The organism is Paraburkholderia acidipaludis NBRC 101816, assembly GCF_000684975.1.
Lineage (GTDB): Bacteria > Pseudomonadota > Gammaproteobacteria > Burkholderiales > Burkholderiaceae > Paraburkholderia > Paraburkholderia acidipaludis.
Map to the genome: position 1 here is coordinate 339908 of NZ_BAXZ01000003.1, position 57538 is coordinate 397445.

Here is a 57538-nt window from a genome sequence, read left to right on the forward strand (position 1 = left end):
TCGGGCTTTCCCGTGGTCGAAGGCGCGCAGTTGATCGGTATCGTCACGAATCGCGACCTGCGTTTCGAAACGCGTCTGGACGAGCCGGTGCGCTCGATCATGACGCCGCGCGAGCGCCTCGTCACCGTCAAGGAAGGCACGCCGCTCAACGAAGCCAAGGCGCTCATGCACAGCCACCGCCTGGAGCGCGTGCTGGTGGTCAACGACGCGTTCGAACTGCGCGGCCTGATGACCGTGAAGGATATCACCAAGCAGACCGAGCACCCGGCCGCCTGCAAGGACGAGCATGGCAAGCTGCGCGCGGGCGCGGCCGTCGGCGTCGGTCCGGACAACGAAGAGCGCGTCGAACTGCTGGCGCAGGCCGGCGTGGACGTGATCGTCGTCGATACGGCGCACGGCCACAGCAAGGGCGTGCTCGAACGCGTCCGGTGGGTCAAGAAGAACTTCCCGCACGTCGAGGTGATCGGCGGCAACATCGCCACGGCCGACGCAGCACGTGCGCTCGTCGAGTACGGCGCCGATGGCGTGAAGGTCGGCATCGGCCCGGGCTCCATCTGCACGACGCGTATCGTCGCGGGCGTGGGCGTGCCGCAGATCAGCGCGATCTCCAACGTCTCGGAAGCGCTCAAGGGCACCGGCGTGCCGTGCATCGCCGACGGCGGCGTGCGCTACTCGGGCGACGTTTCGAAGGCGCTGGCCGCCGGCGCGAACGCCGTGATGATGGGCAGCATGTTCGCGGGCACCGAAGAGTCGCCGGGCGACGTGTTCCTCTTCCAGGGCCGCCAGTACAAGTCGTACCGCGGCATGGGCTCGGTCGGCGCGATGAAGGACGGCGCCGCGGACCGCTACTTCCAGGACAACTCGGCGAATATCGACAAGCTCGTGCCGGAAGGCATCGAAGGCCGCGTCGCCTACAAGGGCCCCATCAATGCCATCCTGTTCCAGCTGATCGGCGGCGTGCGCGCCTCGATGGGGTACTGCGGCTGCCGCACGATCGACGAACTGCATACGAAGGCGGAGTTCGTGCAGATCACCGGCGCCGGCCTGCACGAATCCCACGTGCACGACGTGCAGATCACCAAGGAAGCCCCCAACTACCACGTGGACTGATCGCCGATGAAGCCATTGCTGCGCGTTGTCCTGATTGTCGATGCGTTGATGCTGCTGGGCTTCGGAGTGCTGTTCCTGCTGACTCCGTGGGCCTCGCTGTACGACGCGCTGCAGTTGGTGCAGCCGCAGCCGGCGCTCGTCGGACAGGTGTTCGGCGTGGTGCTGCTGGGTTTCGCGTGGCTCGTGGCACGCGCGGCGTTCGATGGGGCGATGACTGCACCGGTCGGCCGGGCGGCTGGCCACGTCAACTGGATCGCCGGCGTGCTGATGCTGATCTGGCTGATCGGGCTGCATACGCCGCGGCTCACGGGCTTCGGCCAGCTGGTGGCCGGCGGCGTGGGTGTCTGGCTGATCCTGATCGGTTTTGGTGTCGCGCGGCTTGCCGGTGCGGTCCGACGGCGCGACAAGGCGCTGGCGATCGAGGCGGCCGCAGCGCAGCGCGAGGCGCGCAATGCGGCGAAACGCGATTCGCGTGCAGAACCGGCAACGTATGCAGAGCCGGTGTTCGCAGGCGCCTCGTCGTCGGCGGCGGTGCCCGCCGCTGCCGAGCGGGTGCAGCGCGAACCGGCGCCCGCGCAGCCGGTGACGCAGCCGCATTACGCAGAGCCGCCTGCCGCGGCCGACTCCGAAGAGGCGCGCCTCGCCGCCCGCGACGAGGCGGCCGGCGCACCGAGGCCGCCGCTCCATGGCTGAACGGCGCGAGGCGTCCAGCCAGCCAGTCGTCTCAGCCGCTTTGCGCCTGAACCCAACCATTCATGCCGTGCGTGAAAAGCGCGCGGCTTTCCGTATCCGTTCTTTTTAGGTCTCGTCCGCTGCCATGCACGACAAAATCCTGATTCTCGACTTCGGTTCGCAAGTTACCCAGCTCATCGCGCGCCGCGTGCGCGAAGCCCACGTCTACTCGGAAGTGCACCCGTACGACGTCGACGACGCCTTCATCCGCGAATTCGCGCCGAAGGGCGTCATTCTCTCCGGTGGCCCGAACTCGGTGACGACCTCGGACACGCCGCGTGCGCCGCAGGCCGTGTTCGAACTGGGCGTGCCGGTGCTCGGCATTTGTTACGGTATGCAGACGATGGCCGAGCAGCTGGGCGGCAAGGTCGACAACGGCCACCTGCGCGAATTCGGCTATGCCGAAGTGCGCGCCCGCAATCACACGAGCCTGCTGGAAGGCATCCAGGACTTCCAGACGCCGGAAGGCCACGGCATGCTCAAGGTCTGGATGAGCCACGGCGACAAGGTCACTGAAATGCCGGAAGGCTTCAAGCTGATGGCCTCGACCGAATCGTGCCCGATCGCCGCGATGGCCGACGAAGCGCGTCACTTCTACGGCCTGCAATGGCATCCCGAAGTCACGCACACGGTGCAGGGCCGCGCGATGCTCGAGCGCTTCGTGCTGGGCATCTGCGGCGCGAAGGCCGACTGGGAGATGGGTCACTACATCGACGAGGCCGTCGAAACGATCCGCAAGCAGGTTGGTAACGAGCACGTCATTCTGGGTCTTTCGGGCGGCGTCGATTCGTCGGTGGCGGCGGCGCTGCTGCACCGCGCGATCGGCGACCAGCTGACCTGCGTATTCGTCGATCATGGCCTGCTGCGCCTGAATGAGGCTGAGCAGGTGATGTCGATGTTCGCGGGCAATCTTGGCGTCAAGGTGATCCACGTCGACGCAAGCGAAGCATTCCTTACGAAGCTCGCGGGCGTGACCGATCCGGAAGCGAAGCGCAAGATCATCGGCGCGGAATTCGTGGAGGTCTTCCAGGCCGAAGCGGGCAAGCTGACCGACGCCAAATGGCTCGCGCAGGGCACGATCTACCCGGACGTGATCGAATCGGCGGGCAAGGGCAAGAAGGCGGCGCACACGATCAAGAGCCACCACAACGTGGGCGGCCTGCCGGAGACGCTGAACCTCAAGCTGCTCGAGCCGCTGCGCGAGCTGTTCAAGGACGAGGTGCGCGAACTGGGTGTGAAGCTCGGTTTGCCGCACGACATGGTGTATCGCCATCCGTTCCCGGGCCCGGGCCTTGGCGTGCGGATCCTGGGCGAGGTGAAGCGCGAGTTTGCCGATCTGCTGCGCCGTGCCGACGCGATCTTCATCGAGACGTTGCGTAACACCGTCGACAAGGAAACCGGCAAGTCGTGGTATGAGCTGACGAGCCAGGCGTTCGCGGTGTTCCTGCCGGTGAAGAGCGTGGGCGTGATGGGCGATGGTCGTACTTATGAATATGTCGTTGCGTTGCGTGCTGTGCAGACGCAGGATTTCATGACCGCGCATTGGGCGCATCTGCCGCATGAGTTGCTGGGGCATGTGTCGAACCGCATTATCAATGAGGTGCGCGGGATTAATCGGGTGGTGTACGACATTTCGGGGAAGCCGCCGGCGACGATTGAGTGGGAATGATCCGGCGTCCGGCATCGGCCGGCATCCGTTGGCAGTAAAGCACACCTAAGCCCGCGATTTTGCGGGCTTTTTTGCATTTCTGTTTGGCAATGGCCGGTATCTTCCGGCACCCTCAAGCACGTTTTCCTTATGGTATGAACGATGGTATCGTTTCTGCGTGATGCCATGACGTGCTACCGATACCATGCGCCTGCCTTGCGGCGCATCATGGTATTGATTCTGGATAACACATTGATTTTTCATGTTTTTCATCCGGAATTCGACGGTCGTCAGATCATGGTATTTGTACCGAATCTGAGCACCGATCATGCTGACCGATACCAAGCTGCGCAACCTCAAGGCGAAGGACAAGCTGTACAAGGTGAACGACCGCGATGGCCTCTATGTGGCTGTCACGGCTGCCGGGGCTATCTCGTTTCGTTATAACTACTCGATCCACGGCCGGCAGGAGACCATCACGTTTGGCCGGTACGGAGTCGGGGGCATTACCCTTTCGGAGGCGCGCGAGCGTCTTGGTGAGGCCAAGAAGATGATTGCGGCCGGAAAGTCGCCGGCCAAGGAGAAGGCGCGGGACAAGGCCCGCATCAAGGATGCGGAGACTTTCGACGCCTGGGCGGAAAAATGGCTGCGTGGGTACCAGATGGCTGACTCCACGCGGGACATGCGGCGTTCAGTCTACGAGCGCGAGCTGAAGCCCAAATTTGGTAGCCAGAAGTTGGCGGAGATTACGCATGAAGACCTGCGGATGTTAACCGACGCCATCGTGGAGCGCGGTGCTCCGGCAACGGCAGTGCATGCTCGCGAGGTGGTATTGCAAGTCTTTCGCTGGGCCGTCGAGCGTGGGCAGAGGGTCGAGAACCCGGCAGAACTGGTGCGCCCAGCATCCATCGCCAAGTTTGAGCCGCGCGATCGTGCGCTGACACCCGAAGAAATCGGATTGATGTACCAGTACATGGAGCGCATCGGCACGACACCATCCATCCGGGCCGCCGCCAAGCTGCTGCTGCTGACGATGGTGCGCAAGAGCGAGCTGACCAACGCGACCTGGAGCGAGATCAGTTTCAGTGACGCGCTTTGGACGATTCCGAAGGAGCGAATGAAGCGACGCAATCCGCATCTGGTGTTCCTGTCTCGGCAGGCGCTGGATATCTTCATTGCCCTTAAAACCTTTGCTGGCGGATCGGACTACGTGCTGCCGTCGCGGTATGACTCGGACTTGCCCATGAGCAGCGCCACGCTCAATCAGGTGCTGACGCTGACATACCGGCTGGCACAGAAGGAGGGTAAGTCGCTCGCCAAGTTCGGGCCACATGACTTGCGGCGAACGGCTAGCACGCTGCTGCATGAGGCCGGCTACAACACGGACTGGATTGAAAAGTGCTTGGCGCACGAGCAGAGGGGAGTCAGGGCTGTCTACAACAAGGCTGAGTATCGAGAGCAGCGCACGGCGATGTTGCAGGATTGGGCGGACATGATCGACGAATGGACGCTAAAGCAGCCAAAGGAGCTAGCCAGTTGAAGTCTGCGGTTAAATGTATAGGCCGGGACCTGACCGGTCAGTCAACGTCAGATTAGGTCTCGGACAATATGACCGCTCGTCGCCAATGGCGGTGATCACCCCATCCGCCATTCGGCACTTATCAACCTCTACGACAGCTTTCAAGGTTAAACGGTCATCCGAGCCGAAAACCCTCAAAACTGAATTACTTTTATTTCGAGCAACACCCATGAATACCGGAATACCGAATGGTTCTAGACATATTGAGGCGCTAAGAAAGCTTCGCAATGTGACCGAAAGTGCCACAATCAGAAAATTCTCCGAACACGAGCCGGAGCTGAGTCTCATTGGAACGTCACTCTCGGCGCTCTACGATGCCGGAACATGTCGTCGGCAGTGTCATGGTGGAGGGCACATTTTGGAGTCGATATGCGGGCGCGCCTACAATCTTTCCGCTGCCGCGTTGGACTTGATGGTGTCGGGATACTATGACGAAGCCCTAAATCTTATTCGGAGTATGGGAGAGCTCTCGAATCTCTTAATAATGTCAATCTTCGACAAGGCCGCGCTGGCGGCTTGGCTCTCTTCCGATACCAAGACCCGCATACAGAAATTCTCGCCTGCTGCTATCCGACGGATTCTCGAGGCGTCGCCAGAAGGCAAGCGTCTCATGTACGCAGATAAGGATTGGTATTCACATTTTTGCGAAGCCTATACGCATGTCACACCTGATACCGTGCCGAACCATCACGGCGAACAGGCTATCGTCGGTGGAGTATTTCAGGAAAAGGGTTTTTTGATGGTCCTTGAGGAGCTCACTCACATTGTGACATCCATCGGACTGGTCATTTGTCGGTACTTCAAGTTTGACGATCTGCTCGATGAATTGAGAAGTATGATAGGCCGCTCCTAAAGGAAATATGTAAACCTTGATTGGTCGATCCGCTTTATCTGACCGGTACGCGTAAGTCCTTTGTTGGGAATTCACTTCCTAAGGCGAAGCGATCTCCTAAATGTCCGATTACCAGCGGAGGCGGACGACGTCTTTTGGCCGGCAGTCGTCGCTCGCCGTCGCCGGCAACAGGCCGAACGGGACTTCGAGCGGTCCCGTTCGAGCCGCTGCTAAACTCGGGTAGTTGCCTACCGCTATCTCCAACAGCTGGCTGGATGGCGAACTTCGAGTAGCCCTGAAATGTTCCGACTCAACCCACTCCCCGGAGCTTTGTAGTGGTGACACTAGCTGAATTTGCAAGTACGTTCGATCTGAATAGTCTCTCAACCGACTGTATAGAGACATCCATGTGGGGATGCATAAGGACGCGCAGTGAGCCCGTTTCTGCCCGTCAGTATCTGAGATTTGCTGAGCTTGACATTGAGGAAGGCGACACTCCTCGGCATCTCGTCAATTCGATCACCAACGCGAAAAGGGCGTTGCATCTTCGCATGGAGGATATTTGTAATGGGTTCGGTTTCGATAAGCTGGGTGGCTCAAGAAGTTTTCCCAGCATGGTCAAATTCATTTCATCGCTTGGAATTACCGCGCCACGCTTGCTCGTTCGACTCAACAAGCTGAGAAACGAAGTCGAGCATGACTATGTATTGCCTAGCCGTCAGGATGTCGAGACATTTCTCGATGTGGCGAGTCTGTTTGTCGCTGCCACTGATAGGTGGGTGGACAGGCAACCGTGCGAGGCCGAAAGTATCGGGAATACAGGGTCAGTCGGCGAAGGCTTTGAGTTGGCAAAGATGAGGTTTGACTGGGAACGCGGAACGGTGAGGCTGGATTTCCGAGAAATCGGTTCGGGATTAACCGGACCACGTGTGACCACTGAGTTTCATATTCCATCTGATGAGTTCTTCATCTGTGCGAGATTCGCCGTTGAATTGGATGGTGTGCGTTGATTGTGAGTAAATGCGCAAGAGTATCAGCATCGGCATATTGGGTGGCAGCTACCTGCTACTGCGGTCATTTAGCGAGCTACGATGATATCTGAGTCACATTACTGGAAGAGACCTCTGTTGCGCACAGCAACGTGGTTAGAGCGCTGGCGGTTGGACGAGAATGTCTCTGAGCGCGACTTGGCACGTATAGAGCGCGAGCTATTTGTGGGCTTTTACGCGATCCGCAAATTGCTGGAAACGTTTAAGGTGTCCCCGAGTACTCGTCAAAGAACCTATCTTCTGGTCTGGTCTCCGGGCATCGGAACCGCCGATTACATGAACTGGCATCGACTTGACGAGCATTTCGATTTAGATGATCTACATGAAGAACGGCATGATTTAATGTTTTTGTGCAATCAGTTCATTCATAGCTTTATTTTTCTACCAACTATTGATGAAGATGGAGCTTTGGGCGGTGTCTATATCGCATCGGATAGAATCAAAAAGTACAAGCTATATTTTATTGACATCGCACAGATTGTCGATGCGTTCAGAACAGTCGGCCGCGACTATCCTACTCGGCTCCACTTGCGTCGAAATGACTCGACCCAGCAATGGGAGGAGGTTGACTCACAGTAGACGCAAAGCTGCCACCGAATCGGCATGCATGTGTTCGGCTGAAATGACAGAACCTGGCCGAACTGAGTCAGCCGATCTGACTCTGCCTGTTTGATCTAGTCCAATCATTCACAGGTTAGACCACCAGGGAGACCATACCTATGGATACACACTATGTTTATTTAATTGCCTGTCGCGGTGAAAATAAGATCTACGTAAAGCTCGGTCTGACATCAAGCATTCAGCGTCGCCTGGCAAACATTCAGACAGGATGCCCACATTCGATAACGCATGCTTTCGTTGTGCGATCCGCGTATCGCGAAGAGGTTGAGGGTCTAGAAAAACTTCTGCACGTTCTTTTGGAACCGGAATGCCTTCGCGCGGAGTGGTACGAAGGGACGAAAAGATTTTTTAGAACGCTTGATGCTGTGCTTTCGAGAATAAATGACGGCGGATTCACCCACGAAGAGCGTTTGGACATACCGGACTTCGTAGGGCCGGAGTTCGAAATCATGCTGCATCGACACGAGTTCCAGTTTTTAAGACTCCAACTACCAATTCGAAAGGGGCGCGATCCGATTGACAGCGCTCAAAACGCGAGCCCAGCAGAGATTGCAGACCTCTTGGCGCGAGAGCTTTCTGCGCCGGGCTGGTAAGCTTGGCGTCGAACTCCAGCAACAAGTCGTGCGTTGCCCGCGCGCCAAGGCATTGGCTCGGATTTCATTGACCCTTGAGGGGCGCAGCATTTTAGCCGCTAAAATGCGTCGCAGACCGAAAGCCCGGACGCGTGGCATGAGTGCCCAATGACTTGCGCGTCTCGATCCATTCCTCGACTTCGGCCAAGTCCCAGGCGACGTTTCGGCTGGTGAGTGCAATGCGACGTGGAAACTCTCCGCGCTGCTCCATGTTGAAAATCGTGCGCTCAGACAGTGGGATCATCGCCAGTAGTTTCTTGCGGTTGATGAGCGTCTTACTTGTCGTTGCCTGCATCCTTTGGCCTCTTTCAGTCACTTGCGAACATGTGCCTGATACTGCCTGCGAATGCTGATAGTTTCGTCCTATTAGTTGGTCAAATAGGTTGACGCCGCAGGCGCGGCTTTGTGCTCAAGAAGAAGATTTCGGGTATCGATGCCAGCGCCTTCGATACCGCTTGGCGCTCGATGCCCAGCTTTCGCGCAATCTCCGACTGATTGAGTCCAGACCACTGGAGCATCAACATCTGCTTCTTGCGATCCGACAATTTCGAGTCCACCATGTGCCGCGCTTGATTACGTAGTGCTGTCTTGTCCGCTGACTGCAAGACCTGGCCAGCGACATAGTGGAAGAAGTAGCTGTCAACCAGTTGATCGCCCGATTTCACTTGGGGCGTAGCCGGCTTTGCACACTGCTGGCTCAGCCTTGCAAGTTCGAGGTCAAACTGAGCGAGTGAGCGTCTCGCTCGCCTGTATGAAGGATTCCACGCGCCGCTCGGCAATTTGGGCCGGTGATTTAGGCAGTACAGGCTGCTGAGTCGAAGCCTCTCTTCTGGATCGTCGGCCTTTGGGTCATCGCTTCCACCAGCGAATGAAGTCAGCTCGACGAGTGTTCCGCAGAATCGACAAAACCCTTGATGACGCTCGCCATTCAGGCGAGTGTCACGCACCTGCGATTTCGCCGGCCGTTTGCAGGCACAGTCCCACACGAGTTCGATTAGTGATTCCAGTGTTGCGACAAAGCGCCGATCTCTCGCGGACTGTCGATCTTCCGTGAGAACGAACGCGCGCAGCAGTTGCCGCTGCAGGCGAACCATTGCATCAAGTCCCACCAGCCGAATGATTACGCTGAAGCGAACTCCCGTGCCTGCGCCAGGGACGTGCCCTGAATAGCGCGCTGGAAGGGTTGCCATGTAGGTGGTCACAGCGGGATCGATCAGTTCCTGTATCAATCGCGCGATGGGATAGCGCCGCGATGATGCGGAGTACGGTCGCCAGCGATCCTGAAATTGCCGGATGGCCTCTGAGACGGTGGGGTCGCAGCCCTCCCAGATGGAAATGGTTGGTTCGTTTTTCATGTCAACTATTTTGAACAATTAATAGGGTGTAGACAACCTGTAGTAGCACCTAAACTCCGTAGCAATTCAGTTGATTACGGAGGTTTACGCGATGACGATAGAAGACACGCTGTTGCAACGCTTTGGCCCACTACTAAGCATTGCGCAGCTCGCTACTATCTTGGATCGTTCGCCCGACGGACTGCGGATCAGCCTGCGTGCAACGAACGAGTGGGCGCAGCGAATCAACACGGCCCGCTTGAAAATCGGAGGGCGCGTGTATTTCCGAACCGAAGAAATTGCCAAGTTGATCGACGGTGCTGTAGCGGAGTCGAACGCATGAATGGCTCGGCCGTGATCTGCTGCTCCTAGATATATCTGATGTCTAGGTCGCTGTTGCAACGATTCCCGAATGTGGTCGCACGTGCAGCCGAAGCGCAATCGCGCCTCGAAACACGCCGCGAAGCGATGGAACCACAGCAACTGTTCCTTCCTGGCCTTGAAGAGTTCATGCGGGCCATGCCGAACCACATCGCCCGATCCAGTCTGTTTGCGCCAGTTGCGCGCGGACGAAAGCGCATTCACAAAGACACGGTTCTTATTAGCCGTGCCGATGCAGTCATCAAATTTTGGGGAGAGCAATTGGACGAAGCTCAAGCGGATGTCTGGATGCAGGCTATGTATGAGGCATGTCGTTCGCCGCTGGGCGAGCCGGTCATCATCAAGCGTGCCGAGTTCTTGCGATCCATCGGACGACAAACAGGGAACTACGAATACAAGTGGCTGAACCGGACTATGCAGGCACTGACGTTCGCGATGCTAGTGATCGAAGTTCGCACCAAAGACGGCAAACCGAAGCTAGCGGTCGGAAAGAACCGAGCACTGCACATGGTTGAGGGCTTCGACTATGACGACGTCGCCGAGGCTTACACATTGCGTATCGATCCGCGCTGGAGGGCAATGTTCGGCAATAGTGAATTCGCACTTATCGACTGGGAAAAGCGCCTTCGCTTCGGGGCACGCCAGGACATGGCGAAAGCGCTGCAACGCTTGGTTGCGACCTCCGACAGAAGGATGCAGCAATATGCACTCGACTGGCTCAAGGCCAAGCTGGAATACACGGGACGCATGCGTGATTTCGTCGATGCCCTGGAGCGAGCGATGCAAGAGCTTGAACGGCTCGAAATCATCACTGACGGCCGCATCGGGACCAGCACCAAAGGCAAGGCCCAAGCCATGTGGATAAAGCTATGACTGCTATCGGGGTTACGTCGCGCGCACGCCGGGGTTACGTCGCGTTTTGTCGGGGTTACATCGCGCTTTTTCGGGGTTACGTCGCGGCGCCACCCGATAACCCACTGAAGCAATTGAATTTTTCCGCCGGTTTTTGCCGTTTACCTTCTTTCTACCTTTTTCTACCGACAGAGAGTGTGGACAACTCAAACTGAGGGACATTCATGAAACGAATCACCATCACCGTGAGTGACAAGACCGCCACCGAAACTGAGGAGCCCGTGCAGCTACTCAACGATCACCATGAATTGCCCGGGTGGTTGGGAAGTTGCCAATCTGGCTCAGATGCATTTTTCGCCGGGCTATGAGGTTGATGCCATGAAATCTCTGTCGGAACGAATTGCAGAGCGGGCGCGCGATAAGGCAGTGGTCACTCCGCACTCGAATCGCGCCGTAGTGTTGGCACTCCGTTCGGATATTCAACAGGCGGTCAACGATGGGTGGTCTGTCTTGGCGATCTACCAGACCTTGCACGACGAGGGGCGATTGACATTCAGCTACCAGGCCTTCCGGAGGTACGTGAATCAGCTGTTGCCCGACCGATGCAGCACCGAACGCAGGGGTAAGTTCAGCGCTAGCAGGCCAGCAGAAAAGGCAGCAGTAGCTCCGACCTCTAGTTTTACGTTCAATCCGCTGGCGGATACAAAGGATCTGCTTTGACTAGCAGTCACAGAGCCATGAGCGTGCTTCTTCCGTCCCTTGGCGTTCAATCATCGTTCAACGCGATCTTTTCGCGTTCAGTTTTGTTACTACGTGGCGGATGCAGCGAAAAACAGCCTTTAGCAAACATTGAGTTGTACAGAAATCAAGGTGGTGATCGGGGCAGGATGTGTGAAGTAGTCCCACCGGCAAGCCGGCGTTCCTATTTCACTTTCCCTTATTCGCACCTTCGGTACTCAACGGGCATCCCGCTCTGCGAGGCCAGCCGGCGATGCCGGCGAGACTGACCGCGAGGATTCGGATGGAGGAAACGGTGAAAGCCGCGACGCGCAAGGGCACGACACCTATCAAGGTGTATTGCTTGCCCGATGAGCGGGCAGAAATTGAGACGCTTGCAGCTGCGAGCGGGAACAGCGCCTCGACGTACCTGCGTCTGGTCGGGTTGGGGTATCGGGTCGAGGGGATTGTCGATGCCGAGCAGGTACGCGAGCTGGTGCGCGTGAACGGCGATCTCGGCCGTCTTGGCGGCCTGCTCAAACTATGGCTGACGAACGACGCGCGTGTTGCAGGTTTTACCCCGGCGACGATTCACGCCTTGTTGTCGAGGATCGAGGCGACCCGCGACGAGATGAGCCACATCATGGAAAGCGTGATGCGGCCGAGGGGCCGGTGATGATCGCGAAGCACGTTCCTATGCGGTCACTCGGCAAGAGCGATTTCGTCGAGCTTGTGAAGTACATCACGGCCGATCAGGCAAGGGAGCACCGGATTGGCGAAGTGCGTATGACGAACTGCGCTGCCTATACGGTGCGAGACGCCATGACTGAAGTGCTCGCGACGCAGCGTGCGAATACCCGGGCGAAGGGCGACAAGACCTACCATCTCCTGGTCAGCTTTCGCGCCGGCGAACAACCTGACGCAGCGACCCTGGAAGCCATCGAATCTCGGATATGCGCCGGCCTCGGGTTTGGCGAGCATCAGCGCGTCAGTGCAGTGCATCACGACACCGACAATCTGCACATCCATATCGCCATCAACAAGATTCACCCGGTGCGGAACACGATTCATGAGCCGTACTACCCGCATCGGGCTTTGGCTGAACTGTGCGACGTGCTTGAACGTGCCTACGGTCTGCAACGCGACAACCATGAGCCGCGTCGGCGAGGTGCCGAGGCAAGCGCTGCCGATATGGAGCGGCATTCCGGCATCGAAAGTCTGGTCGGCTGGATCAAGCGCGAGTGCGTTACGGAAATTCGTGGCGCTCGGAGCTGGGTTGAGCTGCACGATGTCATGCGCGCGAACGGACTAGAAATCCGTGCGAAGGGGAACGGGCTGGTGATCCAGGCCGGCAACGGTATGCAGATCAAGGCGAGTACCTTGGGCCGGGAGTTCTCAAAGGCGAAGCTGGAAAGCCAGTATGGGCCGTTCTCTGCATCGCCGGAACGACAAGCCGACGCACGGCCGAAACGAGAGTACCGGAAAGAGCCCTTGCGGCTGCGCGTGAACACGGTGGAACTGTATGCGCAGTATCAATCCGCGCAGCGGCGCATCAGCACGAACCGTGCAGCCGCGCTGGCCGAGCTGCGTCGCCAGAAGGAAGAGCAGGTCGAGAACGCCAAGAAGGTGGGGCACGCGCGTCGTGCAGCGATCAAGCTGCTGGGCGGTGGTCGCCTAACCCAAAAGCTGCTGTATGCGCAGGTAAGCGGTGCGATGAAGTCGGAGCTGGAATCGATTTACGCGCAGCATCGTGTTGCCTGCAAGCACCTGTATGAACAGCATCGCCGACACACATGGGCCGACTGGCTCAAGCAGGAAGCCTTGCAAGGTAATGCCGAGGCATTGGCTGCGTTGAGAGCCAGAGAGGCCGCCCAAGGCTTAAAGGGCGACACCATTCGGGCCGAAGGGCAGGCCCAGCCTGGTCATGCCCCGGTGATCGACAACATCACGAAGAAGGGGACGATCATCTATCGCGCTGGCGGTAGCGCAGTGCGCGATGACGGCGATCGTCTCCAGGTGTCGCGGGAAGCGGATCAGGCCGGCGTGCAACAGGCGTTACGGATGGCAGCCGAGCGATACGGCGACCGTATCGCTGTCACCGGTAGCGCCGAATTCAAGGCGCGTGTAATTCGTGCGGCGGTCGATATGCGACTTCCGGTCACGTTCGATGATCCATCGATGGAGAGGTTGCGGCAGCAGCATTTGGGCGACCAGGCCGCACATAGATCCCGAGTGCCGACCCGCCGGCCCGCCCTGAAACCAGTCGGACAGGAGCCTCCACCGGAGAGCAGGAATCGTCTGCGTACGCTGTCCCAGCTCCGCGCGTTGGTTATCGGTGGTCGCGAGCAGGCGGTCGCCCGTCCGGCGACCATTCCGCCGTCTGTGCCCGACCATGTTCGTCAACGGGCCGAGCAGGCGGCAAGTCAGGCCGTGAGCCGGTTTCGGGCCGTCGCCAATCGCAGGAAGATGCGCGCCAACGGCTACGGTGATCGGGGCAGCGCATGGCAAAGCCTCCCGGAGACGCTGCAGCAGCGCATCGAGCGCTTCAATGCCCAGTCGCCCGAACGCCAGGAAATCGAACTTGCAAGGATGCGCCGTGAGGCCGCAGCACAGGGTAATGGCGACTCGCAGTTGCGCGAGGCGCGAGCCAGGCCGAAAGGGCATTCGCGCTGACGCGGATGCTGAGCAGGCGTGTGTGCCGGTCAGCCTGAGCATCGTCCGGCACTCCGACACCGTGACATCACCCCAAGATGGCCGGGCTTCGGTGTCGCCCAGGTCAAGCACCGATGGCTTTCGTGGCGCAGCCATTCGATGTACCGATTGCCACGTATCAGAGGTATCCGTCATGAGAAAAATTTTAGCTGCTAAAACTGCCGCGCTGGCCGTGATGCTCGGCGTTGTGATGTCCGCCGGCGCACAGGGCATTCCGGTCATCGACGCCACGAACGTTGCGCAGGCCACCGTCAGCGCAATCCAGAACGTCGCAGCGGTCGAAAAACAGATTCAGCAGTACGAGACGCAGTTGCAGCAGTACCAGAACATGCTGCAAAACACGCTCGCGCCGGCCGCCTGGGTGTGGGACCAGGCGAACCAGACGATTAGCAAGTTGCTAGCCGCGCAGGATGTGTTGACGCAGTTCAAGAGCCAGGCAGGCAGTCTCGATCAATATCTTTCCCGCTATGAGGACGTGAGCTACTACAGGTCGTCGCCATGCTTCACATCGAGCGGCTGTACGAATGCACAGCGACAGGCGTTGATCGATGCACAGGCCAACGGCTCGTCCTCGGTCAAGGCCGCGAACGATGCAGTGCTAAAAGGCGTCGATCAGCAGCAACAGACGCTCACGGCCGATGCAGCGAATCTTCGCTCGTTGCAATCACAAGCTACCAGCGCGACGGGGCAGATGCAGGCGATCCAAGCCGCGAATCAGCTCGCCAGCGCGCAGGCTAACCAGCTCCTGCAAATCCGTGGCCTGCTCGTCGCGCAGCAGGCGGCGGAGGCTACGCGCGCGCAGGTAGCGGCAGATCGGGAAGCTCAACAGATGGCAGCAAGTTCGCAGTTTCTCGGCGGAACCAGCAAGCGCAGTTCCGATAAACAGTGGTGAGTGGAGGTGTAGCCATGCGAATGCCAGTCGCCATCATGGTCATCACCGTCGCCTTGGGGCTGCTCGCTGGGTGCGATCGACATGCGAAAGAAGACATGCGCGATGCGAGCGAAACGTCTTGCAAGGATATCCCGGCCAGCGGTTGCTTTCTCGGTGGGACCAGCAAACCAAGTTCCTCGAAACAGTGGTGAGGTAATACGATGAAAAAGCTCTCAACAACAAGTCTCTTTCTGGCAACCGTCGCGTTTGCCGGGCACGCTCATGCAGCGGTGTCCGTGACGAACGGAAGCGATGATCTTTTGAACACCATCCTGCAACGATACGCCGACGTCGCCAGTAGCTGGAGTGCGACGATGGTGAGCTATGCCTCCTGGCTTTTCTGGGGGCTTGCGCTGCTTAGCATGACGTGGACATACGGGATGATGGCCCTACGCAAGGCAGATATCGGTGAGTTCCTGGCTGAAACAATCCGGTTTTTCACCGTGTTGGGTTTCTTCTGGTGGATTCTCAGCAATGGCCCGGCAATTTCAATCTCGATAACCGATTCGATGAGACAGATCGCGGCGAAGGCATCGGGCCTAAGCAACGGCCTGGCCCCCTCAGGAATCGTCGATATAGGCTTCGATATCTTGAAACGTGTTTCGGACGGCAGTCATTGGTCTGAGCCCGTCCAGTCAGCCATCGGAATCCTGGTTGCCGGCATCAATCTCGTTGTTCTCGCATTGGTCGGCGTGAATATGCTGCTGCTCCTGGTGACGGGTTGGATGCTCGCTTACGGTGGGGTATTTTTGCTGGGCTTCGGTGGAGCGCGCTGGACATCTGACATCGCGATCCAGTTCTATAAAACCGTCCTTGGCGTCGGCGTTCAGTTATTCGCCATGATTCTGCTGGTCGGCATAGGCAAGTCATTTGTTGATCAATATTACGACTCGCTCAAGGGCGCTGAGCTTTCGCTAAACGCGTTGTTCTTGCTCCTTCTGGTGTCCATTGTCTTGCTTGCATTGGTGAATAAGGTGCCACCCATGCTCGCAAGTATTGTTGGCGGCAGCTCGACGGGAGGAATCGGCGTTTTCGGTGCTGGTGCGGCGGCCGCTGCCGCAGGTTCGGCAATAGGCGCGGCAGGATTTGCGGTTGGTGCTGCTTCTGCGGCTGGCTCCGCCGCAATGGGAGCTGCGTCAAGTGCGGCCGGCGGTGCGTCGGCACTGAAAGCAGCATTCCAGTCTGCACAGCAGAACATGGCGAGTGGTAATGGCATGTTTACGGGTGGTGGTTCCGGCAGTAGTGGTACGAGCGGCAGTTCGTCGGGCGGAAGTAGTAGTTTCGCGTCGGTGTTCGGCAACGCCGGCAAGTTCGCGGCCGACATGGGCGCAAGTTTGGCCCAAGGAGCAGGTGCTGTTGCCAAGGACAAGGCCGCCGGCATGATGGGCGCTGCGAGGGATCGTATCGCCCAGACCGCGGGTGGCAAGATCTCGTCGGTTATTCAGGAGGGTTCGACGGCTAAGCAACAGGCTGGAGCGGATGCAGCGAGTTTCACTGGCGACAGCGTTGGCGGTGCACAGAGCCGACCCCAATCAATCAACGAGGAGGTAGCCGCGTTCGTCAATCGACAGCCTTTGCAGGACACGTGAAGATGCACCGGCCGGCGGCAACCGGCCGGCACTCCACGACAACACCTGATAGAGAGGTGAAGCATGGCAACTGCACATCATACAGAAGCGCAACAGGTTATCCAGTACGCGGCGAAGCAGCTCGCGGCGCTGCATTTCATGGATCAGGACACTGCGCGCGAGCTAGCGCAGATGGCCGAGGCGATCGCAAACTTGTTCATGGTCGTGTTCTACCAGGCCGAAACAGGCCGAGCGACGCCAACGGATTTTCATGAAGCGAAGACAGCCGTTGAGCGGCTGTTGGTTCGACACTGACGCAAATATGGGTGTGAAAAGGGCGGGCACTGTCAACTGATCGCCCTTTTCAATTGTCTTGATCTGGGATCTCGCGGCCGACCGGCGGCCCGAAATCAATCTCTCCATGTCGATTGTCCGGAGTGATGCTGACGAGCAGATCGGCGAGTAAAGGTACGGGGCTAACATTTTCGGTTCTACAACTCGCCACCCACGCGTCGATTTCTGCGGCCGGAACGAGGCCGGCTAGACCCGCTGCTGTCCGACTTTCGGCTATGACCTCGTTCATTTCTTCAATCGTCACTGATTTCTTGGCGTTCATTGCAGCTCCTCAGATGGCGACTGCGAAAGTCATGGTTGCGTAGCAGGGCCAGCCAGAAGTGTGCGGTCCTGAACTCGACGTGTTCTAGATGAGTCGCCAGATTACCAATCATAGTGAGAATCGCGATGCCTATGGCGGAGGTGCGTGACACGCAACGGCAGGCCTTTCACCCTGCGAACGGAGATGCTGCCAAGTGCATATGCGCCCGACGCGCGAGTGAAATTTTGGAGCAACGGGGGGATTCACTCGGTAGGATAGGAGCGCTCGATCGAAATTGCGAGATCGAAACGTTTCAGTCAGAGGCGGACGTGTTCGCATAGTGCGCGGTTGCGATGAGCCTCGTCGGACGCTAGGAAGTCAAACCGAAAGGAAATCGCGATGAGCAACCGTAACCTTGGATGTGGCACCGTTGATGGATTGCCGCCGCTACGCGCGGAGCTGCAGACGGCTTACGACGAAATGAACGTCGCGAGAAGCTATTTTGCCTATGCCGTGTGCCGTACTCACGATGGTCAAGCCTGGGAAGTGAACATCCGCACGGGGAATATCTTTAGTGCACTGGAGCAACGTTACTGCAACCGCTCGGAGGCGCTGTCCGCAGGGGAGGCCTGGCTGATGGATGAACGTCGCCTTGAACCGGATGCGGTCGAGCTTGCGTTTCGGCAGGTTTGGAAGGACTCGCATCTGCCTACCGAAAACCCGTGAGCCTTGGGCCTTATGAGGAGATCGTCTGATGGCATGCGCGGTCTTTGACACTTGAGGGATCGGCGCCGCAGTGAATTTGCCAGGCTTCTCGGCGGCTACAGACTGGAATTTAGCGGCAAAAAAGACATGCGCTCTTGGTAGGAAGGGCGGTTTGGGCTAATCCCTCATGTGTCAACGGACAGCTCGGGTGTCCGGCATGTGGTCAAGCACCTCCGATGTACCGTGACGGGACGGCCGAACGGCTGGCCGTGAGCCGGGTGTCGCTGTCGCGCGTGTTGAACGGCCGCGCCGCGATCAGCACCAACCTCGCCGCGCGCCTCGAGCGGGCCGGCGTCGGCACGGCACGCGAATGGTCGTCCCTGTAAGCCGAGTTCGGCCTGGCAGCTGCGCTGGCCCGGAAACAGCCGCGCGTGCGCCCCCTGAACGGTAGATAGCAAGTGCACCCCGATCGACGCATAAAGCGGTCGTCGATGCGCAAATGTTTTGGATTGTGTAATCCAAAATCTGCCTAAAATGCGTGGGGTATCAATTTGGGGGCAGGGGGATGACGACCGAAGCGGAGGTAATGGCCAATATCCTTGCGTGGTCTGCCGATAGTCCGGGCTGGCAGCGCGACGCACTGCGCCGACTCGCGACACAGGCGAAATTGGAGCCGGCCGAGATCGACGAACTGGTTGCCATCTGCAAGGGAGACCGCCCGGCGGCTTCACTGGAAGCAGGACATTTACGCAATCCCAACCGCGATCAGGGTGAAGTTTATCTGCGGCAGATACACGGAGTCCGGCATGTCAACGCCTTAGCTCCTGACCAGCGGCTTACGCTTCGCCAAGGGGGATTGACCGTCATCTACGGCGACAATGGATCAGGTAAATCTGGCTACGCGCGGATTCTGAAAAAGGCATGCCGAGCACGTATGCCGAGCCGTGCCGAGGAGATCATCACCGACATCTATGATCCCGCGCCGGGAACGCCAAGCGCCACTATTGAATACGCTATCGGCGGCCAGAATCGTACTTGCATGTGGCAGCTCGGACAGGTTGCTGACACTGCGCTGTCGGCCGTCAGCGTTTTCGACTCCCGCACCGCCAACATCCACGTCGATGAAACGAATGATGTGGCGTACACACCGTTCCCGCTCAAATTGCTTGGTGCGCTGGCGCAGCTCTGTAAGTCGGTGAAGGACAAGCTGGCTACCGAAGTCACGCAGATAAAGGCGCAAACGCCTGAAGCAATCAGGACGCCGGCCTGTAGCCGAGAAACGGCGGTCGGTAGGCTCATGGCCGGCCTTGCTGCCAATACCAATCCTGTGGCTATCGAAGCGCTGGCCACGCTGACCCAAGTAGAGCAAGACCGATTGGCCCAACTCACGGCTGACCTTGCCGGCGATCCAGCTCGCGCTTCCCGTCAGCTCACCGTCTTGAAGGCCAAGGTTGAGACGCATATTGCGCGTCTTGACGGGTTGTTTGCTTCGATCAGCGACGATGCCGCGAATAACTTGCGTCGTCATGTTGCTGCCCGCGACGCGGCGCGACAAGCTGCCGAAGCTGCGTCCGGTGCTCTTTTCCGGGACGAGCCGCTGCCACAGATCGGGTCGGAGGTTTGGCAAGCGTTATGGGCCAGCGCGCGGGCATTTTCGGACGAGGAGGCTTATCCCGATCGGCGCTTCCCTGTCACTGATCTGGGCAGCGTGTGCGTGCTTTGCCAGCAAGAGTTGACCCCGGTTGCAGCTGACCGACTCAACCGTTTTGAGGCTTTTGTGCGCGATGACAGCCAGCAGCGCGCTGAGGCTGCCCGAGCCGCATACAACACGGCGTTGACGGCGTTCGAAGGCGCGGCGGTATCGCTTGCCGACCTTGCGGGCATCATCGCGACCGTCCGGGACGAACTCCGGCAGGATGCCTTGGCGGTAGAGATCAGAGACGCTGCCGTGCGCGCCCTGTGGCGCCACCGCCAGATTAGACGGCGCCATGTAAATCCCGCTGGTGCTTTCGACGTTCCTGCTGCCGCATATCAGCGTCAGGCGTTGGTCGATCAGGCTGCGGACATCGGAACGCGCGCGAATGCCCTGGCGGCCGAGGCAGGTTCTGCGGCCCGTGCCGCGTTACTCGCCGAAAAGGCTGAACTGGCCGATCGTCAATGGCTTGGAGGCATCAAAGCCGACGTTCTTGCTGAAGTTGAGCGCCTCGGGCAGATAGGAGGGCTTGAGGCGGCCCAGCGCGACACGGCGACCAATCGCATCACAACGAAGAGTACCGAAATTGCACAGGCACTGGTGACGGACGCGTTGCGCGCGCAGTTCGCGCACGAAGTGGCGAGTTTCGAGATCGCGGGCCTAGCTGTCGAGCTTCGCCAGCAAAACAGCGTTCAAGGTATTCCCCGTTTTAAGGTCGCGCTCACCCGGAAGCCTAACGCTGCTGTCGGGCAGGTATTGAGTGAAGGCGAGCATCGTTGCGTTGCGTTGGCCGCGTTCATGGCCGAACTTGCTACTACCGAAAACAAGTCTGGCATCGTGTTTGATGATCCCGTTTCCTCTCTCGACCACATGCACCGAGAGGCAGTCGCCAAGCGCCTGGTCGCCGAAGCCGCTCACCGTCAGGTGATCGTCTTTACCCACGATTTAGCTTTTCTCTTCGAGCTGAATCGAGCGGCGGACGACGCCCAGCCTAAACCGCAGATGGCGATTAGTTCTGTCAGCCGCGGCGCTGATAAGGCTGGCTTTTGCCGGAGTGAGCCGCCGTTCAAGGCGCGTCGGGTCAGCGACATCACGGCAAGCCTGACCAATCAGCTTGCGAACGAGCGATATCATTTCGAACAAGGCAACGACGATGAATGGCGGAAAACCGTCAAATCCATTGCCGGAGCGTTGCGGGATACGTGGGAAATCGCGGTTGAGGAAGTTGTCGGGCACGTTATCCGACGCCTGTCCAACGAGATCAAAACGACGGGCCTGATCAAACTGACCGCGATCACAATTGCCGACTGCGAGACTATGCGGGACGCGTTCGGGCGCTGCTCGGAGTTGCTGCATAGCGCAGCTCCGGCTTTGAACCGTCCGCTGCCACGGCCAGATGCACTGTCAGCCGAGATTGATGCTCTAGCTACTTGGGCAGACACCCTGCGGCAGCGCCAAGGCGCTGCAAGATTGCCCTGATTTCTCGTCGGTGCCGACTATGACCTTGAAACTGTTGATCGATACATCGGTGTGGCTTGATCTTACAAAGGACCCTCGCCAACTCCCTCTGCTAGACGCTTTGTCGACAATGACGGAAGCGAACGAGGTTGCGCTGATCCTGCCGCAGATCATCGTCGATGAATTTGCCCGGAACCGAGATCGAGTGATGGCGGCAAGCAAAGTCAGCCTTTCAAGCCACTTCAAGCGGGTTAGAGAGGCAATCGTGCAGTTCGCTCCTGAAGATGGGAGGGAAGCGACGCTCAAGCAGCTAAACGAGATTGACCACCGCATCGCCACTGGTGGTGAGGCGGTGAACGAGGCCGTGGGCCTGATTGAGAAGCTGTTCGCCACGGTGGAGCCAGTGCCGATCAGCGACAGTATCAAGGCACGCGCCGCTGACCGCGCTATCGCCAAGGTCGCACCTTTTCACCGGCAGATGAACGGCATCGGAGATGCCATCATCATCGAAACCTATGTTGACGCGCTGGCTGAGCGCGAGGATGACGACATGTTCGCGTTCGTTACCCACAATATTCACGATTTCAGCCAGAAGGGAGCGGACACACGCTTACCGCACCCGGACCTAGAAGCCCTCTTCGACGGGGCGCGCTCCCGATACTCGACCAACTTGGGGGCGCTGCTTAATGAATTTGCGAGCGATTTGATCGAGGAAATCAAATTTGATCGTGAATATAGCCAGGAACCACGACAGCTATCGGAACTGCTGGAGGCAGAAGATAAGCTGACTCAACAGGTCTGGTACAACAGGAAGTGGGGCATCATTGATCGCGTTGAACGCGGAGCCGAGAAATTGGTGCCCAAAGAGGAGTGGGAGAGGGCGACTCCGAAAGAGCGCCGAGGCCTCATGGTCGACACAGTTTGGGAAGGGATGCTTGCTGCGATGAAGCGGACTGAAGACGAGCTTGGCAAGGACAATCTAGGCCCTTGGACCGACTTCGAGTGGGGAATGATTAACGGCAAGCTGTCTGCAATACGCTGGGTACTCGGCGATGAGTGGGACATGCTGGATACGTAGGCGGAATGGATGCCCCGTGTGTCGCGATGTCTGTGAGTCAGGCATCCGTAGCGCGGGTGAAAGTGCTACATGAGGGCGCCCATGGCGCCGCACGATAATAAGGGGCCAGCGTGGGTACGGAAATTACGCTCGATGTCGCCGGTGTGACAGTTACCTATAGCAAGAACCACCGCGGAATTGATCATGGATCGCTTTTTCAAGAACGGGATCGAAAGGCGATCAAGAGCGACCAGTTGGACTACGATTGGTATACAGAGGAGGGCGAGGATCCCACGCCATCAGAGATGGCATTCACGCGGCCGCTCAAGGATGTCGTTCCGCGCCTCGAACTCCTGGGTTTTAATTTGGAACGCGTCCGCCGTGAATATGACGCGGTCGCGCAAGACTGGCTAGAGGAGAGGGAATCTCTCCGGCACGATGATGACGTGCCTGTTCCCGACCTAATGAGCTTTGCAGAGTTCTGCGCGTTTGTCATCGCACACCCGCTCGATGGCCTCGACGACACCTTTATCTCGAGCACAGACGATGCAAGCGAAGAGAAGATCCGAGGACGTTTCAACGGAACGCAGTTCGAGCGGATTCCCCGTTACCGCTCCTATGATGTACATGCCTATTCGGAACGCAGCTTCTTCGGCGGGTTGGTAGATATCCTGCATCCGTACTCAGTTCTGCGACTCTTTGCGGAGGCGAAGGCGAACGAGGACGCTCCCGTTGTCTGGCAGTATGGACTATTGGTGCAGAACGGGTGGGCAACAGAGCGGGAGTTCGTGCCGCACGCTCGGCGAACCGAGACGTTCCTGATCGCAACCGAGGGCAGCTCGGACGTCCACATCTTGACGCATGCGCTCGCGCTGTTGCGGCCAGGGATCGCAGATTTCTTCCGCTTCATTGACGTAAGTGAAAGCCACCCATTCTCGGGCACAGGCAACCTGGTGAAGTTCGCGGAAGGGCTGGCTAAGATAGATGTCCAGAATCAGGTCATCTTCGTATTCGACAATGACGCTGAGGGGCTCGACGCCCATCAGCGCTTGTCCGCACTCACCTTACCTGCGAACATGCGCGGAATCATGTTGCCTGAGCTTGAGGCGTTCCGCTCGTTTCCTGCAGAAGGTCCTGAGGGCCTCCACAACTCGAACATTAACCGCCGCGCCGCGGCAATCGAGTGCTATCTCGATCTGAACGTCGGCGGTCACCCGCCGGCCAAAGTACTTTGGACCAACTACAAGAAGAGCCTGGGCACATATCAAGGAGCGCTGGAGTACAAGGAATCCTATAGCAAGGAATTCTTGAAGCAGTCGGCTGAGACGTTGGCCCGAGGTACGTACGATGTGCGCAAGATCGAGTCGGTTCTCGATCTGCTCATCGCCGAATGCACTGCGATCGCTCTTGACCAATGGGATCCGGCGAACATCGAGTTGAGAGATGCCTTCTGATGGTTAAGAAAATCACTTTCTGCCAGCCGGTGCGCTGTAGATGTTCATGGTTGGTATGGTATTTTCCATGGCATTGCCTGAAATATTTCGCGTAAGTGGCGGAAAATAATGTGTTTTTTGTTCTAATTTATAATTGAGTGGGAGTGAATTTAGGTCCTTCGAAGACTATCGCCAGCTATCGAAAAACTGTCGTAACGTGTTGATTTTAAAATAAATATGTTTCGGCACCTATCGGTGGCTATCGCCGGCCAGCAAAATAAGTTGGCGGTAGAGCTGACGGTAAAAATCGAGGCCAGATTAAGACATTCTCGTTCACTATTCAGACTTTTGCCGTCTTTGACGGTAAAAGTCTTCTCGGGAAAGCTTGTTTTACGCGGCTTTCCGGGCATCAACAGGTCTCCCGATCCCTGACGGTAAAACCTGACGGTAAAGCCGTCAAATACCGGAGGAAACCTCGATGCTCACCGACGCTGCACTACGCAATCTCAAGCCTAAGTCCAAGATTTATAAGGCTTCTGACCGGGACGGGATGTACGTGACGGTATCGACCAGCGGTACCGTCACCTTCCGCTACGATTACCGTCTCAATGGTCGCCGTGAAACGCTAACCCTCGGGCGCTATGGGCCTGACGGTATTTCGCTAGCGATGGCGCGTGAACTACTCCTGGACGCGCGTAAAGCCGTTCTCAAAGGCACATCGCCCGCGCTTGAAAAGCAGCGCGAGAAACGCCGCGTGACCGACATCAAGACCTTCGGCGCGGCGATGGACACATTTTTGGCTCATACCCGATGGGCCGACAGCACCCGCGCCGCACGCAAGCACATCATTGACCGGGACATCCTGCCGGTTTTCCGCAATCGCCTGCTGACCGAAATCCAGCCTGACGACCTGCGGATTTTGTGTAGCAAGGTCAAGGAGCGTGGGGCACCGGCTACGGCGGTGCAGATTCGGGACATCGTGAAGCAGGTCTACGTCCACGCCATCGCTCACGGGGAAAAGGTGGACAACCCCGCCGACAGCGTGGGGCCATCCACGATCGCTACCTTCGTGTCGAAGGATCGCGCCTTGTCGCCGCTGGAAATCCGGCTGATGGTGCAGCAGATGGAATCGGTGGCGACCTATCCGACCATCAAGCTGGCACTGCGCCTGATCCTGCTGACACTGGTACGCAAGAGCGAATTGATCCAGGCTACCTGGGATGAGGTCGATTTCGAGAACAAGACCTGGACAATTTCGAAGCAGCGGATGAAGGGGCGTAATCCGCATGTGGTCTATCTGTCGCGCCAGGCGCTCGACATTTTCGTGACGCTGCACGCTTGCGCGGCCGGTTCACGGTTCGTCTTCCCCTCTCGTTACGATGCGCAGCGATACATGTCCAATGCGACATTGAATCGCGTCACAGGACTTGTGGCAGAGACCGCACAAGCCAAGGGGCTGCCGCTGCAATCGTTCACCGTCCATGACCTGCGCCGTACCGGCTCGACGCTGTTGAACGAAATCGGCTTCAACCGCGACTGGATCGAGAAGTGCCTGGCGCACGAAGAGGGACGCTCCTCGCGCTCGGTCTACAACAAGGCCGAGTACGCCGAGCAACGACGTCACATGCTGCAAGAGTGGGCCAATCTGGTCGATGCCTGGGCCGGTGGCCAGACTTATGTGCCGAAGCTGATGCCGGAAAACGTGGCTGTGCCGGCGTTGAGCGCATTGGCCTGAGCCGGCTAAATTGCATCGATGGAAGAAGTTGACAAAAAGTCAACTTCTTCCTATCCTTATATCTGTGAGCATGGAACGACATGCACGTCATATCCAGAAAGCCGTTCAGCGACGCAGCAAAGGCTTATCCGAACGACGCCGAAGCGATCGACCGCACCTACCGGGTGCTGCGGTCCGGCGATTTCGATACACCACAGGCGCTGCGACAGGTTTTTCCGTCGCTGGATAACTTCAAGTACAAGGACAAGTGGTGGGTGCTGGACATTGGCGGCAACAATCTTCGACTGATTGCCTTCATCGAGTTCCGCGACAACCGCATGTACGTCAAGCACATCACAACCCATGCCGAGTACGACAAGCTTTGCAAACGCTACCGGAAGGAGGGCGACTGAAATGGGATTTGCCGCCATCAAGGAACGAGCCCATGCCTTGTTCGACGAGGCGGGTTTCATTGGCCATATCGCCAATGAAGATGATTACGCCCAGGCGCTGGCGTTGATGGATGAACTGGTCGAAGACTACGAAGCCAACCGCCCACTGATCGAGATCTTGGCCCGCTCCATCGAAATCTGGGAAAACGAGTCCGACGAGTTTGCGGCGTTCAATGCGCGCGTGGCGAAGCTGGGTGGCGTCGATGTGCTCCGGTTGCTGATGGAGCAGCATGGGCTGGGCGTGGCCGACCTGCCGGAGATCGGCAGCAAGTCGCTCGTGTCGAAGATTCTCAATGGCCGAGGCCGCAACCTGACTCGCGACCACATAGCGGCATTGAGCAAGCGGTTCTCAGTCAGCCCGGCTGTTTTCTTCGACTAAATTGATTCCTGCGCCGGTGCATGAGGGTCGCGCGTCGATCTGCCACTTGGCGGACGTGTTGGGCGTGGCACGGCGTAGCTTCGCAGGTCAACGTGACGAAAGAAGGCCGGCGGTTCATGTCCAATGCGACCTTGAATCGGGTCACGCAGTTCATCGCGGAGGCGGCAAAGACCAAGGGGCTGCCGCTGCAACCGTTCACCGTCCACGACCTGCGCCGCACCGGCTCAACGCTTCTGAACGAAATCGGCTTCAACCGTGACTGGATCGAGAAGTGCCTGGCTCACGAGGATGGGCGTTCCTCGCGTTCGGTCTACAACAAGGCCGAATACGCGGAGCAACGGCGCCACATGCTGCAAGAGTGGGCTAACTTGGTCGATGCTTGGGGCAGTGGGCAGACCTACATGCCAACGCTGTTGCCGAAGAATGTAGTCGTACCGGCACTGAGCGCGGTGGCCTGATCGGATGAGAAGCCGCTGCGCGGCTTCATTCCTCACTCGAACCCGCCCGAACAGGGCGGGTTTTTCGTTGGTGGACATCCGGCTTGGAGACGCGACAGCGAGGTGCTTGCTTGCGCTGCTCGATCCATGCTTCCACTTCGGCCAAGTCCCACACGACGCAGCGCGGCGTCAGATTGAAGCGGCGCGGGAACTCGCCGCGGCGCTCCATCTCGTAGATCGTCGTTTCAGCTAGAGGGACGATCAGCCGCAGCTCTTGCCGGCGGATAGTGCGCCGGAAAGGAAGCGGGCTCTTCGGAAACTGTGGCAGCGCCTCGTAGGCTTCCGTCCCTGGCAGTGGCAGGGGGCGGCTGGCATCGAGGACAGGCGGGGGCAGGGTTTCCACGACGGGTTCCATGAGTACCTTGTGCATGGAGGTATGGTGAGGTTCGGCACCTATCGGGACAACTTGCTGTGGCGTAGCGCAGCGAATGACACGGCGCGGGGAGGCGAAACATGAGATAAATTATTGATTTTGATAGATTTCCCGTCTATTTCTCTAATTTTCTCTAATTTTCTACGCACATGGCTCGGGATAGGGTATAGTCCAACCATGTCGGAAAATATTCTCACGATTCGGGAGGTGGCTGACCTCCTGAAAATCAACGAAAAGACGGTCTACAAGCTGGCCGCCGCCGCGAAGATTCCCGGCATGAAGGTCGGCGGCTCGTGGCGCTTCGACCGCGTCACGATCACGCTCTGGCTCAAGAACCAGAGCGCCGCCGACATCGCCGCCAATGACGGCGCGGACGGTGCGCTGGAGCCGCCCGCCGAGACCACGCTCCCCGGCGCGCACTACTCCCCCCAACAGGGCACGTTCTTCGCCCACCGCATCACGCTGGAAGGCACGGGGGAGGATGCGCTGGCGCAATCCCTCTCGACCGCCCGCGTGGACATGAACCCGCATCAGGTGGACGCCGCGCTTTTCGCGCTGGCCTCTCCTTTAACCAAGGGTGTCTTGCTCGCCGACGAAGTCGGCCTTGGCAAGACCATCGAGGCGAGCCTCGTCATTGCCCAGCGCTGGGCCGAGCGAAAGCGCCGCATCCTGCTTGTCGTGCCCGCCTCCTTGCGCAAGCAATGGAGCCAGGAGCTTTACGACAAGTTCTCTCTCCCCTCTGTCATCGTCGAGCGCAAGAGCTACAACGACCTGCGCAAGAAGGGCATCGCCAAGCCCTTCGCGCATCCCGACCACGTCGTCATCACGTCCTATGAATTCGCGGCGCTCAAGGACAACGAGATTCGCTCCGGTCAGTGGGATCTCGTCGTGTTCGACGAGGCGCACCGCCTGCGCAACGTCTACCGAAAGGACGGGGCCACGCGCGCCAAGAAGCTCCGCGACGCCACGCGCCCGTTCTTCAAGATTCTGCTGACGGCGACGCCGTTGCAGAACTCGCTGATGGAACTCTACGGCCTCGTCTCCGTGCTCGACGAGCACCACTTCGGCGACGAGGACTCGTTCCGCAGCCAGTACGTCGTGGGCGCGGGGGCGCGCAACGGACACATCTTCCTGCGCAAGCGGTTGGAACCGATTTGCAAGCGTACCCTCCGTCGTCAGGTGCAACAGGCGGGCCTTATCCGCTACACCGAGCGCAGTCCGCTCACGATGGAATACGCGCCCTCGCAAGACGAATTGAAGCTCTACGGCGACGTGTCAGCCTATCTGCAACGGAAGGACACCATTGCCTTTGGCAACAAGCCGAACCAGCTTGTCACGATGGTCGTGCGCAAGATTTTGGGTTCGTCCACCTTCGCCATTGCCGACACACTCAAGAAAATCGTCGACCGCCTCAAGCAGATGGAGACGCCGACCGTCGAGACCGTCGCCGACTACGACGTCATCGACGAAGAGGCCGAAGAGTTCGACGACAACGGCAATGGCGAGGCGCAGGACGCGCCGCCGATTGACCCCGCGAAGCTGAAAGCGGAAATCGCCGAGCTTGAGGAATACCGCAAGCTGGCACTCTCCATCGGGCAGAACGAAAAAGGCAACGCGCTCATCAGGGCGCTTCCCCAAGTTCTTGCCGAAATCGTGAAGAAAGGTGGACAGCGCAAGGCCGTCATCTTCACCGAATCCGTGCGGACGCAGACCTATCTTGCGGCGCTTCTCGCCGAGAAGGGCTATGCCGACGACATCGTGCTTCTGAACGGCTCGAACGCCGACCCGCAGAGCAAGTCCATCTATCAGAACTGGCTCGCGCAGAACAAGGGCACCGACGCCGTCTCCGGCTCCAAGACGGCGGACATGAAGGCCGCTATCGTCGAAGCCTTCCGCGACCGCAAGAGCATCCTGATTGCCACGGAATCTGGCGCGGAGGGTATCAACCTTCAATTTTGCTCGCTCCTGGTCAACTTCGACCTGCCTTGGAATCCGCAACGGGTGGAACAGCGCATCGGGCGCTGTCACCGCTACGGGCAGAAGATTGACGTAACCGTTGTCAACTTCCTCAACCTCAAGAACCACGCCGAACAGCGCATCCACCAGCTTCTCGACCAGAAGTTCAATTTGTTCAAGGGCGTCTTCGGCGCGAGCGACGAAGTGCTGGGCGTCATCGAGCGCGGCGTGGATATCGAGCGCCGCATCTTCCAAATCGTGCAGAGCGCCCGCACCGAAGCCGAAATCGACGCCGCCTTCGACAAGTTGCAAGACGACCTGAAAGCGCAAATCGACGAGCAGATACTTGACGCGCGCAAGCGGCTTTTGGAATCCGTGGACGAGAGGGTCATCGACCGCCTCAAGACCCGCAAGGACGAAATCCGCAACCAGCTCTCCGACTTCGAGAAACAGCTTCTCTACGTCGCGCGGGCCGAGATTCCCGAGGCGCGCTTCCACGCGAACGACGAACGCCGCTTCGACTACCGCGGCGAAACCTATACAACCGAATGGCCTCTCGCCGACGAGAAGGGCTGGCGGTTCTTCCGCCTGATGGAAGGCACCTTGGCGACGGACGTGGTCAAGAAAGCGAAGGAGCGCCGCTTCGACGCGGCTTCGTGCCTGCGTTTCGACCTTTCAAGCTATCGCGGCGGACGCCTGGCCGACGTGGAGCCCTTGCGCGGCAAGGCCGGATGGGCGCGCATCTGCAAGCTCAGCATCGTAACAAAGGCCATCACGCGCGAACATCTGGTCATGGCTGCCGTCACCGATGACGGCGAGGCCATCCACACCGAAACCTTCGAGCGTTTGTTCCGCGTACCCGCGCAGAACGAGCCGCCCGTCGGCATCCCGCCCGAGGACGCCTTGCAGGGCTGTGAAGCCGTGCGTCGCAAGGAGCTTCTGGACGAGGCGGAAAAGCAGAACGCCGAATGGCTCGACGTGGAAAGCGAAAACCTCGACCACTACGCCGAAGACCTGGAACGCGCCTTCGAGACGGAAATCAAGACCGTCGAAGCGGAAGTCAAGGAAGCCAAGAAGGCCATGCGCGGCTCGACCCTGCCTATGGCGGAAAAGCTCGCCGAGAAGAAGCGCATCAACGGGCTTGAAGCCAAGCGCGACAAGCTGAAACGCGAGTTCTTCGACCGCCGCGAGAAAATCCGCGAGGAAGTCGAAGCCATGCTCGACAAGATTCAGGCGAGCCTGCTTCTCGAACCGTTTCTTGCCCCGCTCTTCACCATCCGGTGGGAGGTGACATGAGCAGGGAGTTCATCAGCAAGGCGACGCGCAACGAGTTCCGCGAAGTGCTCGTCGGTTCCACCTTGCGCGAGATAGATATGTTCTTCGAGGCGGGTGGCCTGTCACCCAAGGCCGGTTACGAACCGCCGGTCGGGGGCCAGCGCCGAAGCTCGGTCGAGACCTACTACGCCAACATCGACTTCTCGTTGCCCGCGGACACGCGCAAGCTCCTCGTCACCTACGAAGAAATTATCGAGGACTTGCGACGCGCCCAGGATGCCGCGCCGAACGACAAGCTGCGAGCGACCATCAACAGCCTGTTGCGCCGCATGGAGCGCGACGGCTTCCGCTACGAGAACGGGCACTTCACGTCCGACTCGCTCGCCGCCGCAATTGTCCATGCCCCGACGCTTGTTCGCCTCACGGAAGAATCCATACAGGAGCACGTCGAGAAGGCGCGGCACAAAATCGCCAACGGCGACGCGGCGGGCGCAATCGCCAACGCCTATACGCTCGTCGAAGAGTTCCTGAAACAGCTTTTGCGCAAGACCGGCATCGCTTTCAACGAAAGCGAGGGCGATATCCGCGCCCTCTACAAAGCCGTCGCTGCGCCCTTGCACCTGGACCCCAAGGGTGACTCCCTTGAGAACTACATCAAGACAATTCTGGAAGGTCTCCAACGGCAAGTTGCCGGATTGTTCGAGGTTGCCAACAAGGCCAGCGACCGCCACGCCCGCCGCTACAACCCGGCCCCCCACCACGCGAAGCTCGCGGTCAATGCGGCTTTCACCCTCTGCGAATTCCTTTTGGAATCGTTTGAATATCAACAGAAGAAGAATCGGCGACCCGCATCATGAGCAACCGAAAGCAACGTCTGGAACTGACATGGATTGGCAAGGACGAGCGCCCGCGCCTTGAGCCGCGCATCCTTCTGGAAGACGCGGAGAAGTCTCATCACGCCAAGGCGCTCTTCACTGACCACGACATCTTCGACAACGTCCTCATCCAAGGCGACAATCTGCTCGCGCTCAAGGCGCTTGAGCAGGAGTACACGGGGAAGGTGAAATGCGTCTTCATCGACCCGCCGTATAACACTGGAAGCGCCTTCCAGCACTACGACGACGGCGTCGAACATTCGATCTGGCTGTCGCTCATGCGTGACCGGCTCGAAATTCTCGCCAAGCTTCTCACCGAAGACGGCTCGCTCTGGATAACCATTGACGACAATGAAGCGCATTACCTCAAGGTGCTGCTAGATGAGATTCTAGGCCGCGGCTCTTTCATCGCATCCAATGTCTGGCAGAAACGCTACTCAAGGGAGAATCGCGAGGCGATTGGCGACGCCCATGACTACGTCCTCGTGTATGCCAGAAATCCCAATCTGTTCAAGGCCGCCCGCAATCTTGTGCCAATCACCGAAGAGCAGGCAAAGGTCTACAAGAACGTAAATGATGACAAGCGCGGTCGTTGGCGGCCCATTCCGATGACCGCGCAGGGGTATCGGTCGAATCAGATGTACAAGATTGTCGCCCCTAGCGGCGCGGTTCACGAGCCGCCTGAAGGCCGATGCTGGTCGATGATTGAGCCGGAATTTCTCAAGCTCCGCGCCGAAGGCCGTATCTATTTCGGCAAAGACAACAACAGCCAGCCCAATGTCATCCGTTATCTCGATGAGGTCGAAGGGTTCGTGCCGTGGACATGGTGGCCTCATGATGAAGTCGGTCATACGGATGAAGCCAAGAAGGAAATGCACTACCTCTTCGGGAAGGATGACCCTTTCCCTACGCCGAAGCCCGAACGGTTGCTTCGTCGAATCATCCACATTGCAACCGACCCTGGCGACCTCGTTCTCGACTCCTTTGCCGGTTCCGGCACAACAGGAGCCGTTGCGCACAAGATGGGGCGGCGGTGGGTCATGGTGGAACTCGGAGAGCACTGCGGAACGCACATTGCTCCCCGTTTGAAAAAGGTCATCGACGGCACGGACGCCGGCGGCGTCACAGAGGCCGTCGAATGGAAAGGCGGCGGCGGGTTCCGATACTACCGCCTGGCACCGTCGCTCCTTGAGAAAGACCCGTGGGGAAATTGGATTATCTCCAAGGAATTCGACCCTGCGAAGCTCTCGCAGGCCGTGTGTAAGCTGATGGGCTTTGTCTATCAGCCCGACGAGACGCACTACTGGATGCAGGGGCGATCTTCGGAGACTGACTTCATCTACGTCACCACCCAAGGCCTGACGCACGAACAGCTTTCAGCAATTTCCGAGATGGTCGGCGACGAGCGCACGTTGCTGGTGTGCTGCAAGGCGTTCCGCGCCAATGCGGACGCCTTCCCAAATCTCACTATCAGGAAAATCCCCCAAGCCGTGCTTCGCAAGTGCGAATGGGGTCACGACGATTACAGCCTCAACGTGGCTAACCTGCCCGAAGCCCCGCGCGAGGTGCAGGGAGCCGACGACCCCGCCCAACCACCCACGACGCGCAAGAAGCGCAACGGCAATGGCACTTCACAGGATGACCTGTTCAGCCAGGAGGGCGGAAAGTGACCGACCGTACCGTCCGCACCATCAGCCAGCGGCTTTCGCTACGCAAGCCGCAGGTGGATTCGCTGGAAATCCTCGCCGACGTTGCCAGCAGGATTGCGCTCGAAAAGGGTGGCGACCCCGCCGCCGCGCTCGCCGCCATCCGCGACCTCTATCCCTCCGTCACGGACTTTGAGCGCGAGTTTCCATCGCTCTGCTTCGCATTGGCGACAGGCGTGGGCAAGACCCGCCTGATGGGCGCGTTCATTTCCTATCTGTACCTCACGGGCAAGAGCCGCCATTTCTTCGTGCTCGCGCCGAACACGACCATCTACGAAAAGCTGATTGCGGATTTCTCGCTCGACAGCCCGAAGTACGTCTTCAAGGGCATTGCCGAATTCGCGGCGAACCTGCCGCTCATCATCACCGGCGACAACTATGAAAGCGGCGTCGGCGTGCGGTACGAGACCGGACGCTCGACCGACATCTTCGGCTCCGACGTCCATATCAATATCTTCAACGTCGATAAAATCAACAAGGAAGAAAGCCCGCGCGGCAAGCCGAAGATGAAGCGGCTTCAAGAGACCATCGGCGAGAGCTATTACGCTTACCTCTCCAAGCTCGACGACCTCGTCTTGCTGATGGACGAAGCGCACCGCTACCGAGCGAGCGCGGGTGCCGCCGCCATCGACGGCCTCAAGCCCATTCTCGGCCTGGAACTGACGGCGACGCCGAAGACCGTGGGCGCGCGGCCCGTGCCGTTCAAGAACGTCATCTACAGCTACACGCTCGGGCAGGCTATGGAGGACGGCTTCGTCAAGGAGCCCGCCGTCGCTACCCGCAAGGACTTCGACCCGAAATCCGTGGGCGACAAGGAGCTTGAGCGCATCAAGCTCGAAGATGCCGTCCACAACCACGACCACGTCGCCGTGGAACTCGACCGCTATCACCGCACGACCGGAGCGCCCAAGGTGCATCCGTTCATCCTCGTCGTTGCGGCGGATACGACCGAAGCCAAGCGCTTGCGCGACTTCATCGAATCTGAGGACTTCTTCAAGGGCCGCTTCAAGGACAAGGTGGCGGAAGTACATTCCGCCCTCCGCGGCGAAGAAAGCGAAGACGCGACCGCGCGTCTGGTGGCGCTCGAAAAGGACGCGCGCACGGACATCGTCATCCACGTCAACAAGCTCAAGGAAGGCTGGGACGTGACGAACCTCTATACCATCGTTCCGCTCCGCGCCTCCGCGTCCGAAATACTGACCGAGCAGACCTTGGGGCGCGGCCTTCGTCTGCCCTTCGGAAAGCGCGTGTCCAAGGGCGGCAACGAGGAGTTCGCCGCCGTTGACCGGCTCACCGTCATCGCCCACGAGCGTTTCGACGACATCATCGCCAAGGCCCGCGAGCCCGGCTCCATCGTCATGAAGACTGTCGAAATCGGGGAAGGCGGGGATATTTCCGTAACGGGCGCGACCCTTGTGACAGCGCCCTCCGTTGTCGAAATGATTGTGACGGGTGTGCAACCGGAAATCCCCGGCTTTGCCAAGGAAGAGCGCGACGCCTTCGTATTCAAGTCGCCGACAGAGGCGAAGGCCGCCGAAGTCACGCTCGAAGTCATCAAACGCTACGAGCGCAAGCTCGGAAGCGCCGAGGCGTTGCGCGGCGCGGAAGTGCAGAAGCAGATTGCCGACGAAGTGCGCGAGCTGGTGCGGCCCGTTCAGGGCACGCTCGAAGGCATCATCGAAGCGCCGCGCATCGACCAAATCGTGCAGACCGTCGCCGTCACGGTTGCCGACCGCACCATTTCCATCCCGCAAATCGTCGTCCTACCCAAGAAGCAGGTGACGTTCACCTTCGAGGACTTCGACCTCGACAACCTCGCGTCCGTCAATCTGCGCCCGATTGAGGACGGCATCATCATCGAAGACCTGCGCACCCAGGCGCGGGTCTATCTCGCCCGCGCCATCGACGATCCGCGCGAGGGCCGCGCGGAAGACTATCTCTTGCGCTACCTCATCGAGCGCAACGAGATTGACTACGACGCCCATGCTGGCTTGCTCTACAAGCTGGCGGGGCAAGTCGTCGCGCGCGTGAAGTCCTATCTCGCCAACGACGCCGAGGTGGAAAACGTCCTGCTCCGGCACGGACGCCACCTTGCGGATTTCATTTTCGCGCAGATGATGAACCACTACCGCGAGACGCTGCTTGGCGAGGACGACTACGAAGTCACCGTCACGCGGGGCTTCATGCTTCTCCAAGCCCAGCCGATGAACGTGCCCGCCGGACAGCGCGTCCGCGACTTCAAGCAGGCCGTAGCACCGCTCTCCGACACCCGCAAGCACGTCTTCGGCGGCTTCTCGAAGTGTTGTTACACGCTTCAAAAGTTCGATACCGACCCCGAACGCCGCCTCGCCGTTGTCGTCGAAGCCGACCCGAGCACGGAGAAGTGGATAAAGCCGGGGCGCAACCAGTTCCGCATCGACTATCGCTCGGGCGAAGCCTACGAGCCGGACTTCGTCGTCGAGACCAAGACGAACATGCTCATCTGCGAAGTGAAGGCGCAGAACGAACTCGACGACGCGACCGTCAAGGCCAAAGCCGCCGCCGCGACCAAGTGGTGCAAGACCGCGACGGAACACGCGCCTGGCGGCGGCACGAAGCCGTGGGTCTACCTCCTCATTCCCGACGATCAGATACGCGCCAATTCTACGCTCGACGGACTGGTGGCCAAGTACGCTACTTCATGAGGGAGGCCCACGATGACGGGTGGACAAAAGCACAGCGCAGACTTCCAGCGACTGATTGAGCGCCGCCGTAAGTTCATCGACGGCCTCGACGCCAATCGCGGGGAAATCAATCTCGATATCTTCGAGGACTTCTATCCCGACCGCGCGCACTTCGTCTACGAGCTTCTGCAAAACGCCGAGGACGCAGGCGCTACGGAAGTGTCCTTCAGGCTCACGCCCGACCGCCTCGTCTGCGAGCATGACGGGCGCGTGTTCACGCTTGAGGACGTGAAGTCGATTACCGGCCTCCACGACAGCACGAAGGCGCAAGCCCAGGACAAAATCGGCAAGTTCGGCGTCGGCTTCAAGTCCGTCTTCGTCTATACGGCAGCCCCGTCGATTTACTCCGGCGACTTCGCCTTCCGCATCGTCCAGTTGATTCTTCCCGAGCCGATTGCTCCCGCTGCGTCGCTTGCTCAACGGACGCGGTTCGAGTTTCCCTTCGACAATCCCAAGAAGCCGAAGGCTGACGCCCATGCGGAAATCGCCGCCGGTTTGAAGGAACTGGACGAGAAGACTCTTCTCTTCCTGTCCAGCCTCCAATCGGTCAAGTGGCGCATCGGCGCGGAGACGACGGGCGCGGTACGCCGTTGCAAGCATTCGGACTTTCACTTTGAAGTCCTGAAAGAGCTTGGCGGCAAGACCGCCGCCAGTTCGCACTTCCTCAAGTTCGACGAGGCCGTTCACGGCCTTGAGAATCAGCGCGTCGCCGTCGCCTTTCCCTTGGACTTCCTTCCTGGCGTTCCGCGCTTCCAACAGGGAAGGCCGCTTGCCGGACAGGTGAAGATTATTCCCGCCGAGCCGGGGAGCGTCGCCGTGTTCTTTCCGGCGGTGAAGGAATCATCCGGCTTGCGCTTTCATCTGCATGGGCCTTTTGTGCCCGAGTTGAGCCGTGCCAGTATCAAGGAGACGAAAGCCAACCTTCCGCTCTTCGAGCAACTTGCCGCGCTTGCCGGTCAATCCCTGCACCGTATCAAGGAGCTTGGCCTCCTGACGCCGGACTTCCTTTCGGTGCTCCCGAATCCGCAAGACCAGATTCCGCCGCGCTATCAGGGCATCCGCGCCGCCATCGTGGACGAAATGAAGGCGCATCCGCTGACACCGACCCACGCGCGCGGACACGCGCCCGCGAACCGTCTCATTCAGGCAAGAGCTTCCCTCAAGTCCTTGCTCTCGGAAGAGGACGTCGAATTTCTTGTGGACTACGACGACGATCCGCCGCTTTGGGCGGTCGGCGCGACGCAGAGAAACAGCCGCATCGACAATTTCCTCTCGGGGCTGGGCATCCGCGAGTGGGGCCTCGAAGAATTCGTTGAAGCCCTTTGCGACAAGGCGAACGAAGATGCCTTCTTCCGTACCGAGCCGGACGAGGAGTTCCTATCGTGGTTGCAGGGAAAGCCGTCTCTCTGGATGCAGGAGTTTTACGCCTTGCTTCACGCCGAGGCGAAAGACGAAGCCCATAGGCTCAAGTCTCTTCGCATCGTGCGTCTTGCGGACGGCACTCTTAGCAAGGGCGACCGTGCCTTTTTCTCCGGCGACGGCACCGGCAAGGGTGTCGCGGTTGCCGACAAGGCCGTCTACACGTCGGGCACCAGCAAGAACCAGCAGGAGAACGCAAAGAATCTTCTGACGCTCATCGGCGTCCGTGAAATCGGCGAGGCCGAGGAAGTCGAAATCATCCTCAAGGCCCGTTATACCGAGGAAGCAGAACTGCCGGACGATGCCACCTACGCGGAAGACCTCAAGCGCTTCGTGGCGCTTGTCGAGAAGCAACCTGATAAGGCAAAGCTGTTCGGCGCGTTCTACATCTTCCAAGGCGAGGACGAGAAGTGGTATCGGCCCGAGGGCATCTACCTCGACCAGCCGTATGCGGATACCAACCTGTCCTCGTACTATGGGGCGCTTTCGCCGGAGGCGCGACTGGAAGCCCTCCACGGTAGCTACCGCAACTGCGGTGTGGAAGTGGAGCGGCTTGGGAAATTCGCGCGCGCCGCAGGCGCAAGGGTCGGCTTGCGGATGAGCGAGACCACCTGCGAGAAGAATCCCGAATGGAATTACCTCTTGATGGTCGGCGGAAGCCGCGCCTCGACGTATATCAATCGGGATTACTACATTCCGTACCTCGTCGAATTGTTGAAGACGCCATCGCTCGGGCTTTCGCGTCTCGTGTGGCGGACGCTGACGAACTTCCCGTCCTATCCCAACTATCTGCAAGCGACCTTTCAGATGAACAGGTCGAACGGTGCCCGCACCGCCGCCTCTCGTATCGTCCATGCGCTTAGCGCGGCAAGCTGGATTCCGCAGGGCGACGGCGTCTTTGTTCGCCCAGCCGACGCTTCGCGCGAGTTGCTTCCGAAGGGGTTCCCCTTCGATTCCGGCTATGCGTGGCTCAAGGCCGTTCAGTTCGGCGAAACGGCGATACGCGCGTCGGCCCAGGCGCTTCAAAAGGAAGCCGCCGCAAAGAGCCTCGGATTCAGCGACGCCGCCGCCGCCGAACGCGCCAAGCGCTTCAATGAATTGCCCGAGGCCGAGCAGGAGAGGATTCTTGCCGCGCTCGACGCCAGCAATAAGGCTCCCATCCCCGACCGCCCGCTCGCCAATCCCGAGCGGCGCTCGAAGAACGTGCGCGAACAGGCATTGAAGGCTCCCGACAAGGAATCCGAAGTCCGCGAGCGATCGGTTTCCATCGGCAGGGAGGAAGTCAAGGAACAGGCCGACACGTATCTGCGCGAACATTACCGCAATGCCGACGGCGAAATGACCTGCCAGATATGCAAAGGGCCTTTGCCTTTCAAGCTCGACGACGGGCGCGAATACTTCGAGGTCGTGGAATTCCTGTCGGAGCTACGCAAACGTCACCCGCAGAACTATCTGGCGCTTTGCCCGAACCATTCCGCCATGTATCGGTTCGTGAACGGCTCGAAGGAGACGACGCGAGACGAATTTCAGGCCATCGAGGGGAACGAGTTGCCCGTGGTTCTGGCAGAGAAGGACGTGACTGTGTATTTCAGCAAGACGCACGTCGTAGACCTCAAGGCCGTGCTGGAAGCGGAAGAAAGTCTTCCGCCCGCACCCGAAGGCGCCGTAAACGGCGCGTTGGCACAGGGCGTCCGATAGCGGACGGCAAGACTCCGGGAGCTACAGAAGAACAATGGCAAACGTCCTTCAAGAGATTCAAACATGGTCGGCAGACCGTCCGACATGGCAACGCGACGCGCTCCGCCGTCTTGTCATGAACGGCGATCTGGGCGCAGAGGACATCGACGCCCTGACGGCGATTTGCAGGGGCGAACATGGGTTGACGGAGAAGGTTGCGGCGCAACCGCTTGCCAAGGAACACGTGCCGGAGCGCGGTGGAGCGGCGCAGGCGGTTTCGCTGGACTCCATCTTCCATCACAAGGGCGTCAACGCCCTTGCCGAGAACCAGACCCTCAAGTTCGCTTCCGGCCTCACCATCGTCTACGGCGATAATGGTGCGGGAAAGACCGGATACATTCGCATCCTCAAGCAAGCCTGCCGCGCGCGCGGGCAGGAGACGATTCTCGGCAACGTCGTGATAACCGGCGCGGCTCCGCCCAAACCGACTGTCGCCATAAAATATAAGGTCGGAACCGATGCCACCGCCCGCGAGTGGACAGGCGGCGACGTGGATGAGTTCGTCTCCCGCGTCAGCATCTTCGACACGCAATGCGCCGCCGTTTATTTGAATGAACGGACGGACGTGGCCTTTCTGCCCTTCGGCCTCGACCTTTTCGACAAGCTCGTCCGCGCCTGCAAGGCCGTTCGCGCAAAACTGGAAACCGAGCAACGCGCGTTGAACACCAATGCCCTCGCGGGCGTCATCGCGCAGATTCCGCAGGGAACGGCGGCGGCGAAGCTGGTGAACGGCATCACCCTGTTTACCAAGCCGGAGGACGTGCAGACCATTGCGCGCCTCAAGCCTGAGGAACAGGAGCGGCTTGCCTTTTTGGAAAAGGCCCTCCAAGACCTGCAAGCCAACGACCCGCAGAAGCTCGTCGCGCAACTGACCCTCCGCGCGAACCGCGTCCGCGCGCTTGCCGACCATCTGCGCGGGGTGGAAACGGCGCTGGCGGACGCGGAAGTGACCGCCGTGTTCGACACGCGGAAGGAAGGACGCCGCAAAAGCGAGGAGGCGAAGCGGTTGCGTGAAGCGACGTTTCCGCAAGGTTTGCTTGCCGGAACCGGCGGCGAGCAGTGGAAGGTCATGTGGGAAGCGGCGCGGCTGTTCTCGGAGCAACAGGCGTATCAGGGCCAAGGCTTTCCCGTCACGGAGGGTGGCGCGAAATGCGTCCTTTGCCAGCAAGACCTCGACCATGCCGCCGCCCACCGGCTCAAGCACTTCGAGGAATTCGTTGTCTCGACGACGGAGAAGGAGCTTCGGCAGATACGCGACGAATTCGCGCGCAGGCGCAACGCCTTTGCCAATCTCAGGACGTCCACGGATGCGGTCGAAGAAACCCTTAAGGAACTGCACCTGGAGCATGAGGCCAAGGCCGGAGCCATCAGCGCCGCCATATCCCAGAGCGAGAAGCGCCGCGCCGCTATCGTTGCGGCGCTCGCCGAGAACAAAGACCTCGGCGAAGACTTTCAAGCGCTCGCGGCATCTTCGATCCAAGCGAAATCCATCGGCGATGAAATCGACGCCCGCCTCAAGTCGCTGCGCGAGGCCGGAGCCGCCGACGCCAAGAAAAAGATGACCGACGAGGCGCAGGAATTGCGCGCGCGGGTCTTGCTCGGCAAGCACGAGAAGACGCTTCTTGATGAAATTGAGAACAAGAAGAAAATCGCCGCCTACGCCCAATGCCTCGACGAGACCAAGCCGAACGCCATCACGCAGAAAAGCTCCGCCGTGACGAAGGCGGTCGTGTCAGAAAGCCTCAAGAAAAGCTTCAAGGATGAGTTGAAGGCATTGGAATTCAACCACGTCGAAGTCGAGCTAAAAGAGCAAGGCGGCGTGGAAGGCGTCTTTTATCACAAGCTCGTCCTCACCAGAAACCCGACCATCGACGTTCCCAAGGTCGTGAGCGAGGGGGAACAGCGGTGCATTTCCATAGCGGCTTTCTTCGCCGAACTTAGCACCGCCGACGACCCCTCCGGCATCGTGTTCGACGACCCCGTGTCCTCGCTCGACTTCCAGTGGCGGAGCGCCGTCGCGCGGCGGCTGGTGGAGGAATCAAAGCGGAGACAGGTCATCGTCTTTACGCACGATGTCGTCTTCCTGCTGGCACTCAAGCAATTTGCCGAGCAGACGGACGTTCAGCCTCTCGACCAGCACGTCCGCAGACAGGTCAACGGCGCAGGCGTGTGCCGCGAGGAATTGCCTTGGCTTGCGATGCGCGTGAAGGACAAGATTGGGTTTCTCAAGAACGCGTGGCAAGCCGTAGACAAGAAGCACCGCGACGGCGAACAGGACGCCTACGAACGGGAGGCCAAGGAGCTCTACGGCCTCCTGCGTGAGGCGTGGGAGCGCGCGGTAGAGGAGGTTCTGTTGGGCGGCATCGTCGAGCGGTTCAGACCCAGCGTCGAAACCCAACGGCTTGCCCCTCTCTCCGACATCACCGACGAGGACTGCAAGACCGTCAAGGAAGGGATGACCAAGTCCTCGGCATGGCTGACTGGACACGACCACGCGGCGGCGGCGCGGGCACCCGTGCCTGCACCCGACGAGTTGAAGAAGGACATCGAGGCGTTGGAGACGTGGGTGAAGGGCATCAACGTCCGCCGGAGCAAGAAGTAGCCGCCCAGAATCGGCGATGAACCTCGCGCTCTCCTAGGAAGGCCGCCCTGTGGCTCCTAAGGCGTTCCTCGAAGATGACTCCCTACGCTTCGACCCCGTCGCATCGGCAGTGCGTCCCGGCGTTCCGCCGTCGGGCTCGCGGGCTACGCCCCGCGCCTCGGGCCGAATCGCGGCCATCCGGCTTTGATCCCTGACGCCTTCGGCCCTGGCGGGCCTGCGCGCTCCGCTTGCTGAGGAGCAGGGTAGTGGGGCGGTCTTGCTGTTCCCTTCACCGTATCACGGCGTTCTCGCCGTCAAGGGCTGCGCGCGCCATGCGCGCTGGCGTCCTGGCGGCCGGCTTTGCCCCCTGACTGCTGCGCTACGCCGTGCTGGCGACGGTTCCGGGCAATTCCGCCCGTGCAACCGGAGATCGCCATGAGCGCACTCATCACCGATGAACACCGCTTCCTGCTGCTGGCCAACGGCCGCGAATCACTTCAGAACCCGGACTTCGATCCGGCACCCGTGGTCAAGCTGTTCACGCCGGACGCCGGCGCGACCTGGCTGCTGACCGAGATCGACCCGGACGATCATGACCACGCCTTTGGTCTGTGCGACTTGGGCATGGGGATGCCCGAACTCGGCTGGATCAGCTTGCAGGAGTTGGCGACCGTCCGGGGAAAGCTCGGTCTGCCGATCGAGCGCGATTTGCACTTTCGCGCAGAGAAGCGCCTGAGCGCCTACGCGCGCGAAGCATGGTACGCCGGGCGGATCGTCGTGTGACCTCGCAAGCGCGTCGTCCTTCGGGGCGACGCGCTTTTTTTCTGCTGCGTCCACTGCCGATGCCTTCGCGCCTTCTGCGCTGTGCGCTACCGCTTGCACTCCAGGTGAAAGCCCTGCGGGCTATCCCCGCCGCGCTGTGCTTGGCGCCCCTGCAAGTCCGCCGCCCCGGCTGCGCCGGCGCGGCCTTTGGCCCGGCTCCGCGATCCGGGCCTGCGCGCTTCGCTTGCGTGCGGTCGGCACACAGGGATGGCCGTTGCCTTGTCCAGCCGTCTTCCCTGACTTCATCCCCTTGTCCGCGACTGTAGCCCGCGGCCGTGTGCCGTCAAGGCGCGCAGGGCCGTGTCCTCGGCTGCGCCTGCGGGCCGCACCAACCCTGCGCTTTTCTCCTTGACGGCCCCCGTCCGCGTGCTCCTGATCGTCGCGGGCGATGAACTCAGGAAAGACGGTGGCAACGAGGCCAACCGGGTTTTTCGTGCCGACCGCACCGGACAGCCGAAAGGCGGGCTCCGAATCTTGGAATCCGGTTGCGGTGAACAGCAAACCCTTTCTTTGTCAGGAGAAATGCCATGCAACTCGCTTCCCGGTTCGCTTCCCGTTCGCCGGTGCTGCGTTCCGACTATCCCTTGTCGGATGACCAGATTCGCGCCGTTGCGCCTTCCATCTTCGCCGATGCCCCGCACGAAAGCCGTTCGGAACGGTACAGCTACATCCCCACCGCCACCGTGCTGCAAGAACTGCGCGGGGAAGGTTTCGAGCCTTTCATGGTGACGCAGACCCGCGTGCGCCACGACGACCGCCGCGACTACACCAAGCACATGATCCGCCTGCGCCACGCCAGCCAGATCAACGGCCGCGAGGCCAACGAAATCATCCTGCTGAACTCCCATGACGGAACCAGCAGCTATCAGATGCTGGCCGGGATGTTCCGCTTCGTTTGCAGCAATGGCCTTGTCTGCGGCGACACCGTGGCGGACGTGCGCGTTCCCCACAAGGGCGACGTAGCCGGGCACGTCATCGAAGGCGCTTACGAAGTCCTGCACGGCTTTGACCGGGCGCAGGAATCCCGCGATGCCATGCAGGCAATCACGCTGGATGCCGGGGAATCGGAAGTGTTCGCCCGTGCCGCGCTGGCGTTGAAGTACGACGAGGCCACGCCCGCGCCCATCACGGAATCGCAAATCCTGCTGCCGCGCCGCCACGACGACAGCCGCCGTGATCTGTGGAGCGTGTTCAACCGCACGCAGGAAAACCTCATCAAAGGCGGCCTGTCCGCCCGCGCCGCGAACGGTCGCCGCCTGACCACGCGCCCGGTGCAGGGCATCGATAACGGTATCCGCCTGAATCGTGCCTTGTGGCTGCTGGCCGATGGCCTGCGCCAGTTGAAAGCCTGAACCCTACAGCGGCAGGGGCAGGCAGCAGCCCTTGCCGCTTCTCTCGCTGCTGCACCCCAACCGCTAGGAGTTATCACAATGAACGCCGTTCTGAAAACCGAAACCGCCATCATCGAAACCGCCGCGCCGCTGGAAGCAGCCGACCCGACCAAGAATCTGATTCTGGTTCCGCTGTCGGAGTTGTTGCCGCGCCGTTCCAAGCGCAACGTCCGCACGACCCCGCGCCAGTCCATCCCCGAACTGGCCGCGAGCATCGCCCGCGTCGGCCTGCTGCAAAACCTTATCGTCATTCTGTCCGCCGATGGCGAGCAATACGAAGTGGTGGCCGGCGACCGCCGCCTGACCGCGTTGAAGCTGCTGGCGAAGAAGAAGCGCATCGCCGCCGATTACGAAGTGCCGTGCCTGCTGGTGGCCGATGCGTCCGCCCGTACCGTGAGCCTTGCCGAGAACGTGCAGCGCGAGGCCATGCACCCCGCCGACCAGTTCGCAGCCTTCGCCGCGCTGGTCAAGGAAGGCCGACCCATCGAGGACATTGCCGCCGACTTCGGCGTGTCCCCGCTGGTGGTGCAGCGCCGCTTGAAGCTGGCGAACGTGTCGCCGCGCCTGATGACGGATTACCGCGCCAGTAGCGTGACGCTGGAACAGTTGATGGCCTTGACCATCACCGATGACCACGCTGCACAGGAAGCCGCGTTCTACGCTGCGCCAGAATGGCAGCGCAGCCCGTCCGCGTTGCGCGATCGACTGACCGAACGCGAAATCACCGCCGCGCATCCGCTGGTGCGCTTCGTCGGGCTGACCGCTTACACGGCATCGGGTGGCGGCATCCGTCGCGATCTGTTCGCGGAAGGCGATGCGGGCGTGTATCTGACCGACGCCGCGCTGCTGGAAACGCTGGTGCGCGACAAGCTGGACGCGCAGGTCGAGGACGTGCGCGCCGAGGGTTGGGCGTGGGTGGAAGCCGTGCCGCACATGAGCCATGCCGACCGGCAGACGTTCCAGAACGCGACGCGCCAGCGCCGCGAACCGACCGCCCGCGAAGCCCGCCGCATCGCTTCACTGGAAAACCGCATCGAGAAAATCGACGCGGAACTGGAGGATGCCTGCGACACCGAGGACGAGGACAAGGCGGCAACGCTGGAAGAACGGCGCGACCAAGTAGCCGGGGAACTGCAAGCCATCGAGGAAGGTTTGCGCGACTACACCCCGGATGTGCGCGCCGTGGCCGGTGTCATCGTCACGCTCGACGGCAACGGCGAGGCCGTGATTCATCGCGGCCTGTTGCGCGAAGCCGAGGCAAAGGCGTTGCGGACGCTGGCAAAGCTGCGGCAGGGTTTCAGTGCAGGTGAGGGCGCGAACGAAGGGGAGGGCGACGATGCCGACGAAGCGTCCAAGGCCGCGAGTCTGTCCGACCGGCTGGCGCAGCGGTTGAGCGCCCACCGCACGGTGGCGCTGCAAATCGAAGTGGCGCGGCATCCGCACATCGCACTGGCCGCGCTGGTGCATGGCATGGTGCAGGCGGTCTTGCAGGATGGATACGACCGCGACGGCTTGCCGCTCGGCGTGACCCTGAAAGTGCAAGACCGGCTGGAAGGCTTCGCCCCGGACGTGCCGGAATCGCCCGCTGCCGTGGCGCTGCGCACGTTGCAGGAAGTCGCAGGCGAGGCGTTGCCGCGGGACAGCGCCGAACTGTTCGCCGCGCTGCTGGACAAGTCGCAAGACGAACTGGTGCGCCTGCTGGCCGTGTGCGTAGCCTCCACGGTGGACGTGGTAACGCCTCGCGCTTCGCAGCACCAACCTGGCGCGGAACTGGCTCAGGCCGTGGGGCTGAACATGGCCGGATGGTGGAAGCCGACCGCCGAAGGCTATTTCCGCCACATCGCCAAGCCCGCGATTCTGGAAGCCGTCAGCCAGTACGCCCCGGCGCACGTCACCCGCCTGTCGAAGTTGAAGAAGGGCGACATTGCCAGCGAAGCCGAACGGCTGGCGGGCGGCACCGGCTGGATGCCTGCCGTGTTCCACGTCGACCACGACACCGAGCCGGAAGGCGCACCGGCTGCGGACGAAGCGGACACGCCGGAAGATGCTGCCGACGAAGTGGAAGCGCACGCGCTGGTCGCGTGAGGTAGTCTCATCGCTCCGGTGCATAGCACCGGGGCTTTCTTTCATTCAAGACCGGGCGCGGCAGGTTTGCCGCGCCCGGTTTCAACGTCCACAGAAAAACGCCACGTCGCCGCCTTCGATCAGGCAGCGACGTGGCGGGCGCGCAAGCTGCTTGCGCGCGGCACAGCGAAACCTTGCCCGCTGGCGCGGGCAAGGTTTCGTGGTTGTGCGCTGCACGGATAATCGAAGAGCCATGAACATGCGCGTCGTTGACAGAAAAGTGGCATGTAGTTGGTCGCCCAATCTACACTCTTCTTAATTCTTTGCGGCCCTATGTGGCGTTGATTTCATGTGGGAAAATGTGTGGAAAATATTCGTGCCATTAACTTTTACAGGAAATGGATTCATAACATCAAAGGGAGCGGGCGGTGTCAAAAAAGAAATTCGACCTTTATACGTTCGTTGCGGGAGCCGCACTCGAAACTGGAAAGCCATTCCAGCTTGAGTGTAATTGTGGTGGCATTGTCACGATCATGCCTCCTTTTGAGGATGAGTATGTGGTGTGCGCCCGCTGTGAGGCAACAATCAAAATGCTGGTGATTGAAGGCGATCCTGGGTACATCGTTGGTAAAAATCCAGGGGGAGAGTCGATGTTGATACCTGTTCAAGGTAGTTCAAAGCCGCATCCAACCGAGCTTTCCCCTGAGGAGCGAGAGGCTATGCTGGAAAATGTGAAAAAAATGGCGTCCTCTGAAGGGGAAGAGTGATGGCCATTCCATCGCAGCAAATTATCCTTGTGAACAAGGACGGAGATTTAATTGCTGTAGATCAGATCATTGAAGAGCTTCGCAACGATGAATCTAGGGTTTTGGCTGATGATGCTGTAGGCCTTGTTGTTTATGTCGGCGATCTAGATATTTATCAGCTCACGCCAATTGAAACTGGGGAATTTTTATCTCAAAAGGTTACGCAAATATCGCGGCCTAGATTTTCAACAAAAGTTCTAAGAAGGCAGATTGGGGCCAGGGTTATGTCCATTACATCGGACGCTGTTTTTATTGTTCGAGATGGCGATATTCTTAAAAAAATTAGAGCAGAAAAACTAAGTCCTGGAATGGTGCTTGCATCTGGAGAGAAGGTGTTTAGATGAATTTTAAGAACGATTTTGAAAAAGAATGTTTTGAAGTAGTGCGGCGCATTCTTGGGTCATCTGCATGTATGGAACATAACAAGGTGATTCGGATTGAGAATGCCCTGTACCCAGAAGTTGCATCTTTCAAAGGCCCGCCGGCGAAAGAGGTAGATGTTCTTGTGGTGGATCTCCTGGACTCCCCTAAGGTGACGCTGCTTATAAGCTGTAAAGATTTTTCTAAACGGGCCGAGCCAGCCCATGTGCAAGAGTGGGCCGCTGTCGTAAGGACGTTGAATGGATATTCAAATGGAACGCTATATCTTGGATTGGTGATTTCATCGAAGGGATTTACCGGAGGGTGCGAGGCTTGGGCAACGTCCCATAACTTGGGGCTTATACCGCCACTTAAGGGGAAGAGCATTTCCTACGCGCCTGAGGCTGTGCTGGCTATGCTTGAGAGAGTCATGAAGGCACTGCAAAAGCGTGTTCGTATAAGTCATGCCGACATGATGAGCGCCCCCGGATTCTTTGATTTAATTTATTCACTCGTCTCCGATTTTGAGGGGCATGAGGAGGTTGCAAAAGGAGGGAGATTTTATTCGTATCCCAATGGGTGGATTTCCAGCTTTTCTGAGATGTACTCATCCCTTGCGGGGCATGTGATCGAGGGCTTGATTTTCACAAGTGAGGGCGCGGCTATTATTTGTCTTTCCGAAGGTATTTTTTGCAGGTTTGGTGGAGATAAGGTTGAGTTTGGTTCTGGAATCAGCGTGGAGGCTGATCCTGCGGGGGAGCCTCGCTGCATTAAGAATATTTCAGGGGATTTGTGTGATTTTGATTTTATTAAATCCACTTCTTTAGGGCTGCCGATTTCCAGTGCAGCTGATTTTGGGGATTGCATCGAGTTCGGGCTTGATGGTCGATTTAATTTGGGTCTTCATTCGTGGGGGTTCCATATTGTTTCGACACAAAATCCTGTTGAAGATCATCTGCTGTAATCGGCGCCTGACGACATAGGCCAAGGTGTTGATTGCGCCTTTCCGCAATGGAGAGGTGCTGGGGGGGCTACGCTCCGGCTTGCTGCGACAGGTTGTGCGAAAGCGTGCCGTCCTCGACGCTGGCGGTTCGCCTGTCCATCACGAAGGACGGTTCACCGACACGCCGTTCGGCCTTGCCTATGGAGCTTCCACGCCACGCCTCACGCACGAGGCCGCCTGCGGCGGCAGGGGCATTCTCGTCTTTGTCGTTGGTGTTGGCCTTGCCCGCGTCAGGGTACAAGCCGGTGCAACCGTCATGCGCGGATACCGAGGTCAGCCATATCTCCTTTCGGGAGCGGGCGGCCACTGCGTCCTTGGCTTGTCGTGAATCCTGGCGAGAGCACGGCTGCGCCTTGGGCTTCATGGCTGCAACCTTCCAGCGAAAACAATTTCCCCGCCGCTGCGCGGCTTCCTCGCGGGACAAATTGTTTCCGCTTCCAGGTGCTCCACGCTGTTGCGCCCGCTGTGCGATGCAGCCCACCCATCCCCCGCCGGCCGGTTCACAACAAGGACGCAATGGCGCGACCTTGTTCAACCCGAAAGGAGAAACATCATGGCTAACATCGGCAACTTCACCGTAGAAAAAGACGGCTTCACCGGCACGCTCCGCACCCTGACGCTCAACGTCAAGGTCAAGCTGGTTCCCAACGACAAGGGCGACAACGAGAACGCCCCCGACTTCCGCGTGCAGGCGGCGAGCCACGACATCGGCGCGGCGTGGAAGAAAGTCAGCAAGGCCGAACGGCCTTACGTGTCCGTGACCCTCGACGATCCTTCGTTCCCGGCAACGGTCTATGCCCGCCTGATCGAGAACGAAGGCGGCACGCACGACCTGATCTGGTCGCGCAGCAAGCCGCAGGCGGCGGACTGACCGCCGCTCACGCGCCCCGCCCATTGCGGCGGGGCGTCGTGCTGCTGGCGCAGCACGTCACGCACACGCCTACGGCGCGTCGCGTTCCTTCAAGATGGCCTCAAGCTCCTGGCGCACGCGCGCCATAAGCTGCTCGGCCTTGCGCGAGCTGTCGCCGGCGTAGGCCAGCGTCAGCAACGTCAACGGATGCACTTCCATGACCTCGCACAGCTCGGTCAGCTTGTGCAGGGTCGGGTTCTTCTGGGCGCGTTCCAGCGAACTCATGTAGGTGCGGCTGGACACGTCGGAGAACGCTTCCTGGCTCAAGCCACGCGCTTTCCTGACCGTCCGTATCGCCGTCGCTAACGAGTGCTTTGCCGCCACCTATGGTTTCCCCTCAAAAACCAAGATGACAGCCGATTGCGCTCTATAGGGCTACAATCTATAGTGTTCATTTGGCGATGTTGATTTCCGTATTCGTGCTTTTACGGAAATCCGCATCGGCGGATTCCGACAGAATCGGAGAACCGCATCCGTGCCTTTCCAGACATACACGATTTCGCTTCCGTGTTTCCGTGCCTGTACGGATTCGATGGCTTGTGCATCCGTGCTTGCGCACGAAAGCACGAATCCGGTTTTGCCGCTTCGTGCTTCGCTGCAAAAGCGGATTCGTACATCCTCGGCTTTGTGCGGTTCCCGACCATGACGCTGCCGTTGACCACCGCCGACGAACGCACGCAACTGCTTGCCAACGGCGCAGCACGCGCCGCCGGCCAGCACATCGACCCGCTGCCCGTGGTGCGGCTGTTCACCCCCGACGCGCACGCCATCTGGCTGCTCGCTGCGCTCGATCCCGCCGATGGCAATACCGCGTGGGGACTGATCGACCTCGGTATCGGGATGCCGGCGCTGGGGACGGTCAAGCTGTCCGACCTGGCCGGCATCGTCGGGCCGCAGCAGCGCCCCGTGCTGCGCGACGTGTATTTCCGCGCGGCACGGCCGCTATCGGAATACGTCCGGCTCGCGCAGCGAGACGGCTCCATTCCCGACTAGCTGGGGCGTATTGTGTCTTTTTCGGTCTGGTTCCAGACAGCTACGGTCTGGATGGGCGCTCTTGCGCCAGCCGAATGCGACCCTGACCGAAAGAGACAGGATGCACAGCGCGATTTGCGGCAGGGTGGTCGATGCTGTGCGCCATTTGCGTGCGGCGTAGCCGCCGCACCCGGACGTTTCGTGCAAGGCTGCGGAGCCAATCGGTCTTGACACCCCTCGTTACAGCTTGAGTTTACGCCTGATGGATGGCGCTTTGACGTTGTTGACGCCGTAGCTCCCATGTTCGACGCCCGTGGCGACGTACCTGCTCGACAGGAGGTAACGTCATGGCTGATCGAAGCACCGATGCCTGGTATCCGACCGCCGCGTATCTGTACGTGCTGCATCTGGACGGTCCCGCACTGGCATGGGAATACCTGCGCCGGCATCCCGACTACCGGCGCGACTGGCTGCACCGTCGTCGCCAGCCGGAAGCCGCGCAGGCGTGGGGCTTGCGCCTGCTGGAAGACCCGGCATTGGATGCGCGCGACGCGCATCCGGTCTGGTTTCCCGACCACGACGCCATGCTCCAGTTCTACCCGGACGCTGACCCGCAGCCGGATGCGGCGGTGTTCGAGTTCTGGCGCATCCCCGGAAACAAGCACCTGATTCACGATGGCAAGCGCCTCGTGCTGACCGCTTGTTGGCCGGGCTGCTGCGTGCGGCTCGCACTCGCGCCGGGGCTGGCCGATGGCATGGCCTTCCTCTACGCTGTCCGCGCTTGCGCCGCGCCTTGCGCGATCTACCGCACGGTCGCGGCCGAGATGGACAAGCTGGCGGCAGCAGATGGAACCACGCCTGCGGCGGCGGTGGGTTCCCGATCCACGCCGACCGCGCTGCTGGAGCTGCACACCTTGCAGGCGCTCGATGCGATCCTCGCGGGCGCGTCCTTGCGCGAGATCGCCATTGGCCTGTTTGGCGACGAGGCCGTGGCCGCAGGCTGGTACGCCGACGGCGGCCTGCGCTCGCGCGTGCGCCGCCTCGTTCGGCGCGGTCAATCGCTGATGCGCGGCGACTATCGCCGCCTTGCACAACTCGATTGACCTGGGGAGGGTCGTTTTGCCTGCGTAGCAAAACGACCCTCTGCGCAACGCATGGCTTTCCCAAGACTGTCTCCATCCGGTCGCGTTGTGTGGCCGGGCGTTCCCGACCGATGGAGGTTCACCCCATGCGTCCCGCTCCCTTGCGGCCTGCCGCCGCTGCCGTCGCCACGACACCCCAACCGCAACGCTACCTTACCAATGACGAAGCCGCCGAGTACCTGCGGCTGTCGCCGCGCACGCTCGAAAAGCAGCGCGTGATCGGCAACGGGCCGAAGTTTCGCAAGTTCGGCCGCCGCGTCATGTACGCGATGGCCGACCTCGACGCCTGGGCCGACCAGCGCAGCTACGAAACCACGTCCGATCCCGAGTACGCCGAATACCATTCAGCCGACAGCCGTGCGCGCTAATCGGTGGCTCGCCGGTGGCCGTCGCCATGTCAAGCCCATCGGGGAAGCGGGAACAGCTCGACCTGTTCCGCGCGCTACCGGGCGACGGCATGGTGCCGCGCGACAGCCAGGACTTGATGGCCTTTCCATTCTTCTCGTTGGCAAAGTCGCGGCGCATCGCGCCGATCGACTTCAAGAGCGGCAACGTCACGATCCGCGTGGAGGGCACGCAGGAGCACGGGATAGCCACGATCTGGGATGCGGACGTGCTGATCTGGGCGGCCTCGCAGATCGTGGAGGCGCGCGACGCGGGCTTGCGCCCGTCGCGCTGGATACATGTGACGCCCTACGAGATCCTGCGCTTCATCGGGCGCGGTACGTCGCTCAACGACTATCTGCGCCTGAAAGCCGCGCTCGACAGGTTGCAATCGACCAGCGTGGCAACGTCCATCCGCGAGACAACCGGGCGGCGGTTGCATCGCTTCTCGTGGATCAACGAGTGGAAGGAGCTGGCCGACGCCCGCGGCACGCCACTGGGCATCGAGCTGATCCTGCCGGACTGGTTCTATGCCGGCGTGCTCGACGCCGCCCTGGTGCTGACCATCGACCCGGCGTATTTCCGGCTGACGGGCGGCATCGAGCGGTGGCTGTATCGGTTGGTGCGCAAGCACGCCGGACGGCAGGAGCATGGCTGGCAATTCGATTTCCGGCACCTGCATCGCAAGTCTGGCAGCGCCGCTCGCTTCTCGGACTTCGCCTACGACCTGCGCGCCCTGGCGGCGCGGCAGTCGCTGCCGGGCTACGTCCTGGGCATCGAGCGGATGCCGGACGACGGAACGGAACTGCTGACCTTCCGGCCCGTGCCGGCCACGGCACGGGGATAACTCGGGGACAACGTGTGGACGGCCTCGTGCTATCGGGAGTAGCGGGTATCGTGCTATCAGGAGTACGCCTATCGTGCTATCAGGAGTACGAAAACGCCGCAAAGCCAATAACGGCGCTGGTTTCGGCGTCCTCTAACTTACCTAACTTAAAAGCTCTAACTTTTGGTAGGAGCGCGCCGCTTCGGTGGATAAGCGCCCAACGGCACGCAACGCAGCCGCAACAGCCCGGCCGCCCCGCACAGAGGGCCGCGCCATGATCGTTGCCTTCCTCAACCAGAAAGGCGGCGTCGGCAAGACCACGCTCGCCACTCACGTTGCCGGCGAGCTGGCAGCGCGCGGGCAGTCGGTCATCCTGCTGGATGCCGACCCGCAAGGCTCGGCGCTGGACTGGACGCAGCGACGCGCCCAGCAGGGCTTGCCGCGCTTGTTCAGCGCCGTGGGCCTCGCCCGCGAGACGCTGCATCAGGAAGCACCGGAGCTGGTTCATCGCGCCGATCATGTCGTCATCGACGGTCCGCCGCGCATCGCCGCCCTGGCGCGCTCCGCGCTGCTGGCGGCCGAGCGCGTGCTGATTCCCGTGCAGCCGAGTCCCTACGATTTGTGGGCCTCGTCCGAGATGGTGGCGCTGATCCGCGAAGCGCAGGTGTTCCGACCCGCGCTGCGCTCGGCCTTCGTCGTCAACCGGCGCGTCAGCACCACCATCATCGGCCGCGAGGCACGCAACGCGCTCGCCGAACAACCGCTGCCGGCGCTGCGCTCGGAAGTGCATCAACGCATCGCGTTCGCCGACAGCGTGGCCGCTGGCCGGCTCGCCCGCGAGACGGCACCGGACAGCGCCGCCGCCCGCGAGATCGCCGCGCTGACTGACGAACTGCTGCGGTGGCCGACATGAGCCAGCCGATCAGCAAGCGGCCGGGCAAGCGTGTCGGCATCGGCGCACGTCCACCGGCGAACCCGCACGCCGAGGCATGGGTTCGCCAGGGTGACGCCGACGGCATCCAGAAAGGCGACCTCTACACCGCGCGCTTGACGCTCGACATTACGCCCGCCATGCGGGCACGCATCAAGGTTTCGGCCTTCACGCAAGGCATGACCGTCGCCGAGCTGCTGCGCGCGCTGCTGCAACGCGAGTTTCCCGAAAAACGCACGGAGAACCTGCCATGAACGCATCCGCCCTGGCGGCCACGGCTGCCTCATCGGGCACAACCGCGCCATCGCTTGCGGTGCTCGCCGGACAAGCCGGCATCGCGCCGCTGACCCGCGTTTCGCTCACCTACATCGAGCAGCGCATCGACGTATATCTGCGCTTCGGCGAGCCGGCGCGCACCGTTCGGCTCGACCGCTGGCGGCGCGTCGCGGTGTTCCTGCCGCGTGCGATGTTCTGCCGCATCCACTGGCAGGCGAACGACTACGGCACAATCCGCTGGCAGCTCATGGTGATGCAGGCTTGCACGCCACTGGACGCAGCGCAGCGCATCCCCGGCGTGCTGCCGGGCGCGCGCCTGCTGCTGCACGCCGAGGGCGAACCCGCCGTGCGCGCGGTGTTGGCGCAGCTCGACGCCATTGAGGCGCAGAGCATCGTGCCCGCCGACGTGTCGCCCGCTTACTGGCGCACGCTCGGCAACCGGCTCGCTGCACGCTTGCCGCTGCCGGCGTACACCGCCGAGCGACACGTCGCCTGGCTGGCCGGGAGGGCGCTGCCATGACAGCCCCGAACACCACGGCCAACGCACCTATCGTTCCGCCACGTTCTCGCTCGCGCGATCGCGTTCGCGTCGTCGTGGCGACACTGGCCGCCGTCGGCTTCGCTGCGCTGGCCTGGGCGTCCTTCGTGTCGCCGCTACCGCGCCTGACCTACAACCCGTCCGACAGCGTGGCGGTCGGCTGGTATCGCATCGATCCGCGCACCGACTCGCTGCCACGTCCGTTGTTCGTGGACAGCATCGTGCTGGTGCCGCTGCCGGCCAAGGCTGCCACGCTCGCTGCGCAGCGCGGCTACCTGCCGGCTGGCGTTCCACTACTCAAGCCCGTGGCCGCCATCGCGCCGCAGCAGGTGTGCATTTCGGGCGGCATCGTCCGCATCGACGGCGTGCCTTCGGCCGCCGTACTGCGTGCCGACCGCATGGGCCGCCCACTGTCATCGTGGCGACAGTGCCGCCGCCTCGAACCGGGCGAGCTGTTCCTGTTGAGCACGACCAATCCGGCGTCGTTCGATAGTCGGTATTTCGGCCCGGTCAGCACATCCACCGTGATCGGTGTCGCGCATCCGGTCTGGTTGGAGACACGCCGATGATGGCCGCCGATTCGCAGTGCCTCATCGTGCCATCCGACGTGTGCTTCCGCTGGCTGTCGCCGTGTCGTCGCGCGTGCCGTGCGAGCGCATTCGCGCTGCACGTCGCGCAACATCCGGCGACGCTTTCCCCCTTGCAGGCATCTTGCCTTGAACGCGCCCGGCCGATGGCCGTGGCTGCGTTCCCCGGCGCGCTGGCTGCGAGCAGCGCAGCGCCGCCGGGCCGCCGATGCCTGGAGCGACAGCGAAAGGCAAAGGCGGAAGGCAAGATAAAAGGTCGCGGCACATCACCGCTTGAAAACCTTGTCTGCACATGGGGGGAGCGCGGCACGCGCTACGAGGCGGCAACGTGCCGCGAAGGTGCGCAATGCCTCATCGGCATTGGTGAAGCCGCGTGCTTCGTCCGCTCGACTGCGCCGGTCCTGAATGGAGCCGCACCATGAGCCAGCATGACGACGACCGTTTCCGCGTCCGTCCCGGTGCGCCGAAACAGCGCGGCGATGCTTTCGTTAACAAGGTGCTGCGCGAGACCAATAAGGCCGGCGCGAAGCTCGGCAAGGCGGCGGGCAAGGTCGGCCAGCGTCCTGGTTCCCGGCTGGGGCGCGGCCACGTCGCAGCGCGTTTCGCGGGGCGCGGACTTGGGGCGAACGCCCGGCGCGTAACGATCAAGGCAAGGCTAGTGAATCTGAAACAGGCCGGGCCTCGCTCGACCGCCGCGCACCTGCGTTACATCGAGCGTGAGGGTGTCGATCGTCAGGGCGGGCCGGGCCATGCCTACGGCCCGACGACCGATGACGCTGATCTCGAAGCATTCAAGGCGCGCGGTGCCGACGACCGCCACCAGTTCCGGTTCATCGTCTCCCCGGAGGATGCCGAACAGCTCGACGATCTGCGCACTTACACCCGGCACCTGATGGCACGCATGGAGGCCGACCTTGGCACGCGACTGGAATGGGTCGCGGTCGATCACTGGAATACCGACAACCCGCACACGCACGTTGTCCTGCAGGGCAAGGACGACACTGGCAAAGACCTCATCATCTCCCGCGACTACATCGCCGAAGGGATGCGCCGCCGGGCATCCGAGCTGGCGACGGAATGGCTGGGGCCACGCACCGAGCTGGAGATGCAGCGCGCCATGCAGCGCGAAGTCGATCAGGAGCGGTGGACGGGGCTGGATCGCACCTTGCAGCGCGAGGCCGTGGACGGCCTAGTGCAGCCGGAGACGTTGGCCGAACCCCGGTTGCATCGCCAGCGGCGAATGCTGATCGGTCGCCTGCAACGCTTGCAGCGCATGGGGCTGGCGGCCGAGCAGCAGCCCGGCACCTGGGCCATCCACGCCGATGCCGAAACCACGCTGCGGGCAATGGGCGAACGCGGCGACATCATCCGCACCATGCAGCGGGCCATGAGCGGCCAGCAGCGCGAGCTGGCCGTGTTCCAGCCCGGCGGCGAGGATGGCCGCGCCATCGTGGGCCGCGTCGTCGGCAAAGGGCTGGCCGACGAGCTGTACGACAAGGGCTATCTGATCGTCGATGGTACGGACGGCAAGGCGCACTATGTCGCGCTGCCGCCGCGGTCGGAACTGGAGCAGTACCCGACCGGCGCCGTGGTGGAAGTCAAAGGCGCGGCCGACGTGCGCGCCGCCGACCGGAACATCGCCGCGCTGGCCGTCGATGGCGTGTACCGCACCGATCATCACCTGGCCGTGGCGCAGGGACAGGTCACGGCCGACCGCGACCCGCGCGAGGTGGTGGCCGCGCATGTGCGCCGGCTCGAAGCCCTGCGCCGCGCCAGCATCGTGGAGCGCGAGGCCGAAAGCGTCTGGCGCATCCCCAGCGACCTGGCCGAACGAGGCCGCCAGTACGACGCGCAGCGCCTTGGCGGCGGTGTGGCGGTGGAACTGAAATCGCACCTGCCCATCGAGCGGCAGACGCGCGTGATCGGCGCCACCTGGCTCGACCAGCAGTTGATCGGTGGTGGCAAGGGGCTGGGTGACCAGGGCTTTGGAGCCGGGGTCAAGGACGCGCTGCGCCAGCGCGCCGACTTCCTGGCCGAACAGGGACTGGCCGAGCATCGCGGGCAGCGTGTCGTCTTCGCGCGCAACCTGCTGGCGACGCTGCGCGGACGCGAACTGGCGCAGGTCGCAAAGCACATTGCCGCCGAAACTGGACTGGCACATCGGCCGGTGGCCGATTGCCAGCGCGTGGCTGGCATCTACCGGCGCAGCGTCATGCTCGCTAGCGGACGCTACGCGATGCTCGACGACGGCATGAGCTTCTCGCTGGTGCCGTGGAAGCCGGTGATCGAACAACGGTTGGGACAACAGCTTGCCGCGACTACACGCGGCGTGAGCGTGTCATGGCATCTCGAACGTCAGCTAGGAATAGGATAGATATTGCGATGGCAGACACTTTGGGCTCTAACCCGCTTATGTCTCGGCGGTGATCAAATCACGAAGTCGCATAGCATCGCGAAGAGGGGGCTCTCCGAACAGCCGCTTATATTCCCGGTTGAATTGCGAAGGGCTGTCGTAACCCACCGCGAAGGCCGCGGCGCCAGCATCGAGTTGTCGCGTGATAATCAAGCGCCGCGCGGAGTGCAATCGTAGATGCTTTTGATACTGTAACGGCGACATCGACGTCACCGCCTTGAAGTGCTCGTGAAATGTCGAGAGACTCATATTGGCCATCTCGGCAATCTCGTCGATCTTGATGGCCGACGCATAGTTGGCCCTGATCCACTCGATGGCCTTCTTGATCTGCGACAGCCGGCTGTCGGCCTGTGCGATCTGCTGGATCAAGGTGCCTTGGGGACCACATAACAATCGATACACCACTTCTCGTTCGATCAGAGGCGCGAGTACAGCCGCGTCTTGAGGATTGGCCAATGCACTGACCAAACGAGTCAGGCAGTCCACCAACTCAGGCGTCAACGGACTCGGCATCATGCCCAGATGCGGCAGCGGCCGTTTTCCCTCTACTGGCACGGCCAACAGCATGTCGCTCAACATACTCATGTCGAACGTCAACATCAGGCCGAGAAACGGCCGCTCCGCCGTGGCGTGCACAAGAACATTGGTCGCTGGGAGATCGACCGAAACAATCGAATACTGCCCGGCTTCGTAAAGGAACGGCATCATGCCCAGGGTCGCCTGCTTGGAACCCTGCACGACCACGCACAGGGCCGGTTCAAGCATCTTGGGGGTTGAACGCTCAAAA

54 protein-coding genes and 1 pseudogene (2 of these 55 cut by a window edge) are annotated in these 57538 nt (G+C 60.5%); 48 read left to right on the forward strand and 7 right to left on the reverse strand.

Translation table 11 applies throughout. The annotated features are described in order from the left end of the window. From guaB to BAC01S_RS33630, 8 genes are all read left to right on the forward strand, one after another. A protein-coding gene (gene guaB / locus BAC01S_RS04190; RefSeq protein ID WP_027793634.1) for an IMP dehydrogenase crosses the window boundary here: on the forward strand, nt 1-1110 show its 3' portion. 351 nt of this gene lie to the left of the window's left edge; 1110 of the gene's 1461 nt are visible here — the last part of the coding sequence; the start codon falls outside the window, past its left edge; the stop codon is at nt 1108-1110. 6 nt (nt 1111-1116) lie between these two features. Beyond that, nucleotides 1117-1803 carry a hypothetical protein gene (locus BAC01S_RS04195; protein WP_027793635.1) on the forward strand — a complete coding sequence of 229 codons (687 nt, stop codon included), beginning with the start codon at nt 1117-1119 and terminating at the stop codon, nt 1801-1803. Nucleotides 1804-1927: 124 nt separating this feature from the next. Further along, nucleotides 1928-3511: a glutamine-hydrolyzing GMP synthase gene (gene guaA / locus BAC01S_RS04200; protein WP_027793636.1), complete on the forward strand. Its 1584-nt coding sequence runs from the start codon at nt 1928-1930 to the stop codon at nt 3509-3511. A 307-nt stretch (nt 3512-3818) separates the two neighbouring features. Then, nucleotides 3819-5030 (forward strand): tyrosine-type recombinase/integrase, encoded by a 1212-nt coding sequence (locus BAC01S_RS04205; protein ID WP_027793637.1) that lies wholly within the window; start codon nt 3819-3821, stop codon nt 5028-5030. 208 nt (nt 5031-5238) lie between these two features. After that, nucleotides 5239-5922: a hypothetical protein gene (locus BAC01S_RS04210; RefSeq protein ID WP_156954296.1), complete on the forward strand. Its 684-nt coding sequence runs from the start codon at nt 5239-5241 to the stop codon at nt 5920-5922. Between the two features lie 314 nt (nt 5923-6236). After that, nucleotides 6237-6911, forward strand: a complete 675-nt coding sequence (locus BAC01S_RS33625) for a hypothetical protein (protein ID WP_245616499.1) — start codon at nt 6237-6239, stop codon at nt 6909-6911. A gap of 117 nt (nt 6912-7028) precedes the next feature. Beyond that, on the forward strand, nt 7029-7529 hold the full coding sequence (locus BAC01S_RS04215; protein ID WP_052408680.1) for a hypothetical protein: 501 nt from the start codon (nt 7029-7031) through the stop codon (nt 7527-7529). A 140-nt stretch (nt 7530-7669) separates the two neighbouring features. Then, nucleotides 7670-8164 carry a GIY-YIG nuclease family protein gene (locus tag BAC01S_RS33630; RefSeq protein WP_156954297.1) on the forward strand — a complete coding sequence of 165 codons (495 nt, stop codon included), beginning with the start codon at nt 7670-7672 and terminating at the stop codon, nt 8162-8164. A 91-nt stretch (nt 8165-8255) separates the two neighbouring features. On the opposite strand, the gene BAC01S_RS04225 is transcribed toward BAC01S_RS33630, so the two are convergent. Together BAC01S_RS04225 and BAC01S_RS30240 are read right to left on the reverse strand one after the other, a co-directional pair. Continuing rightward, nucleotides 8256-8498 (reverse strand): helix-turn-helix transcriptional regulator, encoded by a 243-nt coding sequence (locus BAC01S_RS04225; protein ID WP_027793641.1) that lies wholly within the window; start codon nt 8496-8498, stop codon nt 8256-8258. Between the two features lie 79 nt (nt 8499-8577). After that, nucleotides 8578-9558 carry a sugar-binding transcriptional regulator gene (locus tag BAC01S_RS30240; protein ID WP_174442433.1) on the reverse strand — a complete coding sequence of 327 codons (981 nt, stop codon included), beginning with the start codon at nt 9556-9558 and terminating at the stop codon, nt 8578-8580. A gap of 91 nt (nt 9559-9649) precedes the next feature. Here BAC01S_RS30240 and BAC01S_RS04235 point away from each other — a divergent pair, with 91 nt between their 5' ends. The 8 genes from BAC01S_RS04235 (at nt 9650) to BAC01S_RS04270 (ending at nt 17013) form a co-directional block, all read left to right on the forward strand. Next, the gene (locus BAC01S_RS04235) at nt 9650-9880 is read left to right on the forward strand and encodes a hypothetical protein (protein ID WP_027793643.1); all 231 of its coding nucleotides are present in this window, start codon (nt 9650-9652) and stop codon (nt 9878-9880) included. A gap of 38 nt (nt 9881-9918) precedes the next feature. Next, complete coding sequence (locus BAC01S_RS04240; RefSeq protein ID WP_052408681.1) at nt 9919-10791, forward strand: replication initiation protein; 873 nt, start codon at nt 9919-9921, stop codon at nt 10789-10791. A 282-nt stretch (nt 10792-11073) separates the two neighbouring features. After that, nucleotides 11074-11490, forward strand: coding sequence for a TraK family protein (locus BAC01S_RS04245; RefSeq protein WP_052408682.1), 417 nt, complete (start codon nt 11074-11076; stop codon nt 11488-11490). 301 nt (nt 11491-11791) lie between these two features. Further along, on the forward strand, nt 11792-12163 hold the full coding sequence (gene traJ, locus BAC01S_RS04250; protein ID WP_027793646.1) for a conjugal transfer transcriptional regulator TraJ: 372 nt from the start codon (nt 11792-11794) through the stop codon (nt 12161-12163). Continuing rightward, entirely contained in the window at nt 12163-14160 is a 1998-nt protein-coding gene (gene traI, locus BAC01S_RS30245; protein ID WP_043201090.1) for a TraI/MobA(P) family conjugative relaxase, read from the forward strand. Before traJ ends, traI begins: the two co-directional genes overlap by 1 nt. A 172-nt stretch (nt 14161-14332) precedes the next feature. Continuing rightward, on the forward strand, nt 14333-15091 hold the full coding sequence (trbJ, locus tag BAC01S_RS04260) for a P-type conjugative transfer protein TrbJ (protein WP_027793647.1): 759 nt from the start codon (nt 14333-14335) through the stop codon (nt 15089-15091). 200 nt (nt 15092-15291) lie between these two features. Continuing rightward, nucleotides 15292-16719 (forward strand): P-type conjugative transfer protein TrbL, encoded by a 1428-nt coding sequence (gene trbL / locus BAC01S_RS04265; RefSeq protein ID WP_027793648.1) that lies wholly within the window; start codon nt 15292-15294, stop codon nt 16717-16719. Nucleotides 16720-16782: 63 nt separating this feature from the next. Beyond that, on the forward strand, nt 16783-17013 hold the full coding sequence (locus BAC01S_RS04270; protein WP_027793649.1) for a type I toxin-antitoxin system ptaRNA1 family toxin: 231 nt from the start codon (nt 16783-16785) through the stop codon (nt 17011-17013). 49 nt (nt 17014-17062) lie between these two features. Here the strand turns inward: BAC01S_RS04270 and BAC01S_RS34375 are convergent, their stop codons facing one another. Further along, nucleotides 17063-17314 (reverse strand): AbrB/MazE/SpoVT family DNA-binding domain-containing protein, encoded by a 252-nt coding sequence (locus BAC01S_RS34375; RefSeq protein WP_155624196.1) that lies wholly within the window; start codon nt 17312-17314, stop codon nt 17063-17065. A 378-nt stretch (nt 17315-17692) separates the two neighbouring features. Between BAC01S_RS34375 and BAC01S_RS04285 the strand changes: the two genes are divergently transcribed. From BAC01S_RS04285 to BAC01S_RS04325, 9 genes and pseudogenes are all read left to right on the forward strand, one after another. After that, on the forward strand, nt 17693-18019 hold the full coding sequence (locus tag BAC01S_RS04285; protein ID WP_169740096.1) for a hypothetical protein: 327 nt from the start codon (nt 17693-17695) through the stop codon (nt 18017-18019). A 215-nt stretch (nt 18020-18234) separates the two neighbouring features. Then, nucleotides 18235-18384, forward strand: coding sequence for a helix-turn-helix transcriptional regulator (locus BAC01S_RS33635; RefSeq protein WP_196481180.1), 150 nt, complete (start codon nt 18235-18237; stop codon nt 18382-18384). Nucleotides 18385-18563: 179 nt separating this feature from the next. Further along, nucleotides 18564-21170: an AAA family ATPase gene (locus BAC01S_RS04295; RefSeq protein WP_027793651.1), complete on the forward strand. Its 2607-nt coding sequence runs from the start codon at nt 18564-18566 to the stop codon at nt 21168-21170. Nucleotides 21171-21189: 19 nt separating this feature from the next. Then, nucleotides 21190-22227, forward strand: coding sequence for a PIN domain-containing protein (locus BAC01S_RS04300; protein ID WP_027793652.1), 1038 nt, complete (start codon nt 21190-21192; stop codon nt 22225-22227). Between the two features lie 110 nt (nt 22228-22337). Then, on the forward strand, nt 22338-23660 hold the full coding sequence (locus tag BAC01S_RS04305; protein WP_027793653.1) for a HEPN/Toprim-associated domain-containing protein: 1323 nt from the start codon (nt 22338-22340) through the stop codon (nt 23658-23660). Between the two features lie 457 nt (nt 23661-24117). Continuing rightward, nucleotides 24118-25374, forward strand: a complete 1257-nt coding sequence (locus tag BAC01S_RS04310) for a tyrosine-type recombinase/integrase (protein ID WP_027793654.1) — start codon at nt 24118-24120, stop codon at nt 25372-25374. Nucleotides 25375-25454: 80 nt separating this feature from the next. Continuing rightward, the gene (locus tag BAC01S_RS04315) at nt 25455-25766 is read left to right on the forward strand and encodes a type II toxin-antitoxin system HigB family toxin (protein ID WP_013698487.1); all 312 of its coding nucleotides are present in this window, start codon (nt 25455-25457) and stop codon (nt 25764-25766) included. 1 nt (nt 25767) lies between these two features. Continuing rightward, nucleotides 25768-26184, forward strand: coding sequence for a helix-turn-helix domain-containing protein (locus BAC01S_RS04320; RefSeq protein ID WP_027793655.1), 417 nt, complete (start codon nt 25768-25770; stop codon nt 26182-26184). Between the two features lie 101 nt (nt 26185-26285). After that, nucleotides 26286-26642: pseudogene (locus BAC01S_RS04325) on the forward strand (tyrosine-type recombinase/integrase); the annotation flags it as partial. Between the two features lie 25 nt (nt 26643-26667). Here BAC01S_RS04325 and BAC01S_RS04330 read toward each other — a convergent pair. Next, nucleotides 26668-27036, reverse strand: a complete 369-nt coding sequence (locus BAC01S_RS04330) for a helix-turn-helix transcriptional regulator (RefSeq protein WP_027793657.1) — start codon at nt 27034-27036, stop codon at nt 26668-26670. Between the two features lie 195 nt (nt 27037-27231). Between BAC01S_RS04330 and BAC01S_RS04335 the strand changes: the two genes are divergently transcribed. The 12 genes from BAC01S_RS04335 to BAC01S_RS34390 all read left to right on the forward strand — a co-directional run bounded on the left by BAC01S_RS04335 (nt 27232) and on the right by BAC01S_RS34390 (nt 47733). Next, nucleotides 27232-30306, forward strand: coding sequence for an SNF2-related protein (locus BAC01S_RS04335; protein WP_084168172.1), 3075 nt, complete (start codon nt 27232-27234; stop codon nt 30304-30306). Further along, complete coding sequence (locus BAC01S_RS33225) at nt 30303-31142, forward strand: abortive infection family protein (protein ID WP_052408683.1); 840 nt, start codon at nt 30303-30305, stop codon at nt 31140-31142. The genes BAC01S_RS04335 and BAC01S_RS33225 overlap by 4 nt, the downstream gene beginning before the upstream one ends. Continuing rightward, nucleotides 31139-32830, forward strand: coding sequence for a site-specific DNA-methyltransferase (locus tag BAC01S_RS30255; protein ID WP_043201093.1), 1692 nt, complete (start codon nt 31139-31141; stop codon nt 32828-32830). Before BAC01S_RS33225 ends, BAC01S_RS30255 begins: the two co-directional genes overlap by 4 nt. Beyond that, nucleotides 32827-35550: a DEAD/DEAH box helicase gene (locus tag BAC01S_RS04350; RefSeq protein ID WP_027793659.1), complete on the forward strand. Its 2724-nt coding sequence runs from the start codon at nt 32827-32829 to the stop codon at nt 35548-35550. Before BAC01S_RS30255 ends, BAC01S_RS04350 begins: the two co-directional genes overlap by 4 nt. 12 nt (nt 35551-35562) lie before the next feature. Continuing rightward, complete coding sequence (locus tag BAC01S_RS04355) at nt 35563-38706, forward strand: sacsin N-terminal ATP-binding-like domain-containing protein (RefSeq protein ID WP_027793660.1); 3144 nt, start codon at nt 35563-35565, stop codon at nt 38704-38706. Nucleotides 38707-38821: 115 nt separating this feature from the next. Beyond that, a complete protein-coding gene (locus BAC01S_RS04360) occupies nt 38822-41347 on the forward strand; it encodes an AAA family ATPase (protein WP_027793661.1) in 2526 nt (841 codons plus the stop codon). A 414-nt stretch (nt 41348-41761) separates the two neighbouring features. Next, a complete protein-coding gene (locus BAC01S_RS04365; RefSeq protein WP_027793662.1) occupies nt 41762-42109 on the forward strand; it encodes a DUF2958 domain-containing protein in 348 nt (115 codons plus the stop codon). 566 nt (nt 42110-42675) lie between these two features. Then, complete coding sequence (locus tag BAC01S_RS04370) at nt 42676-43500, forward strand: DUF932 domain-containing protein (protein WP_027793663.1); 825 nt, start codon at nt 42676-42678, stop codon at nt 43498-43500. 78 nt (nt 43501-43578) lie between these two features. Next, on the forward strand, nt 43579-45624 hold the full coding sequence (locus BAC01S_RS04375; protein ID WP_027793664.1) for a ParB/RepB/Spo0J family partition protein: 2046 nt from the start codon (nt 43579-43581) through the stop codon (nt 45622-45624). 407 nt (nt 45625-46031) lie between these two features. Then, entirely contained in the window at nt 46032-46370 is a 339-nt protein-coding gene (locus tag BAC01S_RS34380) for a hypothetical protein (RefSeq protein WP_156954298.1), read from the forward strand. Beyond that, the gene (locus tag BAC01S_RS34385) at nt 46370-46753 is read left to right on the forward strand and encodes a hypothetical protein (protein ID WP_156954299.1); all 384 of its coding nucleotides are present in this window, start codon (nt 46370-46372) and stop codon (nt 46751-46753) included. The genes BAC01S_RS34380 and BAC01S_RS34385 overlap by 1 nt, the downstream gene beginning before the upstream one ends. Further along, nucleotides 46750-47733 (forward strand): hypothetical protein, encoded by a 984-nt coding sequence (locus tag BAC01S_RS34390; protein ID WP_156954300.1) that lies wholly within the window; start codon nt 46750-46752, stop codon nt 47731-47733. The genes BAC01S_RS34385 and BAC01S_RS34390 overlap by 4 nt, the downstream gene beginning before the upstream one ends. Nucleotides 47734-47800: 67 nt before the next feature. On the opposite strand, the gene BAC01S_RS04380 is transcribed toward BAC01S_RS34390, so the two are convergent. After that, the gene (locus tag BAC01S_RS04380; protein WP_027793665.1) at nt 47801-48136 is read right to left on the reverse strand and encodes a hypothetical protein; all 336 of its coding nucleotides are present in this window, start codon (nt 48134-48136) and stop codon (nt 47801-47803) included. 189 nt (nt 48137-48325) lie between these two features. On the opposite strand from BAC01S_RS04380, the gene BAC01S_RS04385 reads away from it, so the two are divergent. Then, nucleotides 48326-48643 carry a DUF736 domain-containing protein gene (locus BAC01S_RS04385; protein ID WP_027793666.1) on the forward strand — a complete coding sequence of 106 codons (318 nt, stop codon included), beginning with the start codon at nt 48326-48328 and terminating at the stop codon, nt 48641-48643. 69 nt (nt 48644-48712) lie between these two features. On the opposite strand, the gene BAC01S_RS04390 is transcribed toward BAC01S_RS04385, so the two are convergent. Then, the gene (locus tag BAC01S_RS04390) at nt 48713-49006 is read right to left on the reverse strand and encodes a helix-turn-helix domain-containing protein (RefSeq protein WP_084168178.1); all 294 of its coding nucleotides are present in this window, start codon (nt 49004-49006) and stop codon (nt 48713-48715) included. Between the two features lie 318 nt (nt 49007-49324). On the opposite strand from BAC01S_RS04390, the gene BAC01S_RS04395 reads away from it, so the two are divergent. The 10 genes from BAC01S_RS04395 (at nt 49325) to BAC01S_RS04435 (ending at nt 56712) form a co-directional block, all read left to right on the forward strand. Next, nucleotides 49325-49675, forward strand: coding sequence for a DUF2958 domain-containing protein (locus BAC01S_RS04395; RefSeq protein ID WP_027793668.1), 351 nt, complete (start codon nt 49325-49327; stop codon nt 49673-49675). A 326-nt stretch (nt 49676-50001) separates the two neighbouring features. After that, nucleotides 50002-50757: a DUF2285 domain-containing protein gene (locus BAC01S_RS04400; protein WP_027793669.1), complete on the forward strand. Its 756-nt coding sequence runs from the start codon at nt 50002-50004 to the stop codon at nt 50755-50757. Between the two features lie 125 nt (nt 50758-50882). Then, a complete protein-coding gene (locus BAC01S_RS04405) occupies nt 50883-51164 on the forward strand; it encodes a helix-turn-helix transcriptional regulator (RefSeq protein WP_027793670.1) in 282 nt (93 codons plus the stop codon). Between the two features lie 26 nt (nt 51165-51190). Next, complete coding sequence (locus tag BAC01S_RS04410) at nt 51191-52027, forward strand: replication initiator protein A (protein WP_043201200.1); 837 nt, start codon at nt 51191-51193, stop codon at nt 52025-52027. 253 nt (nt 52028-52280) lie between these two features. Continuing rightward, a complete protein-coding gene (gene parA / locus BAC01S_RS04415; protein ID WP_027793672.1) occupies nt 52281-52919 on the forward strand; it encodes a ParA family partition ATPase in 639 nt (212 codons plus the stop codon). Further along, the gene (locus tag BAC01S_RS04420; protein ID WP_027793673.1) at nt 52916-53191 is read left to right on the forward strand and encodes a hypothetical protein; all 276 of its coding nucleotides are present in this window, start codon (nt 52916-52918) and stop codon (nt 53189-53191) included. Before parA ends, BAC01S_RS04420 begins: the two co-directional genes overlap by 4 nt. Then, nucleotides 53188-53733: a DUF2840 domain-containing protein gene (locus BAC01S_RS04425; protein WP_027793674.1), complete on the forward strand. Its 546-nt coding sequence runs from the start codon at nt 53188-53190 to the stop codon at nt 53731-53733. The genes BAC01S_RS04420 and BAC01S_RS04425 overlap by 4 nt, the downstream gene beginning before the upstream one ends. Further along, nucleotides 53730-54320, forward strand: coding sequence for a S26 family signal peptidase (locus BAC01S_RS04430; protein ID WP_027793675.1), 591 nt, complete (start codon nt 53730-53732; stop codon nt 54318-54320). The genes BAC01S_RS04425 and BAC01S_RS04430 overlap by 4 nt, the downstream gene beginning before the upstream one ends. Further along, nucleotides 54317-54760 (forward strand): hypothetical protein, encoded by a 444-nt coding sequence (locus BAC01S_RS33650; protein WP_084168184.1) that lies wholly within the window; start codon nt 54317-54319, stop codon nt 54758-54760. Before BAC01S_RS04430 ends, BAC01S_RS33650 begins: the two co-directional genes overlap by 4 nt. Further along, a complete protein-coding gene (locus BAC01S_RS04435) occupies nt 54757-56712 on the forward strand; it encodes a relaxase/mobilization nuclease and DUF3363 domain-containing protein (RefSeq protein WP_027793676.1) in 1956 nt (651 codons plus the stop codon). Before BAC01S_RS33650 ends, BAC01S_RS04435 begins: the two co-directional genes overlap by 4 nt. A 36-nt stretch (nt 56713-56748) precedes the next feature. On the opposite strand, the gene BAC01S_RS30260 is transcribed toward BAC01S_RS04435, so the two are convergent. Continuing rightward, nucleotides 56749-57538, reverse strand: partial view of an AraC family transcriptional regulator gene (locus tag BAC01S_RS30260; protein ID WP_043201096.1) — the 3' portion only. 113 nt of this gene lie beyond the right edge of the window; the window shows 790 of its 903 coding nt (coding positions 114-903); its start codon lies beyond the right edge, outside the window; its stop codon occupies nt 56749-56751.

Bases quoted from the DNA above. Each gene is read 5' to 3' on its own strand.
- BAC01S_RS04375 (WP_027793664.1), top strand. From the start codon at position 43,579: ATGAACGCCGTTCTGAAAACCGAAACCGCCATCATCGAAACCGCCGCG.
- BAC01S_RS04435 (WP_027793676.1), top strand. From the start codon at position 54,757: ATGAGCCAGCATGACGACGACCGTTTCCGCGTCCGTCCCGGTGCGCCG.
- BAC01S_RS04285 (WP_169740096.1), top strand. From the start codon at position 17,693: ATGAGCAACCGTAACCTTGGATGTGGCACCGTTGATGGATTGCCGCCG.
- BAC01S_RS04385 (WP_027793666.1), top strand. From the start codon at position 48,326: ATGGCTAACATCGGCAACTTCACCGTAGAAAAAGACGGCTTCACCGGC.
- traJ (WP_027793646.1), top strand. From the start codon at position 11,792: ATGGAGGAAACGGTGAAAGCCGCGACGCGCAAGGGCACGACACCTATC.
- BAC01S_RS04295 (WP_027793651.1), top strand. From the start codon at position 18,564: ATGACGACCGAAGCGGAGGTAATGGCCAATATCCTTGCGTGGTCTGCC.
- BAC01S_RS34375 (WP_155624196.1), bottom strand. From the start codon at position 17,314: ATGAACGCCAAGAAATCAGTGACGATTGAAGAAATGAACGAGGTCATA.
- BAC01S_RS04315 (WP_013698487.1), top strand. From the start codon at position 25,455: ATGCACGTCATATCCAGAAAGCCGTTCAGCGACGCAGCAAAGGCTTAT.
- BAC01S_RS04400 (WP_027793669.1), top strand. From the start codon at position 50,002: ATGGCTGATCGAAGCACCGATGCCTGGTATCCGACCGCCGCGTATCTG.
- BAC01S_RS04410 (WP_043201200.1), top strand. From the start codon at position 51,191: ATGTCAAGCCCATCGGGGAAGCGGGAACAGCTCGACCTGTTCCGCGCG.
- trbL (WP_027793648.1), top strand. From the start codon at position 15,292: ATGAAAAAGCTCTCAACAACAAGTCTCTTTCTGGCAACCGTCGCGTTT.
- traI (WP_043201090.1), top strand. From the start codon at position 12,163: ATGATCGCGAAGCACGTTCCTATGCGGTCACTCGGCAAGAGCGATTTC.
- BAC01S_RS33635 (WP_196481180.1), top strand. From the start codon at position 18,235: ATGTACCGTGACGGGACGGCCGAACGGCTGGCCGTGAGCCGGGTGTCG.
- BAC01S_RS04355 (WP_027793660.1), top strand. From the start codon at position 35,563: ATGACGGGTGGACAAAAGCACAGCGCAGACTTCCAGCGACTGATTGAG.
- BAC01S_RS04380 (WP_027793665.1), bottom strand. From the start codon at position 48,136: ATGAAGCCCAAGGCGCAGCCGTGCTCTCGCCAGGATTCACGACAAGCC.
- BAC01S_RS04395 (WP_027793668.1), top strand. From the start codon at position 49,325: ATGACGCTGCCGTTGACCACCGCCGACGAACGCACGCAACTGCTTGCC.
- BAC01S_RS04195 (WP_027793635.1), top strand. From the start codon at position 1,117: ATGAAGCCATTGCTGCGCGTTGTCCTGATTGTCGATGCGTTGATGCTG.
- BAC01S_RS04330 (WP_027793657.1), bottom strand. From the start codon at position 27,036: ATGGAACCCGTCGTGGAAACCCTGCCCCCGCCTGTCCTCGATGCCAGC.
- BAC01S_RS34385 (WP_156954299.1), top strand. From the start codon at position 46,370: ATGGCCATTCCATCGCAGCAAATTATCCTTGTGAACAAGGACGGAGAT.
- BAC01S_RS04405 (WP_027793670.1), top strand. From the start codon at position 50,883: ATGCGTCCCGCTCCCTTGCGGCCTGCCGCCGCTGCCGTCGCCACGACA.
- BAC01S_RS04245 (WP_052408682.1), top strand. From the start codon at position 11,074: ATGAATTGCCCGGGTGGTTGGGAAGTTGCCAATCTGGCTCAGATGCAT.
- BAC01S_RS04360 (WP_027793661.1), top strand. From the start codon at position 38,822: ATGAACGGCGATCTGGGCGCAGAGGACATCGACGCCCTGACGGCGATT.
- BAC01S_RS04370 (WP_027793663.1), top strand. From the start codon at position 42,676: ATGCAACTCGCTTCCCGGTTCGCTTCCCGTTCGCCGGTGCTGCGTTCC.
- BAC01S_RS33650 (WP_084168184.1), top strand. From the start codon at position 54,317: ATGATGGCCGCCGATTCGCAGTGCCTCATCGTGCCATCCGACGTGTGC.
- BAC01S_RS04310 (WP_027793654.1), top strand. From the start codon at position 24,118: ATGCTCACCGACGCTGCACTACGCAATCTCAAGCCTAAGTCCAAGATT.
- BAC01S_RS04235 (WP_027793643.1), top strand. From the start codon at position 9,650: ATGACGATAGAAGACACGCTGTTGCAACGCTTTGGCCCACTACTAAGC.
- BAC01S_RS04320 (WP_027793655.1), top strand. From the start codon at position 25,768: ATGGGATTTGCCGCCATCAAGGAACGAGCCCATGCCTTGTTCGACGAG.
- BAC01S_RS34390 (WP_156954300.1), top strand. From the start codon at position 46,750: ATGAATTTTAAGAACGATTTTGAAAAAGAATGTTTTGAAGTAGTGCGG.
- BAC01S_RS04425 (WP_027793674.1), top strand. From the start codon at position 53,188: ATGAACGCATCCGCCCTGGCGGCCACGGCTGCCTCATCGGGCACAACC.
- BAC01S_RS04205 (WP_027793637.1), top strand. From the start codon at position 3,819: ATGCTGACCGATACCAAGCTGCGCAACCTCAAGGCGAAGGACAAGCTG.
- trbJ (WP_027793647.1), top strand. From the start codon at position 14,333: ATGAGAAAAATTTTAGCTGCTAAAACTGCCGCGCTGGCCGTGATGCTC.
- BAC01S_RS33630 (WP_156954297.1), top strand. From the start codon at position 7,670: ATGGATACACACTATGTTTATTTAATTGCCTGTCGCGGTGAAAATAAG.
- BAC01S_RS04210 (WP_156954296.1), top strand. From the start codon at position 5,239: ATGAATACCGGAATACCGAATGGTTCTAGACATATTGAGGCGCTAAGA.
- BAC01S_RS04240 (WP_052408681.1), top strand. From the start codon at position 9,919: ATGTCTAGGTCGCTGTTGCAACGATTCCCGAATGTGGTCGCACGTGCA.
- parA (WP_027793672.1), top strand. From the start codon at position 52,281: ATGATCGTTGCCTTCCTCAACCAGAAAGGCGGCGTCGGCAAGACCACG.
- BAC01S_RS30255 (WP_043201093.1), top strand. From the start codon at position 31,139: ATGAGCAACCGAAAGCAACGTCTGGAACTGACATGGATTGGCAAGGAC.
- BAC01S_RS04420 (WP_027793673.1), top strand. From the start codon at position 52,916: ATGAGCCAGCCGATCAGCAAGCGGCCGGGCAAGCGTGTCGGCATCGGC.
- BAC01S_RS04335 (WP_084168172.1), top strand. From the start codon at position 27,232: ATGTCGGAAAATATTCTCACGATTCGGGAGGTGGCTGACCTCCTGAAA.
- guaA (WP_027793636.1), top strand. From the start codon at position 1,928: ATGCACGACAAAATCCTGATTCTCGACTTCGGTTCGCAAGTTACCCAG.
- BAC01S_RS04365 (WP_027793662.1), top strand. From the start codon at position 41,762: ATGAGCGCACTCATCACCGATGAACACCGCTTCCTGCTGCTGGCCAAC.
- BAC01S_RS04430 (WP_027793675.1), top strand. From the start codon at position 53,730: ATGACAGCCCCGAACACCACGGCCAACGCACCTATCGTTCCGCCACGT.
- BAC01S_RS04225 (WP_027793641.1), bottom strand. From the start codon at position 8,498: ATGCAGGCAACGACAAGTAAGACGCTCATCAACCGCAAGAAACTACTG.
- BAC01S_RS30240 (WP_174442433.1), bottom strand. From the start codon at position 9,558: ATGAAAAACGAACCAACCATTTCCATCTGGGAGGGCTGCGACCCCACC.
- BAC01S_RS04300 (WP_027793652.1), top strand. From the start codon at position 21,190: ATGACCTTGAAACTGTTGATCGATACATCGGTGTGGCTTGATCTTACA.
- BAC01S_RS33225 (WP_052408683.1), top strand. From the start codon at position 30,303: ATGAGCAGGGAGTTCATCAGCAAGGCGACGCGCAACGAGTTCCGCGAA.
- BAC01S_RS04270 (WP_027793649.1), top strand. From the start codon at position 16,783: ATGGCAACTGCACATCATACAGAAGCGCAACAGGTTATCCAGTACGCG.